This window comes from Sphingomonas sp. FW306-1B-B10E, from assembly GCF_058782005.1.
Window position 1 is genome coordinate 1 of the sequence record NZ_JBYSXG010000012.1, and the last position, 57,671, is coordinate 57,671.

The window sequence follows — 57,671 nt, forward strand, 5'->3', positions numbered from 1 at the left end:
GGGAGGGGGCGCTACCTGCGCCTGCGCTGCATTGGACAGAAGAGCAATGGCGGCACCGCAGAATAGCATGCCGCGATGGCTGCTCCGGACGCTCCCGCGCAACGCAAACACTCCGCTTCGACGTTCCAGTCGCACGAGCGGCCCCCTTTTTACGCAATACCAGGCGCCACTCCCTCACGACTGGCGCGTAGATACAATGGTCTTGCGCCGACACGAGAAGCTGGCGCGGGGAGATGAATTCGCGGACCTCATGTGACCGTTTCGTGTCTCGCGCGGCCGCACGAATACTAAGCGCGGCGACCTCGCCTGCCGCGGGGTGCTAGAAAGACTTCAACAGCTTGAAGTTGATCTTCGGCGTTTCGTCGTTGGTATCGTAGCGCGGGCCGGACAAGGGCACCGCGAGCTCGAGATTGGCGCCGAAGGTGCGGGTCAGGTCGGCGCGGACGCCGCCGCCGGCGGAGGCCAGCGAGCCGCTGCCGAAGCCGTTGTCGTGATTGGTCACCTCCCCGCCGTCGACGAAGGCGTAGAGCTGCGCACGCCGTGCAAGACCGAGCGGATTTTGCCAGAGATAGCGCAGTTCGGCGGTGCCGGCAGCGCCCTGGTCGCCGCTGCGTTCGGACCAGTCATAGCCGCGCAGGAAGCCGGTCCCGCCCAATCCCATCTCTTCCGAGATCAGCAGCGGCTGCGACGACAGCTGGCTGAGCACCGCGAGCCGGATGCTGAAATCGCCGCCCAGATCGCGCGTCCAGTCGGTCCAGGCGCTGAGGCTGGTGAAGCTGCTGTCGGCGTCGCGGCGCGAGGCCAGCGGATCGTCTGCCGCGGTCGCGCCGAGCGCGTCGAGTCCTTGCGACAGCGTCGTGCTGATTCGCAGACGCCCGCCCGCCAAGTCGGTATAGCCGTAGAGCGTGCCACGCGCGGCGACGATGCGATCGTCGCGTACCTTTTGGCCATGACGCCACTGGAGGAGGTTGCGCATGCCGAGCTCGCCCTCGAACCACAGGCTGGCGCTGCGCCGCCGCCAGAGCGGCTGGAGCACCGTCGCGCCGAGATACCAGCTGCGGCTGCGGATCCCGAGCGGCGTGAGATAGGCTCCCGGATCGGCGATAGAGCCGCTGGCGGACAGGGCCAATTCCGTGCCGCTGCGGCTGACGCGCTTCTCGTAGCGCACGCGGGCGAATTGCAGCTCGCCCGGCTCGAACACGGTTCCGGACCAGGTCAGCGTCAGCGAGTCGTCCGATGCCAGGAGCCCGTTGAAGTCGGCTTGCAGGGTCAGTTGCTCGGGTCCGAGCGGCTTGGTCCCTTCGTTGGTGAGCGTCGCCCGCGCGGCGACGCGGTCGGTCGACACCTTGACGACGAGCACGCCTTTGCCCTTTTCGCGCACGAAGCGGCTGCTGCGGATCCGGACGCCGTCGATATCGCCGGCGAGGAGCAGGCGGCGCTCCAGCGCGTCGATCTTCACCGGCGCGCCGCTCACCAGCGGCGAGAGCGCGGCGCGCACGGCGGGCTGTTCGGCACCGTCGAAGCGGACTTCGTCGACGCGCCCTTCATCCACGTCAACGGTAAGCACGCCGTTCTGCAGCTGCTGCGCGCCGATTCCGGCCGATGCAAAGACGTACCCCCGGCTACGCGCGCGCTGGGCGATCGCATTGGCGAGGTCGGCGAGCTCGGCAGGCGACAAGGTCCGGCCCACGCGCGTGGCGAGGATGTCCGCGAAGTCTGCCGGGGCGAGGCGTTGCAGCCCGCGCAGCACCACAGCGCCGACCAGCACTGTGCGAGCCGATTCGGCAACCGCTGCCGGCGCCTCCACATCGACGTGCACGGCGGGCCGCGGTGCGATGTCCTGCGGCGCGTGCTCTTCCTTCGCGACCGGCGGCTGCACGCGGTCGAGCGCATCCTGGGCGTGAGCGGCGGCACCCAAAGGCAGCGTGATCAGCAGAAGAGACGCGACCAGGCCGCGGGCGATGTACATGACGAAATCCTTCGCTCTGGCCGTAGCGAAGGAGCCGTTACGATTTCCTCAAGAGATCAACGCATTAACCACCTGTGCGAACCCTGACTTAAACATCAAGCGATTAGGGCCGAGCCTGGAGAATAGGGGCTTATCATGATCCGTGTCATCAAATCCGCCGCGTGCGCGCTGTTGCTGTCTGCCAGCCCCGTTGCGATGGCGCAGAGTGCCGGCTGGACGGTTAGCGAGGCGGCGGGAACCGTGACGGTGCGGGATGCCAGCGGCAGCCGCCCGGTGCGCCGCGGTACCGTGATCTCACAGGGTTCGACGCTCTCCACCGGCGCGGGCGCGCGCGCGATCGTGGTGCACGGCAAGGATTTCATGACCGTCAACGCGAACAGCCGCGTCCGCATTCCCGCCGTGGCCGAGCAACGCGGCATGTTCGACGTGCTCCAGGAATGGGGCAATGCGCTGTTCCAGATCGAGAAGAAGCCCAATCCGCATTTCGGCGTGCGCACGCCGTATCTCGCCGCCGTGGTCAAGGGGACGACCTTTTCGATCACCGTCACCGAGCAGGGGGCGTCGTTGCAGGTGGTCGAAGGCGCGGTCGAGACCTCGACCGATGACGGCGGCGCGCGCGAGCTGATCCGGCCAGGGGTGGTGGCGATCGTCTCCGCGGCCGATCGCTATCGGCTTACCGTGCAGGGGCAGGATACGCGGACGATCGACTCGCCTCAGCGTGACCCGTCCAACGCACCCTCGGCTGCCCCCGCGCCCAACGCACCGGCTGAACCGGCGCCGAACCAGAGCAGCGCTTCGGACGACGCCACAAGGTCTGAGGTCGCGGACAGAGCCGGCGCGGCGGAAGTTGCCGAAGTGCAGATGATCGATACGATGATCACGGCGACCCCGGCTGATCTCGGCAAGGTCACCGATGGTCTGGTCGGCGGCTCTACCGGTGTCCAGATTGCGAGCGTCGCGGCCGCCGCCGTGCGTGCGCCGACGGCGGAAGTGCGCGGCGAGGATCTCGGCGACAAGGGTAATGCCTCCGGCAGCGGCGCGGGCGATAGCAATGCGAATTCCGGAAGCGGCAAGGGCAATTCCGGAAGTGGCAGCGACAACTCTGGCAGCGGCAACAGCAACGCCGGTGGCAATGGGAATGGCAATGGCAGCTCCGGGAGTGGCAACGACAATTCGGGCAGCGGCAACAGCAACGCCGGCGGCAACGGAAATGGCAACGGCAATTCCGGGAACGGCAACGACAATTCGGGCAGCGGCAATAGCAACGCCGGCGGCAACGGGAATGGCAACGGCAATTCCGGGAACGGCAACGACAATTCGGGCAGCGGCAACAGCAACGCCGGCGGCAATGGGAATGGCAACGGCAATTCCGGGAACGGCAACGACAACTCCGGTAGCGGCAATAGCAACGCCGGCGGGAACGGGAACGGCAATGGCAATTCCGGCAACGGCAACGGCAACGGCAAGGACAAATAATCCGGAGGCTCGTTGACGCGCCCTTAGCATCCGCGCGCTAGGATCGCGTGCAGAGGGTGGCGATGATTGTGCTCAACAGGGTCTGGAAGCATTGGCGCAAGGCTGCGCTCGCGATCGGCGGCGCGCTCGGCATTGCCGCCGGCCTGTCGGGCGGGGGCGTGGGCATCGACCGGACGATCCACCAATTGGGGTGGAGCCTCGGCCAGCACCCGGCGTCGGGCGCGGTGCATATTGTCGAGATCGACGCGCGCAGTATCGCGGCGATCGACCGCTGGCCCTGGCCGCGCCAACATTATGCCCGGCTGGTCGGGCGGCTGCAGGCGGCGGGGGCGGCGAGTATCGCTTTCGATGTCGATTTCTCCTCGCCGTCGGAGCCCGGACAGGACGCCGCCTTCGCCGCGGCATTGGCAGGGGCAGGCGGAAACGTGGTGCTCCCGACCTTCAGCCAACGCGCGGGCGCAGGCTGGAGGGACTCGCTTCCGATCGCGCCGCTTCGCCAGCACGCGATGCTCGCCGCGGTCACCGTGCAGCCCGATGCGGACGGGCTCGTCCGGCGCATGCCGGTCGGAACGGTCACCGCCGGGACGCCGCGCCCCTCGCTGTCTGCGATGCTTGCCGGCACGGCAGGCGCGGCGGATTCGGACTTCCCGATCGACTTTGCGATCGCGCCGGGCTCGCTACCCCGGCACAGCTTTATCGATATCGCCGAGGGCCGTTTCGCCCCGGCCGACATCCGCGGAAAGGCCGTCGTGATCGGCGCCACCGCGATCGAGACCGGCGACCGTTATGCGGTGCCCAATCATGGCGTCCTTCCCGGCGTGGTGATCCAGGCGCTTGCCGCCGAGACCTTGCGGCGTGGCGTTCCGCACGAACCGGGCTGGCAATTGCCGTGGCTGTTCGGGCTCGCGCTCGGCGCTTTCATCCTGCGAGCGCGTACGAGGACCCGGCTGGCAGCGATCCTGATCGCCGCGCCCGCGCTGCTGGTCGGGTCTGGCGTGGCGCTGGACCGGCTGCTCCACTGGATCTTCCCGCTGGCCCCGGCGCTGGTCACGGTGGCTGCGGTCGGGCTTGCGGCCGTCACCATGCGATCGCTCGCCGCGGCGCGCCGCCGACGGCTCCACGATGCGGAGACGGGCCTGCCCAACCGGCACGCGCTGCACGATGCGCTGCGTAGCTATCCGGGCGAAGGCGTGCTCGCCGCGCACATCGCCGATTTCGACAAGCTGGCGGCCGGTCTCGGCGCGGCCGCGGCCGCGCAACTCGTCAAGCGCGTGCGCGACCGTATTGCGCTCGTGTCGGAGGGAGCGACGGTATACCGGATCGAGGACCGCGTGCTCGCCTGGCGCTGCTACGACCGATCCGATCTCGAGCAGCGGATCGCGACGCTCCGGACCGCGATGCTGAGCCCGATCGACGTCGCCGGCCGGCGCGTAGACGTGGCGATCGCGATCGGCTTTGCCGACGAAGCCGATGCGGGGGACCGTGCCATCGCCCAGGCGGGGCTCGCCGCGGCGCAGGCGCTGGCATCGGGCAGCGGCTGGCATGCACACCATTCGGACGACGGCGAAACGGTCGACCGCGAGCTCTCGCTGCTCGGCGAACTCGATGACGCGATCGAGCGCGGCGAGATCCAGGTCGTCTATCAGCCCAAGCTCGATCTCGCTGCCGATCGCATCGCCAGCGTCGAGGCGCTGGTCCGCTGGCAGCACCCATCGCGCGGCTTCCTGCGCCCGGATCTTTTCATCCCGCTGGCCGAACGCAACGACCGCATCGCCGGGCTGACACTGCACGTCCTGCGCCAGACCATCAACGATCTGCTGGGTTGGCACGCCCGCGGGCATGCGGTGACCGGCGCAGTGAACATTTCTGCCAAGTTGCTCAACTCGCCCGACTTTATCGCTTCGCTTCGTGCGCTCGTCGAGCGCAGCGCAATCGACCCCATCTGGCTGACCTTCGAAGTCACCGAGTCCGCGGCGATGAGCGATCCCGAGGGCGCCGCGACCGCCTTGCGGTCGTTCCGCGAAATGGGCATCGCCATTTCGATGGACGATTACGGGACCGGTCAATCGACCTTGAGCTATCTCAAGCAACTGCCGCTCAACGAGCTCAAGATCGATCGCAGCTTCGTCCAGTTCGCCCACCAGAATCGGGGCGATGGCGTGCTGGTGCGCTCGACCGTCAATCTCGCGCACGAGCTGGGTCTCAAGGTCGTGGCCGAAGGCGTCGAGGATGCCGAATGCCTTGCCTTTCTACGCGCGATAGGCTGCGATATGGTCCAGGGCTATTTCGTCAGCCGCCCGATCGCCGCAGCCGATCTCGAGCGATTGCTCGTGGAGCATATGCTGGCGGCGTGACCCGCGGACAGGTCCACGGCGAGGAAGCAATGTGACTTGAAGCGATCGTCTGGGTCTGGGAAGGCACGATAGAGGTCGCGCACGAGAAATATGGCTGGAAGGCCAGCTTGCCGATCCTCCTCGCCCCGCTGCTTCTCATCACCTTCGTCGTGTGGCTGCTGGTGCGCTAGTCCGCCGTCACATGGCAAAGTGCAGCACTGACGACACACTGCCGCCAATTCGTAAACCAAATGTCCGAATTAAAGTTGTTCCTCGCATCACTCTGTGACAGCTTGATTGCGGACGTTGGGGGCAGCGTGGCGCGAACGGCAGAAGCCGGCGCGCCTATTGGCGTACGGTCGTGCAAAAGCGGCCGGCGCCCTGCAGATCACCCCGACGCCACAGGGAGCGTAGAGGAGATTTAATGCTGTTCAGGGGACTTTTGGCCACGAGTTGTTGCGTTGCTGCTTTGGTTGCGATGCCGGTGTCCGCGCAGGCGCAGACGGATACCAGTAGCGACGCACTGGCGCAGGACGCAGGCGATCCGGTCGCTTCCGCCAAGATCGCTGCAGATGGTGATCGCGTCGGCGCCAGCGAGAGCGGCGAAGTGGTCGTTACCGGCACGCGCATCGTGCGCCCCAACAACCACTCGGCCGCGCCGATCGTCACTACCACTTCTGCCGAGATCGCCGCGCAGGGCGCGACCACGATCGAGGAAGTGCTCAACCGCCTGCCCCAGGTGCAGGTCAATTCGGAGCAGAACTTCAGCGACTCGGAAGGCCGCCAGCGCATCAAGCTGCGCAGCCTGGGCTATGAGCGCACGCTGATGCTGATCGACGGGCTGCGCATCGGCCTGCCCAACTCGGTCGACCTGGGCATCATTCCCAACGCACTGGTCGAGCGGATCGACGTGCTGACCGGCGGCGCTTCCTCGGTTTATGGTTCGGACGCCGTCGCGGGCGTCGTCAACTTCATCCTCAAGAAGAATTTCGAAGGTATCCGCGTCGACGGAAACTACAGCTTCTTCAACCACAACAACCGCAGCAGCGCGGTGACCGAGGCGGCGCAGCGTGCCGGCTTCAACGCGCCGCTCGGCGCGACCAATGATGGCGGCCGTGCCGATCTCAGCGTCGCCGCGGGCATCAATCTGTTCGACAATCGCGTCAACATCTCGGCGTTCGCGGATTATCGCCAGTCGAGCCTCGTCAAGCTGCGCGATCGTTCGAATGCGGTCTGCGAAGTGGTAACCAGCAGCCGCACCTCGCCGCTTGCCTGCTCGCGCGCCAGCTACACGCCCGCCGGCACGATCATCCCCCAAGCGGGCCCGAATGCGGGCACGCAGTACGTCAACAACCCAAATGGCAACGGCACCTTCATCCCGATCAACAGCGGACCGGCGGGCAGCTCGGCCAATCCGTATGACGATTGGGCGTTCCAGCGGCCGTTCAACCGCATCAATGCGGGTGGCTTCCTGACGGCGGAGATCTCGGATCACGTCGAACTCTACGTGAACGGTCTCTACTATCGCGACAAGTCGTACAACACGCAGCTGAACCGCAACTTCTCCTACACCGCGTACGGCTCGACGCCGTTCCAGGTGAACTGCGATAACCCGTTCCTCTCCGCCTCGCAGGCGCAGACGCTTTGCGGCGCAAACGCGGGCGTGGCAGGGCAATATGCCCCCCTCGACGTGCGCTATCGCTTCGATGGCCAGCCGCTGGTGCGCCAGGAATTCGTCAACGCCGGCTACCGTATCGTCGCTGGCGTGCGCGGTCGCGTTCTGGACAATGCCTGGTCCTATGACGTCGCCGGCATGATTTCGCGCGCGCAGCTCGACACGATCGACGTGCCGTTCGCGCGCTTCGACAACATCAACCGCTCGCTCGACGTTGTGAACGTGAACGGCCGCCCGACCTGCCGCTCGGTCGTCAACGGCACCGATCCCAGCTGTGCGCCGTTCAACGCCTTCGCGCCGTTCAACAACGATCCAGCGTTGAACAATTATCTCTTCGGCGGCGCGACCGGCGGCATCGCCAAGCGCGTTCCCCGCCTGCTCCAGTTCCTCGGAACGGTAAGCGGCGATCTCGGCAAATACGGCATCACCTCGCCCTTCGCCGAGCAGGGTATCGCAATCGCGCTCGGCGCCGAATTCCGCTCCGAGATGGACCGCACCGACTATAACGAGATCTTCCGCGAGAATAACGGCAGCGGAGACAACAGCCGCGCTACCCAGACCATCCTGGAAGGCAATGTCGAGCTTCAGGCGCCGCTGGTCGAGAACCAGTCTTGGACGAAATTGCTGCAGCTGAACGCGGGCTACCGCGTGTCCAAGTACAACCGCCTCGAGGACAAGTTCGGCACTTGGAAGGTCGAGGGCATCTGGTCGCCCGTCTCGGACATCATCTTCCGCGCCTCGTACAACAAGTCGCAGGCGGCGCCGGGCGTCGGCGCGGCGGCCAACGCGTCCAACATCTTCTGGAACCAGGGCTTCTACGCCGATCCCTGCGCACCGCAGATCAACGCGTCCAACCCGGGTGGCCCGCGCGTGGCGCCGTCCTGGTCGGCGCAGCAGTGTGCCAATACCGGCTTGCCCACCAACCTCTACAACAGCGCGACGCTAATCTGCCCGAACGATGCCTGCACCGTTCGCGAGGGCGGCTTCGCGCTGCGGCCGGAAACCGCCTACAGCAAGACGTTCGGCGTGGTGCTGCGTCCGCGCTTCGTGCCGGGCCTGACGGTGTCGGTCGACCGTTGGCTGATCGACCTCGAGGATCAGCTGGAATTCTTCAATCCGCTCGACTGGCTGAACGGCTGCCTGACCACCGGCAACGACTATTATTGCCGCGGCATCGTGCGCAACGCCGACGGCACGCTTTCGAGTTCGCCAACGACCAGCCCGGCGACCGGCTGGGTCTCGCGCGGTTCGACGAACGGTTACAAGTCCAAATCCCATGGCTGGGATTTCCAGGGCCAGTATGATGTCGGCCTGGGCGACGTTGGTTCGCTCGACATGAGCTTCAACGGCACGCTGATGACGCTGGTTGGCAGCCAGGGCGCGCCGGACATCACGCCGCGCGACTGCACCGGCTATTTCGGCAGCGGTTGCGGTGAGAGCTTGCCAACCTGGTCGCACCAGTTCCGCACCACCTGGACGTCGCCGGACCGCTTCGCCAGCGTGTCGCTGAACTGGCGTCACCGCAGCGCTATGCCGATGACGGCGTATGCACCCGCCAGCACCGGCATCCCGGCGCTGCCGGAAGGCGACAAGCGCGACGCGTTCCCGGGCATCAAGGCCTATGACTGGTTCGACCTGGCGTTCACGTTCGACATCAACAAGCAGATGACGTTCCGGCTCGCCGCGAACAACATCTTCGATCGCGACCCGCCGATCGTGCCCGACAGCCGCAGCCGCATCGGCCTGCTGCGTGGCAACACGATCATGGGCTACGACCTGCTCGGCCGGCAGATCGTCGCAGGCGTTTCGCTCCGGCTCTGACATGTTCATCCCCCCGGGCGCACGTCCGGGGGGATTTTTCTATCCGATAGAAGAGCCTGCGATCCGCTCTAGCCTTGCCGAAAAAATGCCCTCCGGCCGAAGCCGGAGGACGAGGGGCAGGGATCAGAAGCTCAGCGCCGCGCTGAAACGAAACGAACGCCCGAGAATGGGTCGAGCGAGGATCGGACCCTGGCCCTGTCCGCCGATGATGCGCGGATTGCCTTCGGTGAGACCAATCTCGTCGGTCAGGTTGTTGCCAGTGACCTGCAGCTTCAGCCGCTCGCCGATATCGACCGAGACGCCGGCATCGAGCTGGTAGAAATGCGGGAGCAGCTGCTGGTTCTCGGGGTCCGAATAGCGGTCGCCGGTATATTGCAGCGTTGCGAACACCGACGGCTTGATCGTGCCGAGATCCACTGCATAGGCAGGGGTCACGCGCCACGCCCAGCGCGGCTGGCGCTGGACGCGGTTGCCGGTATTATCGGTGGTGCCGCCACCGGTGAAGAAATCCTCATAGGTCGAATCGAGATAGGTCCCTGCGGCCGACAGGCTGAAGCCGCGGAACGGCCGGAGCGCGCCTTCCAGCTCGACGCCGGTCGCCTTGGCACCGCCGATCTGGCTGAGCGGCACATTGTTGACGAGCTGGGTGCTGGCAAGCCCGTCGAACTTGTTGTGGAACAGCGTGGCGTAGAGATTGAGCCACGGCATCGACACCTTGAGCCCGCCTTCATAGGTCTCGACCTCGGCCACGGTGGCGAGGCCGCTATTGTTGGCGATGTCGGCGTCGGAGGCATCGCGCAGATTGTCGAATTGGGGGAAGCTGTTGCCGCGGCTGTAGCGCGCGAAGAAGCCGATCTGGCGCGACAGGTCATAGTTGACGCCGGCGGTCCATGACCAGGCGGAATCCGAATAGTCGATGAAGCGCGGCCCGCCGAGCACGGTCACGGCATTGTCGTAGAGCGTGTTCGGATTGCCGTCGAGATTGACCGTCGCTGCGGCGGGAGTCCGGATCGTGGCGTCGACGGCGTGGCGCTGCCAGCGGGCGCCGCCGTCGATCCGCAGTTCAGGCGTGATCTGGAACTCGTCCACGGCGTAGAAGGCGGTGTCGCTGCCGTCATATTGCGCGTTCACCTGGAAGCCCGGTCCGCTGGTGAAGCCGTTGCGCGTGGCGACGCGGCCGCCATTCAGCGTGAGATTGAGCAGGTGTGCATTGGGCTCGGCGGTCAGCAGCACTTGGTTGCCGAGCGACCAGACGTCGTTCGACGTGTAATTCGCGTAGTAGAAGCCGCCGGTGAGCTTGTTGCCGCCCGAGGACCACTCGATCGCGGAATCGGTCACGAACGAGCTGATCTTCTTGCGCACTTCCCAGACGCCGGCGCGCATCACCTGCGCGTTGGCGCCGCCCGCGACCGCGCCGCCGCCGCTCACATAGCTGAGGCTCGCGACCGTGGAGTCGGCGCCGCCCAGCGCGACCGCTTGCGCCGCAGCCGATCCCGGCGGGCCGTCGGGAACCAGGCCGATCGTGTCGGCATTGCCGCCGAGATAGGCGGTCCGTTCGCGCAGGCGCAGCCCGTCGGCGACTTCGTAATCGAAGGTGATGCCGCTGTTGAACACGTCGGCGCCACGCCCTTCGGCAAGGTCCACGGTGCGGCCGACCACATTGGTCGTGATGCGGGTCTCGCGTCCGGCGAGCACGCCGCTGCCGGCGTCGAACCCGGGATAGGCGCTGATCTCGCCATTGGTCGAGACCACCGGGATCGGCAGCAGCCATTGGCCGTGATCGTTGAGATAGCGCGCATAGATCTCGACCGAGCCGCGCTCGCCGAAATCATGATGCACGTTCGCAGTAACCTGGCCGCCCTTCTCGGCGCGAAACTGCGGATCGCGCACGCCGTTGCCCTGGGCGTAATAGCCGCCGATCATGAAGCCGGTGTCGTCATTGAGCGGACCCGAGATCCAGGCGTCGCCGCGGATCTCGCCGTAATCGGTGTAGGATATCTTGGCGAGCCCGTGGAAATCGCTGCCGCCGGTGCGCGGGACGACGTTGACGGTGAGGCCGGGTTGGCCATTCGAGAAGAGCGAGCCGGTGCCGCCGCGCACTGCCTCGACGCGCTGCACCGTCTCGTCGAGCCGGATCAGCTGCGAATTCTCGAGGAAGGAGAGCGTCGAGGGCGGAAACACCGGCACGCCGGCAAGCTGGAAGGTGACGAACTGCGCGTCGCCGCCCGAAGGATAGCCGCGCACGAAGATGTTGGCGCCGTTCTGGCCGCCCGAGCTCTCCGCCATCACGCCGGGAACGGTGCGCAACAGGTCGGCGGTGCTGTTCGGCGCGGCGCGCTCGATCGCGTCGCTCGACAAGGTCGTCACGGCGAAGGCCGCGTCCTGGCGGCGCGTCCCGCCGCCGGCGGTTCCGACCACGACGATCTCTTCGCCGTCATAGCCGGGCTCGCCGATATCGGGCGTGCCGCCTTCGGCGCGTTGGGCTGAATCGGCGGCTTGGGCAGCACCCGTGTCGGGCGCCTCCTGGGCGTGCACAATGGACGCTGCGAGCGCGAACGGTGCGGCGCTCAGCATTAGAAATGCAGTGCGAAGCATCTTGACCTCCCCTTGAAGGATCGCGGGCACACTTGCCTCGCGTTCGCAAATGCTATGCAATTATGAAATGCTTTTCAAGACGTCAGTGTGACGAGGTTTTCACGACGCTTGCTGTACAGGCGAGGGATCGCCTACCAAGCCAAGATGAGCGCGAGCACGATCAAGAAGGACGGCAGTCAACCCGGCGGGCTGGCGCGGCTGACGATGCAGGACATCGCGCGGCTCGCCGAGGTCTCGACGCCCACCGTGTCGCGCGTGCTCAACGGCAGCCCGCTCGTCACCGAGGAAACGCGCGAGCGCGTGCTCGAAGTCGCCCGCGCGCATGGCTATGCCGTCAATCGCAACGCCCAGAAGCTGCGTCACGCGCGCACCAATACCGTGGCGGTGATGCTCGATTTCGGCTCGCATCGGCACGGCGCGATCGGCGATCCGTTCATCTTCGAATTGCTCGCCGGCGTTTCCGAGGCGCTTTCGGTGCGCAACCAGGACCTTCTGCTGTCGCCGCCGGGGTTGGACGACGTGCGCGCCTTTCGCGACTTCCACCGCGCCCGCGGCGCCGATGGCTTCATCGTGCTCGGGCAGGGGACGCGCGACGAGATGCTGCGCACGCTCGGCAAGCACGACATTCCGCTCGTCGTGTGGGGCGCGGTGTCGCCCGATGCCGGCTATTGCGCGGTGGGCAGCGACAATCTCGGCGGCGGGCGGCTCGCGGGCGAGCATTTCGTCGCCCATCGCCGCCGGCGCTGGCTGTTCGTCGGCGACATCCGCCACGAGGAGCTTCGCCTCCGCTACGAGGGGCTCAAGCTCGCCGCGAAAGGGGCCCGCAACGTCAGCATCGACTTGCTGCCGATCGCTTCCATGGCGTTCACCGTGACGGCCGAAACGGTCGCGTCCTATCTCGCCGGGGTGGCACCGCCCGACGCGGTGTTCGCCTTTTCGGACACTGCGGCGATGGCGGTGATCGGCGCGTTCCGCGATCGCGGGCTGGCGGCGCAGCGCGACTATTCGCTGGTGGGCTACAACAACATCCCGCCCTCGGCGCATTTCCATCCGGCGATCACGACGATCGACCAGAAGACCGATGTGGCGGGCGCGCTGCTCGTCGAGAAATTGATGGAGCAGATCGAGGGCGAGCGCCCCGCCTCGGTCGTGCTGCCGACCCGGATGGTCAAGCGCGAGACTTGAGGGGAAATTTGGAATTGCTGTCAGCCGCCAGCTGCCCCGTGCGGTCAATCGATTATCGGCTGCGTGTCGGCCAGCGTCACGTCCTTGATCGCCAGACCATCGCTCGCGTCGAACCTGATATCGACTGTCCAACGATCTTCGATCGTCGGTGAGCGCTCCGGGGCCTTGGCAAGCTGAACGCTGATGCAGTCCGCGCCTGGCCTGTCGTTGCAATCGCCGACGCTCAGGATGGCGCGTGGCAGCAGGGAGGCGATGCTCCTGCGAACGTCGGCGGCGCAAAGTGGCCGAACCTGGACCTCGGGCGGGTAGGGCAGGCAATGCAGGCCGAAGGGCAGGCTGCCCGGATGCTTGGCAGCGGCCACCACCGCATCGATGAGGCGCGCGCCGAGATAGGCGCGCTTCGGCTCGGCATCGAACCAGGCATCCATATCGGATCGTTGCCGACAGGCCCGCGCCAGGCGCGCCCAATATGCCTTCGTCGACGCCTTGCCGAGCGGAGCGAGGCTCCCCGCCACGGCATATACGGGCCGTAACCACTTGCCGTCCGAAGCCGGTACCACCCGAGAATTGGAGAAACCGCCGGCAACCTGAAAGCGGCGCGCCTCGCACATGCCTGGTCCGGGGCCGGGCTTCGCAGGCGGATAGAAATCGTGAATTTCAGCCCCCGACCGCAGGAGGTCCCGCCGATGAGCGACGAAGGTGTCGACATGGCCGCCAGTCAGTTGATCGGCAAATCGCTGTACGCCCAGTCCGCTGGTCGGGTCGAACAGCCGACCGTTCGGCTGTGGCGGCACGTTCGGATAGGGTTCTCCCCAGAGGTCATCCGGACGATCGTCGACACTGGCCGCTCGCGAGGTATAGGACAGCTCGGCCGTTTTCACCGGCCCGCAGCCTGCGAGCATCAGGCAGATGCTCCCCACGCTGGCCGCGAGGGTGAGATCGCTTCTTCGCCCTGCCATATGCTTGATGATGACCGGAACTGCCGACCTTGGCAACGAGCCTCACTTGGGTCCGCAGCGTAAAGCGCCACGCATTGTTCTTGAAATCGTTATCAAAGCTCCGCTATCTCCAGTCGACAAGCTGGAGGAGCGGGTTTTGGCGGGCGGGGAACGCGATCGGCGGCAGGATCTGACGTTCACCGACCATGGGTGGACGCTCGTCATCGACGGAGACGATTCCGAACGCGAAGGCTGGGCCGGAACGATGCTCGCGCTGTCGAACGGCACGATCGGCGTGCGCGGCGTGCTCGAGGAGCGGGCGCACGCTTCGACCTTTCTCGCCGAAGCGTTCGAACAGAGCCCGATCCACTATCACGAACATCTTCACGGGTTCGCCGATACCTCCGATACGCGCGTGCCCGTCGCCGAGCCGCTGGGGCTGCGGGTCCTGCTCGACGGCGTCGCAGTCGATTTCGCGACGGCGGAACTCGCCGAGACGAGCCGCGCGCTCGATCTGCGCTCGGGGCTGTTGCGTCGCCGCTCGCGCTGGGTGCTCGCTGACGGACAGGAACTCGTGATCCATGCCGAGCGGCTGGTGCCGATCGACGGCACGCCGGTGCTGCTGCGCCGCCTCCGCGTGGCCGTGAATGGAGCGGCCGCGACGCTCGAGCCTTTCCTCGCCCCGGCGCCGCGCGCCGCAGGACAGTCGGACGATCCACGCATCGGCGTGCATCTCGCCTCGGGCGGCTTCGCGACCGAACATGCCGAGACCCGCTGCGTCGTCGAGCGGCTGCCGGGAAGCGGTGTCGGCGTGGCGACGGTGCAGGCGTCGGAAGCGCAAGGCGACTGGCTGGTCGTCGCGACCGGCTACGCGGCTGGGACCGGTGCTTCGGATGCACTGCGCGGCGAGGCGGAGGCGCGCGCCGACGCGGCACTGCGCATCGGTTTCGATGCGGCGCTCGCAGCCCAGCGCACGGCGTTCGCAGCATTTTGGGATCGCGCCGAGGTCCGTATCGACGGCGATGCCGAGACCAGCGCGGCGCTGCGCGTCAACCTGTTCCACTTGTTCACGTCGGCAGGGCGCGACGGGCGGTCGAGCGCGGCGGCCAAGGGCCTCACCGGCGAAGGCTATGAAGGCCATTATTTCTGGGACACCGAGGCATTCATGCTGCCGGTGTTCGCGGTGACCGCTCCCGAGGTGGCGCGCGCGATGCTCGTTTACCGCTTCGGGACGCTCGATGCCGCGCGTGCCAATGCCCGTGCGCTCGACCACGAGACGGGCGCGCTCTACGCCTGGCGGACGATCGCGGGGCGCGAATGCTCGGCGCATTATCCCAGCGGATCGGCGCAATATCACATCAATGCGGCGATCGGCTTCGCGATCGGCTTCTACGCCGATGCGACCGGCGACGACGCCTTCCTGTTCGAGATGGGCGCGGAGATGCTGATCGAGACCGCGCGGCTGTGGCTGGCGCTCGGCGATTGGCAGGCGGACGGTTTTCACCTCCACGGGGTGACCGGCCCCGATGAATATACAGCCTTGGTCGACGACAATTGGTACACCAATCGCATGGCGCAGAAGCATCTGCGGCTAGCGCGCGTTGTCGCCGAGCGCATGGCCGCGGCGGCGCCCGCGGCATGGGAAGAGCTGTCGCGCAAGATTACCTTGCAAGACAGCGAGCTGGAGGCGTTCGCACGCGCCGCCGATGCGATGCACCTGCCTTTCGATACGGGGCGCGACCTCGATGCGCAGGATGCCAGCTTCCTGACCAGGCCGCGCTGGGACGTGGCGGGAACCGCCAAGGACCGTTTCCCGCTGCTGCTGCATTATCACCCGATGACGCTGTATCGCCATCAGGTCTGTAAGCAGGCCGATATCGTGCTCGGCATGGTGCTAGGCGGCGAAGAGGTGTCGCTGGCGCGCAAGCGGCGGGTGTTCGAATATTACGAGCCGATCACCACGCATGATTCGACGCTGTCGGCATCGAGCTTCGCGATTCTCGCCAGCGAAGTAGGGGAGGACGACGCTGCGCTCGGCTTCTTCCGCGATACCAGCTTTGTCGACATCGAGGACCAGCACGGCAACACCGATCACGGCGTGCACATGGCATCGCTCGCCGGATCGTGGCTGGCTCTGGTCTGGGGCTTTGCCGGGTTCCGCCCGGGCGAAGGCAGGTTCGGCTTCCGGCCGACACTGCCGGCGGCGTGGCAAGGCTATCGCTTCGGCATGCGCTGGCGGGGAAGCGAGCTGCGCGTGACGGTGGGTGGTGACGGCGCGCATTACGAAGTCGTCGCCGGGTCGCCGCTGGCGTTCGCGCACAATGGCGACGCGGTCCGCATCGCGCCGGGCGAAAGCTGGACCGGAGCACTCGCCCGATGACCTTCCCGCGTCCGCTCGGCGGCGTCGCCTTCGACCTCGACGGGGTGCTCACCGATACTGCGCGCGCGCATTACCGGGCGTGGAAGCGGCTCGCCGACACGCTAGACATACCGTTCGACGAAGCCGCCAACGAGGCGCTCAAGGGCGTCGATCGGATGGGCAGCCTGGCGCTTATTCTGGGGGACCGCCCAGGGTTCGATGCCGCGCGCCGCGACGCGCTCGCTGCGCGGAAGAACCAATGGTATCTCGACGAGATCGCCAGTTTCGGTCCCGGCGACCTGTTTCCCGGCGCGCGCGAGGCGGTGGAGCAGTGCCACGCCGCGGGGCTGGCGGTCGCGCTGGCCTCGGCCAGCCGCAATGCGCCGTTGCTGCTCGATCGACTGGGGATCGCCGATCGATTCGACGTGGTGATCGATCCTGCCAGCGTCGCGCGCGGCAAGCCGGCGCCCGACATCTTCCTCGCGGCCGCAGCCGCCACGGGTGTGGCGCCCGCGGCGATGCTGGGGGTCGAGGATTCGGCGGCGGGGATCACCGCGATCCGCGACGCCGGGATGCCCGCGCTCGGGATCGGTCCAGCAGGATCGCTGCCAGGGGCGGATCGGATGATCGCTTCGATCGCCGACTTCCGGCTAAGCGACTACGCCGCGGTCTGATCGCGCGCCGCCGCGACGCGGGCGATGACTCGCGCCAGCCACCACAAGGCCGCGCCGATCAGCGCGATCGGCACCAGCACGAGATAAAAGGCGACCTGTCCCGAGAAGCGATCGAACACCAGGCCGGTGATGATCGAGCCGACCGTGCCGCCTAGCGCCGAGAAGATCACCATCAGCCCGACCATGGTCGCGTGGCGCTGCTGCGGCAGCGCGCTCAGCACCACCGACGAGACGATCGGATAGATCGGTGCCATGAACACGCCGATCAGCGGGAAGATGTAAGCGGCGATCGGCGCGCTGAACCAGGTCACGTCCGGGCGCAATGCGAGCCCGTGCGTTGTCGGCAAGGTCAGCAGCACGAGCGCCGCCATCGCCACCAGGCAGCCGAGCAGCAGCCGCAGCCAGCCGAGCCGCGCGACGAGGCCGCTCGCGCTCAGCCGCCCGACCGCGAGCGCGGCGACGAAGATGCTCGAGGCCTGCACGCTCATCGCGCTCGGCAAATGGAGGACCTGGTTGTTGAAGGTCGGCAGCCAGGTGCCGATGCTCTGCTCGACCAGCACGTAGAAGAAGATCGCGGCGAGGAAGGCGATCGTCGAGGGCAGGATGACGAGCGCGATCATGTCGCGATAGCCGGGTGCCGCGATCTCGCCGCCGGCATGGCCGCGCTCGTCGAGCGGGGCAAACCACCACAGCAAAGCGGCGAGCGCGGCGAGCGCGGCGATCACGCGATGGACATGGAGCCAGTCGTGCCCGGTGTGGTCGCCGCCGATGAACCAGCCGAACATCCAGATGCCGACCAGGATGCCGATCATGAACACGCCCTCGATCAGGCTGGTCAGACTGGCATGGCCTTCGCGGTCGGGGCGCACGAGGCCGATCGATGCATAGGTCGCGACCTTGGCGATGCCGAAGCACAGGCCGGTGAGCACGAAGAAGAACTGGGTGGCGACGAAGCTGTTGGCGACCGACATTGCCAGCGCGCCGGCGGCGATCGCCAGCATCACCAGGATCTGCGCGCGGCGAAACCCGAAGCGCGGCAGGTGGACCGCGAACAGGAACGACGCCGCGACCACCGACAGGTCCTTGCACGCCTCGAGGCTCGCCGCTTGCGGCTTGGTGACGCTGTAATGCTGGATCGACTGGAGGATGACGGTGCCGACGCTGTTCATCAGCAGGCCGAGCACGGCATAGCTGGTGGCCAATGCCATAATGGCGAGTGCCGGACGCCCCATGATCTTCTCCCTCATATTATTTTGACGCACGCTAGCTCGGCTCGGTGCGTTATGGAATGGTTTTCATAAGCACGCGGCCGAGGCATGTACGCTCGGTGCGGTATTTTGGAGATTGTCGCGCGCTCGGCTATCGCTGCGCGCGCCTCAAGGGCGGGAAGATCAGTCGATGACCCAATCCGGCGAACATCTGGCGCGCGATCCGAAGCGCGTTCGCTCGGTCGTCATCCTGGGGGGCGGGACCGCCGGTTGGATGGCGGCGACCGCGCTGGCGCGCCAATTCGGTGGCACGCTCGACATCACGCTGCTCGAATCAGACGAGATCGGCGCAGTCGGCGTCGGCGAGGCGACGATCCCGACGATCCACTGGTTCAACGCGCTGATCGGGCTCGACGAAGCGGCGTTCCTCCGCGAGACCAAAGCGAGCTTTAAGCTGGGCATCGAGTTCGTCGACTGGGTACGGCCGGGCTATCGCTATTTCCATCCGTTCGGCACGTTCGGGGTGCAATCGGGCGGCGTCGCCTTCCATCATCGCTGGATCAAGGCGCAGGCCGAGGGGCTGGATCTGCCGCTTTCGACCTTCTCGCTGGCGGAGCAGCTCGCCGGGCAGGGGCGCTTCGCCAAGCCGGCGGGGGACGTGCGGTCGATCCTGTCGACGCTCGGCTACGCCTATCATTTCGACGCCGCGCTCTACGGCAGGCATTTGCGCGCCATCGCCGAGGCGGCCGGCGTCACGCGGGTCGAGGGGCGGCTGCAGGCGGTCGGGCGCGATCCGCTGAGCGGATTGGTGACTGCGCTGACCACCGAGCGCGGTGAACGGCTGGAAGGCGAGCTGTTCATCGATTGCTCGGGGTTTCGCGCGCTGCTGATCAAAGGCGAGATGACAAGCGCGTTCGAGGATTGGTCGCATTGGCTGCCCTGCGACCGCGCCGTCGCGGTTCCGTGCGAGCGGCTCGATACGACGACGCCGTTCACGCGCTCGACCGCGCGGGCGGCGGGGTGGCAATGGCGCATCCCGCTGCAGCACCGGATCGGCAACGGCCATGTCTTCTCCAGCCGCTTCGTCAGCGAGGACGAGGCAACCGCGACGCTGATGGCTAGCCTCGACGGAGCCGCGCTTGCCGAGCCATGGACGCTGCGCTTCACCGCGGGGACGCGGCGCAAGGCCTGGATCGGGAATGTCGTGGCTTTAGGGCTTTCCTCGGGCTTTCTCGAGCCGCTCGAATCGACGTCGATCCATTTGATACAGAGCGGCATCGCCAAGCTTCTGACGCTGTTTCCCGATCGCGACATGGATCCGATGCTGGCCGAGCGCTACAACGCGCTGCTGAACGCCGACATGGACAATATCCGCGACTTCCTGATCCTCCATTACCACGCCAATCCGGGCCGGACCGAGCCATTCTGGGCCGAGCGGCGCGCGATGCCGCTGCCCGAGAGTCTAGTGGCGCGCGAGGCACAGTACCGCCGCTCGGGACGGTTGATGCTGGGGAGCGAAGAGCTATTCCGCGAGGCGAGCTGGCTGGCAGTGCTCAACGGGCAGGAGATTGTGGCGGAGGACTATAATCCCCTCGCCGACACGCTCGACAGCGCGGCCAATCTCGCGCAGCTCCGCCAGATTGCTGAGGTGGTCCAGCGCGCGACGCCGACGCTGCCGCTGCACGACGCGGCGCTGGCGGCGGCGATGGGGCAGGGGTGAACCGGCCCGACATCGTCGCGCGGAGGGTCGGCGCCGAGCAGCAGCCGATCGCGATCGTCGACGGCTTCCATCCCGATCCCGACGCGCTGCGGGCGGCGGCGCTGGCAGCGCGCTTCGAGCCGGGGTGGCATCATTATCCGGGCATTCGCGCGCCGCTGCCCGACGGCTATTTCGCGCAGGTGCGGCCGGCGCTGGCCTCGGTGCTGCGCGTGGTGTTCGGGCATGATGCGGGCGTCGAACTGCTCGACGCCAGCTTCTCGATCGTCACGACGCCGCCCGGGGAACTGGCGGTCGAGCAGAGGTTGCCGCATGTCGATGCGGTGCAACCGGGACGCATCGCGCTGGTCCATTATCTCTCGCCCGACGGCGGCGACGGCACCGCATTCTTTCGCCACCGGGCGACGGGATATGAGACCGTCGAGGCCGCGCGTTCGACGCCTTATCTCGCTGCGCGCAACACCGAGCTGCGCAGCGAACCGGCTGCTGCTTATCCGTTCGGCGACACTGCGCTGTTCGAGCGGATCGCGCATGTCGAGGCACGGTACAATCGCGCGGTGATCTACCGCAGCCAACAGCTCCACAGCGGCGCGATCGCTCCCGATGCGGTGCTCGACCGCGACCCGGCGACCGGGCGCCTGACGATCACTGCTTTCCTGTCGCTGGGTTAGCTCGCCCCAACCGCCTGAGTCAGCGTCGTCGCGCTTGACCCTCTTTTGGCGGCTGGACCGCGAGATAGACGGTGCTCCAGAGCTGGGCGGCGTTGGACTCGTCGACGTCCGCCTTGCCGGCCCCGAAAGCCACGACCTTGTAGCGGCCGTTCTCGAAGGCCCAGGACCAGAGCTCGGAGCTCTGCGTCGCGCGGGTCGCCTGGATCGCGCGCCATAGCTTCGCCTGTGCCTCCCTGAGCACATTGCGCGTGGCGGGCGGCAGGTCGGTGCGGGTGAGCTGCCGCGCGAGGCCTGCGGCGAACATCGCCTGCTGCCACGACCACACGACCGCGCCGTGATAGGCGGCGGGGGTGAAGCGGTCCTGCACCTCGGCGGTGGCCAGCGCCGGGTTGGCGACGAGCAGGCCGATATCGGTCATCAGCCCCGCCGGGAAGGGCCGCGCGAGTGCGCCGACATAGGTCTGCAGGTCGGCCGGATCGGGATGGCCGAAGAGCAGCGCGAAGCCCTCGTCCGAATTGAGGATCGGCACCGGTTTGCCGTGATCGTCGAGCGCGATCGCGTGATAGCGCAGCGCCTGGCCGTCGAGCGCAGCCAGCGCGGGCGCGGCCGGGACGCCGACGCGGGCGGCATAGTCGCGGACGCGGGATGCGGCGAATGGCGCGGGGGCCTCTACCGCGAACAGCCCGGGTGCCGCGTCGCGCCACGTCGCGGCCATCGCCGCGGCGCGCATGAAGGCGGCGCGATCGGCCGGCGTCAGATAGGCATCGAGCAACCCGGCGCGCAGCAGCTTGTCCGCCGCTTCGAGCGCCGCGGGGACGAGCACGGCGTTCACGTCATAGGGATAGCGGCCGCGGCCGATGCCTTCCTCGCTGTCGCGCCATTGGCCGGTCATCCGGCCCTTATGGATCGCGACCAGCTGGTTCCAGCGCGGATCGTGCGCGAAGGGCTGCGCCTGGTCGAGGACGAAGCGGAGGTTGCGCACCAGCAGCGCGCCGGCGGGTTCGGCGGCGGCGGGTTGCGCCTCGCCGCTTATTCGCGACGCCAGGAAGGTGCGCGCTGCGGCGGGCGTCGCATGGCCGAGCAGATATTCCGCTGCCACAGGTGCGAGCATGTAATCGTCGTCGATCATGCCATAGTCGAGCGTCGCCGCGGCGCCGCCGGGCTGGCGGTGCTGGGCGTGATCGACCAGTGCGAATTCTGACAGGCCTTCCTCGTGCGCGACTTCGCCGCCGGGATTGAGGCGGGCGAGCACCGCACCCAGCCCGGCTTCGACCGCCGCGCCCTTGAGTGCGGGCATTAGCAGGCGCACCGACATCAGCGTGTCGCGCCCGAAATAGGTGTCGAAGCGCCACGAGCCGGCGAGGAACTTCTCGCGGTAGCTGAGGAAGGCGAGGGCATTGCGCCCGGCGGGATCGGCGGCCGCGCGGGCGTTGAGCAATTCGGCCTTGCTGAGGCCGGTGAGAGGCGTGTCACCGGTCGCGGCGACGATCTTCATGCGGATGCGGCCGTCGCGCCCTGCGACGATAGTGCCCCCCTCGATGCGCCCGCTGAGCACTTCAAGCTCGAGCATGTAGCCGGGGGCGCCGTCGACGCGGTCGCGGGCGTAGACGATGCGGTTGCCCTCGACGCGCGGCGCTACCGCGACTTCGGCGGGGAAGCGGCTGACCGCCTGATAGTCGCGCAGGAAGCGGACATTGGATAGCACTGCTTGCTTGAGGACGAGGCGCGGTGCGTCGATCGTCGCCACGGTCTCGATCCCGTTGAGCGGGCGGCCCTTGCCGTCGGCGAGGGATAGCGGGCGGGGAGACTGGTCGAGCCGCCAGATCGCAGCGCGGGCGAGCGGTTCGAACCACAGCCCGACTCCGCTATTGCCGGCCGGAAAGGCGACGAGGATGCGCGGATCGCTGCCGTTTCGCAGCAGCAGGTGCGCCGCGACCTTGCCGTCGCGGACGAAGGCATTGAGGTTCTGCCCCTCGGTGAGGCTGTAGGCGAGTTCGGGCGCCTTGCCGCGTTGCTGCGCCATCGCGCTCGAGGCCATCACCGTGCCGGCGAGGAGCAATCCCGCTGCCAGTGCCATCCGCATCGAACCTCGCATCCGTCTCTCCTCGTAATCGATACGAAAAGGCGCGGCGAACCTCTCGATTGCCGCGCCTTCCTTTTCACTCTTCCGGCGATCAGAACTTGAACGTGATCGTGCCGCCATAAGTCGCGCCGACGATGCCGCGGGCGTAGAAATAGCCCTCGGTGATCGCCTGGGTCTGCCCCTGGCGCGGATTGCCTTCGGTCAGGCCGACCACGTCGAAGATATTGTCGGCATTGACGCTCAGCTGCAGCCGGTCGCTGAGGTTGAACGAGGCGCCGAGGCTCGTCACGCCGTAGCTCGGCAGCGCCACGCCGTTGCCGGCATCGGCGTAGATCTTGCCGATATATTTGTAGCGGCCATAGACCTCGCCGAGGCCGTTGGGCAGCCGGAAGGTCGGCGTGATCGTGAACAATTGCGCCGGAGTGCGCTCGGGGCGGTTGCCCTCGAAGCCTTCCTGGTTGGCGCCGTTGATCGCGAGGTTGACCAGCTTGGGGTCCTGGAACACGCCCTGGAAGTCGATCGAGAAGAAGTCGACCGGACGGACGTTGAGGTCGAGCTCGACGCCGTTGGTGCGCAGATCGGCGTTGATGTTGCTCTGCTGGGTCGGGTTCACCGGATCGGCGAAATTGTAGTTCTGGTTGCGGAAGTTGGTGCGGAACACCGTCGCCGACCCCGAGAACAGGCGGCCATGCTGGTAGCGCAGGCCGGCTTCGTACAATTCGATTCCGGTAATCGGATCGACATTGTTCATCTGGAAACCGTTGGCGTAGCGCGCATAGACCGAGAAGCTCGGCGTGATCAGGTAGTTTGCGCCGAAGGTATAGGCCACCGCCCGCTTCTTGGCGCGGCGGACCGCATAGGTGCCGTCCCAGCTCGACCCGACCGTGGGGAGCACGCCCGCGGTACCCGCCGGAACCGGCTCGTTGACCGTCGCCTGGTTGCCGTCCCACGCCGTGGCGCTGTCCTGCTCCCAGCGCACGCCTGCGTCGAGGTGGAGATCGCCGATCGAGAGTTCGTCGTTCGCATAGAGCGAAACGCTCGAATCCTTCCGGCTGCGGATGCCCGCGCCCCAATCGCCGTACGAGACCAGGCCGTTGTCCGACAGCGTGCCGATGACATTGTTCGCCACATCGAGCGCGACGACGTCATAGATGTCGCTGTTGGTGCGGACGTCGTTGACCACGCTTGCGGTTGCCGACTGATCCTGGTCGCGCTTGGTGTTGTAGTACATCACGCCCGCGGTCAGCGAGTTGGTGAAGCTGCCGCTCTCGAAGTTCCAGCGGCCGCCCAGGTTCATGCCGAAATCATAGGCGTCGATCGCGTCATGGTTGAGCGTGGTGCGCTGAAGGAAGCCGTTGCCGTTGAGCGCGTTGAGCTCGGCGGTCTGGTTGGCACCGAGCACCTGGCCGGTGCGCAGGTTCTTGATGCCGAAGCGCGTCCGCGTCGGAAACGCGGCAGTCCCGAGCGTCAGCAGGTCGTTGATCGGCGAGTTCGCGCCCGGGGTCAGATAATTGACAGCGCTGGTCAGCCCGGCATTGCCGGTGCCCGAGCCCGGGAACAGGCCGTTGAAGTCATACGAATAATCGAGATAGCGGCCGTGACCGAACAGCGTGAACGAGTCGCTGACCGGCTTCTCGAAGTCGAGCCGCGCCTGCCAGGTCTTGGCGACGACGCCGTCGCGATACTTGAAGTCGCGATAGCCGCTCGAATGCGCGGTCGTCGCCGCCGGCACCGCGATGTTGGTGAAGGCATCGCCGCCGACATTGCCGAACTGGGTGTCCAGGCTGGGAATGCCGGTCGGCTCGCCGTCCTGGAAGCGATAGGGCTGGTCGGCATAATAAGCGTTTTCGACATTGCCGCCCTTGCCCGATAGGCGGACATAGCCGCCATCGTCGAAGCGATATTCGAGCATCCCCTTGAGGCGCCAGCCCTGATAGTCGAACGGGTTCTTGCGCACGCCGGGGCTCGACTGGATATAGCCGCCGACGTTGAAGGCGAGCTTGTCGGTGATCGGCTGCGAATAATAGAAATCGCCGCGCTTGAGCACGTAATTATAGCCGGTGAAGCGGACCGCACCCTCGGGCTTGTCGAAGTTCGGCGCCTTCGAGATGAAGTTGATCGTCGCGCCCGCGCCGTTGACGGTGAGCACGCCCGACGAGCCGCCCTTGACCGCCTCGAGGCGATCGATGGTCAGGTCGGGATCGAAGAAGAAGTCGGCGCCGCCGCCGCCATAGAGGATCGGCAGGCCGTCTTCCTCGAGCTGGACGAAGCGCTGGCCGCCGCCCTGCAGGCCGCGCACCGAATAATTGTTCGAGATCTGGCCGGCGGTCGCTTCGACGAAGATGCCGGGAACCAATTCGAGCAGGTCCGCGGTCGAGCGCGGCGCCTTCTGATCGATCAGCTCGCGATTGGCGAGGGTGATGTCGGCCGAGGCGGTGATCAGCGGGCGGTTGGGCGTGGTCTGGCCGGTGACGACGATCTCGCCCTCGTCGGCGCTCGTACCCTGCGCGGCAGGCGCGGTCGTGTCGGGGGTTGCGGTCTGGGCCTGCGCGGCGAGGGGCAACAGGGCTGCACTGGCCAGTAATGCGGCGCGAGCGCCCGCGCGAACGGTAAGCAACATACATCCTCCTCCCCGGGCCGGAATCTCACAGACTTCGGCGGTTGATACGGGCGGATTAATCCCGAACCACGGGTTATGAAATCGTTTTCTTCAATCGCTGCGACGATAGGTTAACGAGTGGTGCATCGGGGCAACAGGGCGATGCCGAACCGCATGGGGTCGTCATCTCCAGGAAATGAGATCGTTTTCACGATTCTCAGTTCAGTGCGGGCGAACGGAAGCTTCGAGAGCTAGGGGCCGCGGCGCGCCCTTGCCGCCGAACTTCGCGAGCAGGGTTCGCACCCGTGGCTCCCCGAAGCGGACGATCGCCCAGGACAGCGCCAATGTGATCGCGAAGGTGAGCGCGGCGGCGGGCCAATAGGGCGCCCCCAGATCGAGCAGGCCGGCGATCAGCATCGTGCCGAACTTCTGGTGGAGCAGGTAGAGCGGATACGTCATCAGCCCGATCATCGCTGACGCCGGGGGACTGATCTTGCCGGAAAGCAGCGGTTGGATCCGCTCGGCGAAGGCGATCAGGAGCACGCTGCTGGCGAACAACAAGGTCGGCGGGAAATAAGCAGGGTCGACGGCGTTCATGATCCGCCAATGCGCGTCGATCTCGAGCCATGCGGCCACGCACGCCGCCAGCAGAAAGGCGAGCCACGCGGGCCGCGCGCCGAGACGCTGTCCGGTACGGATCAGGATGCCGAGCGCGAAGAAGCAGCCGTGCGGCAGGAGGGTGAGCTGGACCATCCGGTCTGCCGCGGGCGGCACATCCACGAAGCACCACGCCACCCAATAGGCCGCGCTGGCGAGGCCGAGCAGGCCGCCGAACCGCTCAATCCGACCGAGCGAGGTGCCGCGCAGCAGCGTCAGGGTGACGAGCAGGTAGAAATTGACCTCGATCCCGAGCGTCCAATAGCTCTGATCGATCGCGAACATCGGCCAGAACAGCACGGAGCCTAACCACAATATCGCAACCGTGCCGGGCTCCGTGCTGCCGAAGAGCAGGACGACTGCGCCGGCGGTCACCGTCGCGCAAAGCCATGCCGCCGGCACGAGGCGCAGCATGCGCCGGTGCGCAAAAGAGGCGGCGCTCGAACCCTCGGCGGACCAGGCGATCACGAAGCCGGAGAGGACGAAGAAGATCTCGACGCCGATCCAGCCCGTGCTGACGAAAGGCGTCCATCCCGTATCCAGCGGCAGCGTGTGGAGCGCCGTGCCGCCCATCGGCTTCTGCGCAAACCCGCCGATCCAATGGAAGGCGAGCACGATTAGCGCGCAGCCAAAGCGCAGCAAGTCCAAGGCGATGAGGTTACGGGGCCCCCGGCTGGTCATTGCGCAGCAATGGCGCGAAACTGCTTAACATCCCCCCAAGGCGGCTGAGGGATGGCGCTACCGTATCCCAAGGCCTCTCCATTGAGTCATCTCTCAAGCCGCTTTCTTCAACCCGTGATTGAAAAGAAAAGCGGACGCCAAGTCTTTCCGACGAAAGCCTGCGATTCGGCAAAGAGTAATATCGGGATGACGAAAAGAAGGATGCTGGGTCGAGACTCCAATTTCGGAATCTGCGCAATCCGGGCGACGAAGTGCGTCTGGCGCGACGTTCTATCTTGCAGAAAATGTGCTTGAGATGGAGGCGTACCGACGACGCCCCGGGTCGATCGGCGTCAGGTCCAATCGTCGGGCGAGCTGTCGATCCCCGGAATTGCACCTCGCCGACGCGGCCGTTGATCGAAATGATCATCGCGGAGGCCGGCTGCTCGATCAATTGACTCGCGCCAGGCGCTTGAACGTGCCCGGAGTCTTCAGCGCACGAGATAGGGCAGCGTGATCGTAAAGGACGAGCCAGGCGCGAGCTTGCCGCGCGGCTTCAGCCGCACTTTGGTGACCAACGCCTGCGAGATCGCGTCGCCAGGTGTCGGTACATAGGCCCAGCCGGGGCCGTCCGAATAGAAATCGACGTCGTCGGCCCCGTCGCCCGCATTGGTGTAGTTAAATGCCAAGGTCGAGCTCGGCGTGCCGTCGGCGAAGCGGATCGCGGCACCCAGACTCGCGCCGTCGCCGTCGAGTGCGATCGCGGTGCCCACAGTCGTCGGGAGCTCGACGCGAACTGAATTGAGGTCGGTCGCGACGATGTCGGGATTGGCAACGGTTACGGTGACGCGCTTCTTCGCGCCAATGATCGCCTTGGGGAAGACAGTGCCGGCGATCGGATCCCAAGTCGTGGTCGCGCTGACCGCCACGGTTACCGGCTTGGGCGCGACGGTGACGGTGAAGGCAATATCGGTCGATTGCGTCCCCTGGTCGACCGTGCCGAGCGTGCAGCTGCTGCCGACCCAGACCCCCGAGCAGAACTTCCAGGTCCAGGTCACCTTGAACGTCCCGCTATAGATTCCGGCGCCCAGCAACGCAGTGCTGGTCGGTTTGACGTAGAAGGGGACCGCGCTGGCGCTTGCTGCCAATGTGACAGGGTCGATCACCGAATTGTTGAGCAGGTTGATCGCCGACCCGGTGGGCAGTGGGGCCGCGCTCGCGGCAGTCGCGAAGATCTGGTACGCGCCGTCGGGCAGCCCCGAGGCGGTCAGCTTGAAGCCATTGGTGCTGGTGAGCGTCGCGGTGAACACATTCCCGCCGAGGATCGAAAGCGTGGTCCCGCAGTCGATGCCGCCCGGTTTTGAGACGGGGGTCACCGCGCCGGCGCGGATCGCGTTGGGCGAGTAGTTGCCCAGGCTGGAGGCGGGCGGGTTCGCCACGGTGCATGCCGCCGTTGGCATCGCCCAGGTGCCGAGCAAGAAGGCGAGCAGTTGCAGGCCCGCCCTCAACCGGGCCGGCGCATGCTCTCGAAATAATCGCGCATCCGCGTGATGCCGCTCTCCGACAGCGATACGAAGACGCGACGCTGGTCGCGCTCGTCGCGCCGGCGCTGGATCCAGCCGCGCGACATCAGCGCGTCGAGCCAGCGATTGGTCGTCGCGGGCGAGGTTGCCGCGAAGCTGCCCAGATCGCCGACGCTGCGCTCCTGCTCGAGCAAATGCGCCTCGTAGAGCCGCAGCAAGATGTCCCAGGCCGGATCGGAGAACCAGTCCTGCGGCAGGAAACGCCGCCGCGCCTCGCGCCAGCGCAGGATCAGCGCTACGGTCTCGCGGTGCCCGAACCCGCTGTCCGCGCGCTCCATTCGCTCGAAGCCGTTGGCAGTCAGTGTCTGGATCGCGGCGGTGCAAGTGTCCTGCGTCTTCTGAACATGCGCCGTTAATTGCGGGAGAAGCGCACTCAGTTCGCCTAACTGCTGCGTCAGATTCCAGGTGTCGATATCGTCCTGCTGATTCATCTCGCTCCGTCTGACACGATTTATACAATAGACCGCATGATTCGCTGGCGAGCAGGGTCGCCTTACAGCTGTCATCGGTCTTAAAAAACCATTGTTTATTCATACATGTTTCCGTGACCAAACGAGTGAGTCAAGTCGTATTTTGAAATACATCCGATGTTGCAGATGTTTAGTTGTCACTTTGAGAACATATGTGAGATTGTTTCTGAGATGTTTCGATCGAACTTGACGCGTAACGATACGAAGGGTCCCTGGCGCGTGTAGCGCTCGGCTTCGAAGTCGCGATCGCGATAGCCGGAGATGTTATAGCCTGCGCTGATCCAGAGATCCTTGCCGGGCGAGACGCCGACATTGGGGCCGAACGCGAAGGCGGCGGACCTGTCGGTCCAGCTGTGCTGCACGCTCCCCTGGACGCCGACGTCCATATTGCGACGGACATCCTTGCGGATCTCGATCCCGACGACGTCGATGAATCCGTCGAGGGTCTCGTCGGCGTAGCGGCCGCGGACATATTTGGCGCCGTAATAGACGCTCGCCTCGAAGCCGTGCGCGACGCCCTCGTCGCCCGAACGATAGCCGAGCGCGAGATTGTTGATCACGCGGGTGGTCGCCAGATTGCCCTGCGCGAAGCTCGGCACGTCGAGGACGTTGTTGGCGGAGACACCGGGATCGGCATTCTCGTGACGCAAAGTAAAGCGCTCGAGCAGCGACCAGCGGCTGTCGACCGGGCGCAGCGCAAGGGCGAGGTCACCGGTTGCCGAGCTGACCGCCCGGCCCTTGGCGTCGGTGGTGCGATAGGCGCGCAACGACGAGGCGAGCGTCCGGCCTTCGCCGAGCATGCGCAGCAGGTTGCTGGTCAGCCCGAGCCGGCGCGATTCGTCCGAGGTGCGGAACTCGGCGCGACCGTTCCACGACCAGAGCTCGCTGCGATAGGCGGCGCCTGCGGTGACCGCGAGGAAGTCGCCCTCGCGAACATTCTGGCCGAGGATCGAGCTGCCGATTACCGGGCGCGACAGGCTGGTCTCGGGCACCTGGCCCGAGACGGTGCGGCTGCCGTCGAGTGTCGCGTCAATAGTCCAATATTTGCTGACCGGCAGCGACTGGCTGAGGCCGTATTGCGCGAAGGCACGCGTGCCGTTCTCGCCACGCGCCGCGTCGAGCGCCTGCCGGTTGATCGTCGAGAGCAAGCGTGCGCCGGCCCAGGGAGTCACTTCGAAACCGACCCGCGCGTTATGGGCGCGATAGTCCTGGCCGGTGGCGATCTCGTAGCCGCCGATCAGGCGGACGCCGTGCGGCAGCCGCCAGCTCGCGCCGAGCTGCTGGCGCGCGGGGAAATCGGTGCTGGCATCGGCGCCGCCGAGGGGCAGCTGGGTCTGGCCGGTGACTTCCAGCTTGTTGTCCAGCAGCGACTGGGTGCCGCCGAGGGTGAGCAGGGTCGAACGTCGCGCCGCCCCGCTGGCGTCGCTATCGTCGGCGAGTTGGGCGCCGGCGAAGATCATGCTCGACGCGCGGCGATATTCGAGCCGTGCCTCGGCTGCGGTGCGGCTGGCGGCGCTGGTCAGGTCCTCCTGGTGCCAGGCCGATGCGGTCGCCGCGAAGCCGCCGCCGAGCTGGATGCGCGCGTCGCCGCCGACCTTGCTGGTCCCCGCCTCGCCGGCATTCTGCTGGCCGACGCCGAAGCCGCTGTCCTGGCGACGCACATAAGCGAGCGCGTCGACCCCGCCGCCATGATGTTCGGCCTCGACGTTTAGCGCCTGCGCCAAGCGCAGCCCGTCGCGACCACCGGTGGCGAGCTCGGCGCGGATCTCGACGCCCTCGATTGGCTTCGCGCGAAGATCAACGCCGGCAACCGTAGCGTCCGACTGGCTCTGGTCGTGGAGCAGGCTGGCGCCGAGCTCGAGCTTGCCGCGTGCGAGCCTGACGCCGCCGCGGCCGCCAGCCGCGAGCTTGTTGGTGCCGCCCGGCGTCTCGTAGTCGACGAGGATGAACACCGGATTGAGCTTGGCGTCGCGGCTGAGGATCGGCTCGCGGAAGCGGATCGTGCCGGCGACCGGGTCGATGTCGTAATCGATGTGGCGCGTGAGGACCTTGCTGTCGAGGATGCGCTCGGGGCGCAACCGGTCGCGGGTCTCGAGCGTGATCTTGTCGCTGTTCGGCACGATGTCGCGCGCGGACAGGCGATAGGGGCCGCTGAGACCGTTGCCCTGGATCTCGTCGCGGCCGTAGCGGTCCTGGTCGCGCGCGGCGAAGGCAGTGAAGAAGACGTGGTCGCCCGACGTCTCGACCTTCACGCCGTTCAGCGTGCGGCTATAGCGGGTGAGGCGCGTGTCGACGAGGCCGGTCTCGAAATCGCCGAACAGTGCGTAGAACGCCTTGCGCTCGAGCCGGAGATAGAGCTTGCCGCTGGTCGGCGCGTCATAGGCCTGCGCGCTCGCATCGCCATAGACGGTGTAATAGCGGTTGGGATCGATCGCGCCGAGCTTCCCGCGATCGGGATCGCGCGCGCGATCGCTGTCATAAGCGAGAGTCAGTAGCCACGAGCCCCTGATCCGGCCCTTGGCATAGAGCGCGAGCTGGCCGTCGGTGGCGACGCGGTCGCGCGACTTGCCGGCCAGCGCGCTGCTTTTGCTGCGCAGCATGTCGAATCCGGCAGTGCCGCGCGCGAAGCCGACCACCATCCAGTCGCGCGCCGGGGCGGAGAGCCACGCCTTGATCTCGCTGGTCTGGGTCAAGCCCTCGTCGGCGAGCTTGATCGTGATGTGCGCGGCGCCGGCCTGGCTGGTCGGCTGGAGCGCGACGAAGGCGAGGCCCTCGTCGCCGACGACGCGTGCGGTCGCCTCGGTGCGGTCGAGCCCGGCGAGCTTGCGGCCCTGTTGCGCCTCGATCTCCTGCGCGGCGGCAAAAGGCTGGTCGACGCGGAACGGCACCATCGTGCCGGCGCGGACCGGGCGGCCGTCGTGATCGGTGACGCGGATCGCTACCAGAGGCTTGGTCAGGCCGTCGGCGACGAGGCGCGACTTGTCCTGCACCAAGTCAGCGCGCAGCGGGACATTGGCGTAGTGGACAGTCCGGTCGAGCGTCGCGACCACCGTGCCGGCAGCGTCAAGCACGCGTGCCTGGAGCCGATTGTCGCGCGCGTCGAGTGGAATGCCGCTCCAGCGCGAGACGGCGACACCGCGCGCGGTGTCGACATCGGTGCCGTCGAAACTCAGCGGGTCGACCTGACGGCCGTTGATGCTCAGCGCGACGCGCTGGCCCGGCTGGTGACGGATGACTACGCGGACCGCGGGCGAGCGGGGGTTGTGGTCGACCTCGGGGAACAGCCAGTCGACGCCCGGCGTCGCAGTCTCGAGCCAGTCGGCACGATTGCCCGCGGCGACGGCGTCGTCCACCACGGCCACCGGCAGCGCGGTATCTGCGGCAGCCTTGACGCCGGTCAGGACGAGCTGGAAGTCGGCGCGCTGCAGACTGCCGCCGCCGCCCTCGACGAAGCGCGAGACGTTGCTGCCGGCGCTGCGCGTGTCACGGTCGCAGGTGGCGGGGGCGTGCGTCGCCGGCAGGCTCGCCGTGTCGATCGCGACGACATGGGTGCCGGGGCGGACGCCCTCGAAATGATAGAGCCCGCTCGCGTCGGTGACGGTGAAGCTGCCGTCCTCGAGGACGATGCGGATGCCGATGACTCCCTTGCGTCCGCGCGCGGGATCGTTGCAGCCGCCTTCGGTGACACGGCCGGTAAGCACCATCGCGTCGGTCATCAGCAGCGACTGGATGCGCACCGAGGCGCTCGCCTCGCTGCTGCCGCCCGAGGCGGTCCAGGCACGCGCGCGGTTGACCGCCTCGCCGGGCCGGGCGCCGGGAGCGACCGCGAGCACATAGCTGATCGCGGTGCTAGCGCCCGCCGCCAAACGGGGCAGCTCGAAGCGGAGCGTGCGGCCATCGCGCGACACGGTCGGCTCGTCGGCGCCGCGCGTGGTGCCGGCGCGGTAGCGCAACCCGGCGGGAAGCACGTCGTCAATCGCGACCCGGCCGATCGTCGCAGTCTCGGACACGTTCTTGAGGTCGAGGCGATATTGGACGAACTCGCCCGGCGAGGCTTCGTGCACCGAAGCGGTCTTTTCGAGTACCAAGGGATCGAGAAGCACGCTGCGCTTGATGATCGGATCGACGGGGACGTCGATATGGACCGGCTCGGGGTCGGCGAGCGCGAAAACCCCGCCATAGGACGCGTCGCTGATCCGGAAATTGCCGGGAGGCCCGGTGCGCTTGGCGGCCTCTTCCGGCGCGACACGCGACGGCGCCGAATATCCCCCGGGCGGCGTCACCTGGAGCCGGTATTTGCCGACCGGCGCGAGGGGGAAGCGGAAGTTGCCTGGCGAGAAGGGATAGACCTGGCCGCTCGCATCGGTGGCGCTGGTGCCCGTGATCACGGTGTTGGGATAGGCGCTCATCCCGTCGTCGCCATAGACCATCGCGGCGGGCTCGCCGGTCGCTTCGTCGATCAGCGTGACGGTGGCGCCGTTGATTAGGTCGCCGGTGAGCGAATCGAATACATAACCCTCCGGATCGATCAGCACGATCGCGTCCGATGAGAAGCTGTCGTCGCTGCCGTCGAAACCGATCCAGATATTGCCGGTCGCGCGCGTGCTGATGTCGCATGCCGCGAATTCGGGATGCGTGCCCGACGCCGAAATGCCGCCGGCGAACACCCCGGTATCTTCGGCGGTTTCGGTGAGGGGAACCTTGACCGAGATGTCGCCCGACGAAACTTTGATCCAGGCAGTCTCGCGCTTGGTAGAATCGTGATTCTCGCCCTGGGCATCGAGCTCCATGATCATCGCCTGGCCGCGCTGGATCGCGGCGAGCGGCGGCGCGGCGGCGAGTTCCGCCGGCGTGACCATGCTGGGGGTGAATTGGAGATCGGGGTCGGTCTGGCAGGCGAGACCCATATATTCATAGGCCGCCGGGATTTCGTGGAAGCGCATCTTGGTCGGGCGCTTGGCGCGATCGAGCGTCACGGTATTCGACGCAATCTGCTGCGGGCCCGCCGCGCTCTGGAAGCTGAGGGCTGCGGTATTGCGAATCACCTGTGCCCCCGCGGTCGGGATCGACAGCGTGGCGGCGGCGAGCGCCAGGGCGCGGCCAAGCGCGCGCAAGGGGGCGGAAATTCGCGTCATGGGGGAGCCTGAGGGTATTCGGCGCGCGGCGGGGGGGAAGCCGCGCGCCGAAAGGTCGATCCGCTTAGTTGACGAGCACGCGGAACGAGACCGACATCGACGTCGATGCCGCGACCGAGGGCAGCGTCGCACGCACCGTGGTGCCGTCGAACGAGCCGCCATAAAGGTCGGTCTCGTCGGCGCCGGTGGCGTTGTCGTCCTCCGAGGTGCCGAGCAGGATGCAGGCGCCGAGGATGCCGGAGGTGCCGACTGCGATCGATCCGGGAACGAAGGTGCTGTTCGCAGGCACCGCGTCGCTCACGGTGATGTTCGTCGCAGCGCCGGGGCCGGCATTGTTGATCCGCATGCAATATTCGACCACCGCGCCGGGGATCGGGTGCGGATTGACTAGGAAGTTGACCGGATCGCTGATCACCGTCGCGCTCTTGACCAGGGTCACCACCGCGGTGGAGATGCGATAGGCGTCGAACGCGCGCTGCTGGCCGTTGCGCGGCTGGTCGAGCAGGCCGGTATCGTCGGCGAAAACGGTTTCGACCGTGGTCGGCGAGTCGGCGACGAGGGTCGAGCTGGCGACCAGATCGGCGCCCAGCGTGCCGCCGCTGCCGCCGGTCGCGGCGATCGCGTTGAGCGAGACGATCGCGACTTCGGCGCCCGGCGTGTTGGGGACGTTGCCGACGATGAACACGGTGACCGTCGCGTCGGGCGAGAGCTCGTCGATGAAGGTCGCGGTGTCGACACCGGCGTCATAGGTTCCGTTGCCGTTCGAATCGACATAGGCCTTGAGGCTGTTCATGTTGAAATTGTCGACGCCGAGCAGCGGGATCGAGACGAGCTGCTGGTCCGCCTCGAGGCGGAAATCCTGCACCGAGTTGGTGAGGTTGGTGACGGTGAAAGTCGTCACCTGATCGGTGGCGCCGATCGCGGTCTGGGTCGGCGCGCCGCCGACTTCGGCGACGGCGAGGTTGACCTTCTTATCGACCACGAAGCTGGCGACGTTCGACGACACCGAGGTCGGCGTGCCGCCGACTTCGTAGCTGACGCTAGCCTGGTTGTTGACGCTGGTGCCGGCAGGGGTCTGCTGGGCTTGGGCGGCGGTGCCGCCGACGCTGGCGGCGAGGGCGGCACTCCCGACCAGGCCGCACCGCAAGTTGAATTTGGACATGACGAACTACCTTTGCTGGATTGGAACGGGAATCACTTGAGGATGGCGCGGAAGGCGACCTGGCCGCCGGCACCGGGGGCGACCGGCTGGGCAAGGCGCCAGCGGACGATGCGGACGTCGGCGGCAACCGCGGGGCGCAGCGCGGCGCCGTCGCGGACCTTGAGCGCCGCGAGCGGGCCAAAGGTCTTGCCATCGATCGAGAGTTCGGGCGCGGCCGAGCCATCGGCCGGTCCGGCATATTGCATCGCCGCGGGGACCGGATTGGCGATCACAAGCCCGGTCGCGGGCTGCTTGCCCGTGTTGCGATAGTCTAGCTGGTAGACGATTCGGTCGCCCGGCGTGACGCGCGCGGCGGGGACCAGGCTGACATGGGTGGTGCCGTCGGCGGCGGCGCCGCGCTTCTCGGCGAGCACGCTCGCCTGGATCTCGACTGTGCCCGCGACCGCCGGAGCGGCGGCGAGCAAGCCGGCAAACAACAGGGAAAGACGCATGGATGGGCTCCTCACTGGATCGTGACCTTGAATTGGATGATGCGGGTCTGCGGGGTGGCGATGTCGCCGAGAACGACGGCGATTCCCGCGCCGTCGAAGCTGCCTGCGTCGCCGTCGGACGCATCGCTGAGCCTGGCGCCGTCGAGCGTCAGGCTGCCGGGCACATAGGTCGTGCCGGCGGGAATGGAGTCGCTAACTGCGGCGCCGCGCGCGGTACCGTCGCCGCTGAAGCGTGCGGTGAGCGAATAAGTGATCGTCGCGCCGCGCTGGACCGAGGCGCTGCCATCGGGTGCGAGCACCGACTGCGCCTTGACCAGCGCTGCCTGGGGAACTGCGCCCGGCGTGATCGCGAAGCGCAAATTCGCCTCCGCGGTGGTCGCGCCGACCAGCGCCTCGACGCCCTGGTCGCCGCGCCCCACGTAGAGCGTGCCGGGCTTGCCTGAACCAGTCGCGGCGCGCGCGAAGATGTTGAGCGCGCCCGCACCGGTTGCCGCGGGGTCGAGCAAGGCGAGCAGCGCCAGCGCTTGGCCGGGCGCGAGGATCGGCGTGATCGCATTGTCGATCAGCGTATCGCCTGCGTCGAAGACGCCGTTGCCGTTGGTATCGAGTGCGAAGCCGCGTAGCGCGCCGCCTGTGCCTTCGGTCGTCCCGGCAAGGTAGAAGCGCTCGTTACCGTTGCCGGCATTGGTGAGCGTGAACGCCGCGGAGGGCTGTCCGGCGGCGAGCGTCGATCCGCGTGCGGCGAGACCGATATCGAGCAATTCGGCGACGCGGATTGCGGCGGTGTTCGAGGCGACGTGCGCCGGGTTGCCGTCGATCTCCATGTCGGCGACCGCGAGGTTGACGATCGGCGTCCCCGCACGCTGGGCAAGCGCGGGCGCGCCGCTCGCCAGCACCGCGATCGCCGCGCCGTGCAGCAGCAGCGTTCCTTTCCTCTTGCGCGTCGATAGAGTCATTAGGGGCCTCGAAATCGCGCAGAGGTCCTCCGCGTGAAGCACGTGCTTCACGCGTGGCGCGTCTTGCGACGGTTCAGAAAATCAGTGCAGTGCGGCGCGCGCCCGTGGGGCTATCGCCGCCAAAGCGGTGATCGGTCGGTCGCCAGCGCGCGCAGAATCCCGCCGAAGCAGCGCGCACGGTCGAAACCAGTTAAAGGGACTATCCTCAAGCTGTGCGGCGCAATCGGGCCGCCGTCTCTTAGCTTATAGGAAGGACGGTTAATCGAATCGGGAAGAAAAACTTCCGATATGAACCATCATATTTCCAATTTTATTGATATGCCGCAGAGAGTTAAGTAATTCTACTGAGAACTGGCCAATCACCAGAATTTACCATCTTCCTCAACAGGGCCTGTTCACTGCGCTTCGATCGTTGGTCCGTATCGAGGCAAAAAGGGGAGTGGCGAAGAATAGCGCGGCGGCACTATCGCTGGCTTGCTTCCAGCTTCGGGAGAAAGAGAAAGTCTCTATCGTTCACCGGTACCGATAAAGTCGAACGCGATAGACACGCCTCTGCGCCGCGTCCGTGGAGAAGAGGCGCAGCGATTGTCCCTGACCGTTCTCGTCGCCGTTGAGACGGCGCCCGGTCACCGTCCCGGTTTCGAGCAACAGCTGCTCGTCTATGCTTTCGATCCCGACGATCGGAGGGCCGGGGGTGTCGGCAGTGAAGGTGAGTTGCGCGTCGCCGCTCCCGATCACCAGGAACTCGTCGGGGCCCGTCTGGACGAACAGCGCGGCGGCGCGGCTGGCGGGATTGACGCTGCCGTCGGGGCCGCTGGCGCGCGACATGTTGACGACATAGTCGCCGATACGGCCGCGTGCGTTGCGTTGCGCCTCCCCCTCCATGATCACCGTCTGCAGCTGGCCCTCCGCCTGTTTCTGGAGGATCAGCGGCGCCAGGCGCGCGAGCTGGGCATAAGTGCCGCCGATGGCGGCATTCGGATCGCCACCGACGCCGAGGCCGATGCTCGCGTCGCCCGCGAGCACGGCCGCACTGTCGCCGTCGATCCCGAAGGGCGAGAAGCCGATCGCCCGCAAGGCGCCGATGGCGTAAAGCGCGTTCGCCGATCCCGCCGGGCCGCCGCGTGCTTCCGGCACGAAGAGCGGATTGTCCGCGCGGCGATAGGCCGACGCCCAGGCCACGAAATCGTCGAAATATATGTCGGGCGCGAGGAAATCGAGCGACGGCGCACCAGCCTTCCAGATGTCGAGCGACGACGGCAGCGGGCCACCCGAATTATATTGGCCGGGCTCGTAATTGGGCCGGATCAGCGCGGCGTTGGTGAACATCGGCAGCGGATATTCGTCTTTGCCTGCCGCGGTGACCTTCTCGACATAGGTCGCGTACCACCACGACATGAACAGCGAGTCGGTCAGCGAGCCGGCCCCAAACACTTGCTGCCAGTTGCCCGCGCTTCGCGCTCCGGCGGCTTCCCACGCAGCCTTGAACTCCGGGTTGAGCGCCTGGCGATGCTCGCCGATATAGCGCATCAGGGGCTCGGGGACCGGCCCCGCAAAGGCGGCCTCGGCAGCCGGGGAATGGTCGCGCGACTGCGGGATGACGCCCACTTCGTTCTCGACCTGCACGAACAGGACGGTCTGCTGCACGCCGTCCACCGCGCGCAAATGCCGCATCAGCTGCGCGAACGCCCGCGCATCGGCATCGCGCGATGCCGTGGAGAAGGGCGACAGCCGCTCGGTGCCGCGGCCGTCGCTCGTCTGGACGCGCTCGAACCGCGCGAAATCGCGCTTCACCCAGGCGGGCACGTAGCTCGAATAGGTGTTCTTCCACGATCCGAACCACAGGATCACCAGCCGCAGGTCGTGCGCGCGGGCCCCCTTGAGGAGGGCATCGACGTTCCCGAAATCGAACTTGCCCTCCTGCGGCTCGATCGTCTCCCAGGCGACGGGAACGAGCACCGTGTTGAGGTGCATCGCTTTCAGCTTGGGCCACACCGTCGCCATATGGTCGCTGCTGCTCGAACTGGAATTCTTCGTCTCGCCGCCCAGCACGAGATATGGCTTGCCGTTGACGATGAGCTGCGTCGCGTCGCCGCGACGCTCCAGACGCGGCACCGGTGGCGTGCCGTGTTGCGCGCAGGCTAGGTCCGCCAGGCCAAAGGTGGCCGCCAAAGCGATGGGAAGGGCACCCAAAGCGGACCGTTTCATGCAACCTCCTGGGCGGACACCGTATGACGGACTGGAGCAAAAAAAGAGCCGCTACGCCAGCGGCTCTAGGGAGGACTTACGGGGAGAGGGGGCTCATCGAAAGTCCGCGATGTCTGTCAGAACCGGCCGCGGATACCGACCAGCACGGTCCGCCCGGGATTATATTCGTTGAATGTCGCATTCTCGAACTGGAAGTAGCTGCTCTGCGCTTCCTTGGTGATGTTGATCACGTTCAGAACCAGCGTCGGCAGGTATTTCTGGCCGAAGATCTTGCCGAGATCGACGCTGCCCGAGAAATCGAGCTGCGCGTAGTCGCGGCCGAAGATCGCCGCCGCCAGGATGCCGTTCTGGTTCGTGCCAGAGCCCTGCGAACCTTCGTTATAGGTATAGGTCAGGCGGGCCGAGAGGCCGTTGTCCTCGTAATAGCCGGTCAGCGTGTAGGTGGTCGGCGCGACGCCGATCGCCACTGCCGGAGCGCCGGCACCTTCGCCCTTCTGGTCGATCAGCGTCAGATTGCCCTGGAAGCCGAATCCGGTGACGCCGGCCCAGCGCGTCAGGAAGTCGAGCGGCTGGGTGACCTGGAATTCGAGGCCGTTGACCTTGAGCTTGCCGTCCGAATTGACCTGCTGCTGGACGACCACCGGCACGTCGTTGAGCGGGCCGCCGCCGGCGCGGGTTGCAAGAGCATCGCGCTGCGCCTGGGTGAGCGAGTCGATCGTGATGCCGTATTGGTTGAAGAAGGAGAAAGGCACGGTCCGCAGGCCGTTCACGGTGAAGCCGGTGATCGACTTGCGGAAGGCGGCGACGGCGATGACACCTTCGCCCCCGGTATAATATTCGAAACCGAGATCGATATTGGTGGAGATGTAGGGATCGAGCGCCGGGTTGCCGACCGTACCGACATCGGCGGAAGGTTGGACGAAGCTCGCGCCGGGCAGCATCGCATTCGGATCGGGACGCGTCATCGTTCGCGAGAACGAGCCGCGGGCCACTGCCTTCCCGCCAAAGTCGAGCGCGACGCTCGCTGAGGGCAGGAACTTCGAATAGAGCGTCGTCGTCTCCGGGAAGGTCACCGTATTGGGGTAACGGCCGCCGTCTGCGATCGTCGAATTGCGGCCGTCGGGGATGCTCACGCGGCCGCCGATGATCTGTTCGGTGCGGACATAGCGGACGCCGGCATTCAGCCGAAGCGTGTTCGATCCGACGTCGATGACGCCATTGGCCTCGGCGAAGGTGCCGGTGACCTTTTCCTGAATCAGGCCGCCATTGGCGCCGCTGCTGCCGCTGCCGGTCTCGTCCGCGTTGGCGAGCAGCGCGTCGTAATTGGTGTCGGCTTTGAACTTGTCCCAATTCACCGTGATGAAGCCGTTGCTGCCCGGCAGCAGATAGCTCGGTACCGCGGCGGTCGGGATCAGCGAACCGGCATAGGTGATCGGCGCGCCGCCCGCCGTGAAGTTGGTTCCATAGCCGGCAAAGGCGGGGAAGCCCGCCGGCGCGATCGTTCCGGGCTGGTTGAGGCCGGTGCACGGCGTAGTGCTGGTGTTGGGGGCGGGCAGGGTGACGCTCGGCCCATTGCCGCAGATCGCATTCTGCCAGGGGTTTGTGTTGTCGAACGGCGTGATCCGACGCCGGGTGTCGTCATAAGCCGCGCCGACGCGCACGCTGAACCGCGACGCGTCGCCGAACAACAGGCTGCCGCGCACACCCTTGGTTTCGGTCTCGCGCTCCTCGCCGTTCAGATTGACGCGCCCGCCGCCAGCCCAGCCGAAATTGGCGGGATTGTTCAAGTCGATGCTGGACGTGACCACTGGCCTAGTCCCGTCGTTGACATAGGTCGCCGTGGTTCCGCTGCTCGGTGGAGTGATCACCAAGACGGTCGGGCTCTCGCGGCGAAAATTGCTCTTGGTATAGTTCGCCTGGATGTCGCCCTTGATCCAGTCGTTGACGACGAAGTCGAGGCCCGGATTGACCCCCCAATAATCCTGCGTGTCCTTGTAAGGACGGTATTCGAGAAAGAACTGGGCGTTGGCGAAGGTGCCGCCGGTCACGACGCAGCCCGCGGAGCAATCGCTGCGATCATAGGTGGCATTGATCGGGATGGAGGCACCGTTACGTCCCACCCAGTTCATCGCGGTTCGCGTGAACTCCGTCTTGCGCTTGCCGTACATACCGTCGACGTAGAAGTGCAGGCTGTCGCTGGGCCGCCATTCGACCGATGCGAGGTAGCTCTGGCGGTCGCGATAGCCCACTTCGGTGCGCGGACGGCTGAGGCGCGGGATGAGACCGTTGTCGATCTGGCCGATATTCGCGCCGGGATTGAGCGCCAGCAGCAGGTCCTGGTTGAGCGTGGCGCCAGTGACCAGCCCATTGCCGGCATTCGCCGGGACGGTGCCCGGGATCGTCCAGTTGCCGCCGCCGGTGGCGTTGCAGGTCGCATTGTTGGCGCGGCACTGGGATGCGAGGATCTGTGCCGGGGTCGGCGGGTTCTGGACGCCGTTGGTGGTGCCGGCGAGGCTATTAGGCGTGCTCAGGTTCGGATTGGTCCAGCCGATTGTCTCGTAACCGTCGATCTGGAATTGCGTCTTCGAGACCGAGACGCCGGCGAGGATGCCGAAATTGCCGAGCGTCGTGCTCGCCAGAACGTGTCCGCGATAGCCCCATTTGTCCGCCAGGCTGACCTTCGATCCCTGCAGCGAATAGCTGACATAGGTCTTGGGATTATCGAAGGGCCGGGCCGAGCGCAGGTTGACGGTGCCGGCGGCGCCGCCCTCGACCTGGCTCGCCACGGGCGACTTGCTGACGGTCAGCTGGGTGAACAATTCGGTCGGCAGAAGGTCGAGGTCGACCTCCCGGTTGGTGCTCTGCGCGTCGAAGCGCACCGATGCGACCGCGACCGGCGCGCCGTTGAGCAGCACGCGGGTGAAGTTGGTGCCGAGGCCGCGGATCGCGACGCTCGTGCCTTCGCCGGTGACTTCGCGACTGATCGTGACGCCGGGAATGCGGTTGACCGATTCGGCGATGTTGGTGTCCGGGAACTTGCCGATGTCCTCGGCGAAGATCGTGTCGGTGAAGCCGATCGAGTTGCGCTTGGCGTTGGTCTGGCTCTCGAGCGAGGCGCGATAGCCCGAGATCACGATCTCGTCGTCGCCGGCCGCCGGGGCATCGGCGGGCGCCTGGTCCTGCGCATCGGCCTGAGTAGGCGGGCTGGTCTCGACGCTGCTGCTGCCGGTCGTCTGCGCGGCGGCGAATGCGGGTATCAACAGCGATGACGTTGCGACGGCGCCCAGGAGCGTCCGACGTGCGAGTTCGATACGGCTGAACATCATGATCCTCCCCGGTGACCCCCGCTTTTGCAGGTGGCAGCGATAGTTTTGGTAGCGCTAACGTAAGTTCATATGGGTAAGCTCGAGCAGTGTCAATCTTGTCTGAGTTAATCTTGTGGCCTCAATATTGACGTGGCATGCCCCCTTTGGCCAAGCGCGGTGTGGAGAAGCGCAAGCCTTGCGGAGCGGACGATTCAAGGCGCTGGAAGCATGGAGAGGCGTGAGAGGTCCGGCGGCCTTCGGCAGTTAGGCTAGCGCCCTATCGCGGCGCGCTCTGCACAGCGCGAACTTATGAATTGTCAGGAAGGAATGGCGGACGAACTTGGGCTCGAACCAAGGACCCGCTGATTAAGAGCTGGCTAAATATTCGTATAATCGTCGAGATTTGCCGGGCGGACCAAGCAAAAACAGACGATCGGTTCGTTGAGGTGTTAGGGGCGGACTGCTGTCAAAATGGATTCGGCGGACTGGCTGACATGCGTCAGCAGTTCCTGTCCGATCGCCAGCGACAGCAGGCCGGCGCCGTATTGGACCAGCGCGCGTACTGTCGACAGGCCGAGCAAGACCGCGACCCAGAACCATGAGCGGCCAGAATCGAGTCCGGCAGGGCCGGCGACGACCAGCTTGCCTGCGCCTGCCTCGTGCACCCGCACGCCCCACCAGCCCCTGCTGCGCGATCAGCGCGAGATTGACCGCGAACAGCATCGTCGCGATCAGCGCGAAGCGGACCGGCATGGGGCGTTAGATTGCGAGGCAGCGGAGCAGTGGCGCACCGGAAGGCGACCGTCTCCGGTGCGAATGTCTGCATCAGCATGTCGGTCGTGAAGTCTCGGGATCAGACCGCGATGCGGGCGTTCTGCGCAGCTTCGAGCGGACGGGCATCAGCCCATTGCCGGACGTCGAAGCTGGTCGGGATGAACTTCCAGCGATGGAGAAAGTCGGTGAAGTCCTGCAGCGCGTCGAGCGACTGCTCGGCGAGATCGGTGCGCAGCCGCGTCTGGGCGTCCTCACCATAGGCGACCGAGACCCAATATTCGCTCGCGTTGGTCTCGCGCGCGAGATAGCGGCGGATCTCGGACGGATGGTCCTGCGCCCAGACCTCGGCGCGCAGCACCTGCTCGACGATCGTCACCGCTGCGTCGAAATGATGGTCGAGCAGATGCCCGTCGACCGCGAGCGTGCGCGGGGTGCCGTTATTGGCGCGGATCAGCGGCTCGGGATGCGCACCGGTGTCGATCACCGTGGTCAGCCCGAACTGGTTGGCGACCTGCGCTCCGTGCGCGCCCTTGAGGAAGATGGCGTCGACTTCGCCGCGCAGCAGCGCGATCACTTCCTGATTGCTGTTGCGCCCCCGGCGGCCGCGCGCGGCGAGCGTGCCGTTGACGTTCTCGACCGCCTGATCGCTGTAATGGCTCTCGATGTCCTGATCGACCAGTTCGACGTCACCGACGCTCAGCCCTTCGAGGCTCAGCGCATTTTCGAGCCCGCGCAAGGCTTGGGCACGGACGAAGTCGATCTCGACATGCTTCCAGTTGGGCAGGCCGAAGCGCCGGCCCTTGAGGTCGCGGATGCGCTCGATCCCCGACTCGGGGCTGGCGAGGACCAGCTGGGTCTCGTCGGCCCAGGACAGGCCGAGCAGCCGCGTGTCGCGGCCGAGCGCGCGGGCGCTGATGGCGGGGATGTTGCCGCCGTGGCGAACCGAATTGCGCACCTTGTGGCTGAAATGGGATTCGCGGGTCGCGAAGTCGTCCGATTCGAGGATCGATTCGACCTTGGTGCCCTGCGCGCGAAAGGCGTCTTCGAGCCAGCCCTGCTGGATGGCGATGCCGAGCCCGGTGGGTACCGGGCAGCGCGTATACCAGAGCGTGTCGAGCGAATGGGACATGGGATTTTCCTTCGTCAGGCGGCGGAAAGGAGGTCGGCGGGCGTGGCGGCACCGGTCGCCGGCCGCGGCAGCGCGAGATGATCGCGCAGCGTCGTGCCGGCATATTCGGTGCGGAACAGCCCGCGGCGCTGCAGCTCGGGCACGACGAGGTCGACGAACTCGTCGAGCGAGCTCGGCAGCAGCGGCGGGATCAGGTTGAATCCGTCGGCGGCGTCGCGCTCGAACCAGTCCTGGATCTGGTCGGCGATGTCAGTGGGGGTGCCGATCACCACGCGGTGTCCGCGCACGGCGTTGAAGCGCAGGAAGAGCTGGCGAATCGACAGATTCTCCCGGCGTGCGAGCGCCGTGAGCTGGCGCCAGCGACCCTTGCCATTCTCGGGCTCGGGCAAGTCGGGAAGCGGGCCGTCGAGCGGATAGCCGCTGACGTCCTGTCCCATCAGGTTGAGCTCGCCCGAGAAATCGACTGCGGATTCGAGCGCGGCGAACTTGTCCTGCGCCTCCTGCTTGCTGCTGCCGATCGCGAAGGACAGGCCGGGCATGACCTTGAGCGTCTCGGGATCGCGACCGTAGCGCGCCATCCGCCGCTTCACATCGGCGTAAAAGCCCTGCGCGTCCTCGATGAACTGGGCCGCGGCATAGATCATCTCGGCATATTTCGCGGCGAACTCGCGCCCGACTTCCGAATTGCCGGCCTGCGCGAACACCGGATGGCCCTGGATCGGCCGGGCGACGTCGAGCACGCTATCGAGCTGGAAATACTGCCCGTCGTGATGGACCGGGTGCACGTCCGCGGGATCGAGATAAAGCCCGCTTTCGCGATCGGCGTGATCGAACGCGTCGTCCTCCCAGCTGTCCCACAGCGCGCGGGCGACGTCGACGAACTCGGCCGCGCGCTGATAGCGCTCGGCATGGCTCGGCGGCTGCTCGATCCCGAAGCTGCTCGCGGCGCCATCGGCGAGCGACGAGACGATGTTCCAGCCAATCCGTCCGCCGCTGATATGATCGAGCGACGCGAAGCGCCGCGCGAGCGAATAGGGGTGGTCGAAATTGGTGTTCACCGTCGCGACGATCCCGATCCGCTCGGTCACCGCGGCGAGGGCCGCTGACAGCGTCAGCGGCTCGAAGTCGAGAAAGGCATGGCGCCGCTCGATGCCCTTGGTGCTGGCGCCCGCCTGGCCGACGAAATCGGCGAAGAAGGCGACATCGAACTTGCCGCGCTCGGCGGTCCTGGCGAGCTCCGCCCAATAGCGGAAGTCGGGTCTGCCGCTGTTCGAGGCACCAGGCTGGCGCCACGCGCCCGGATGATGGCCGTGGCGCGTGAGGAAGACCCCGAGCGCGAGCTGGCGACGTGAATTGGTCACGATCGATACCTCCCGATCACTCGGCCGCAACGGCGGTGGCATAGTGAATGGTGCCGTCGTCCTCGACCCGGGCGTCGGCGGGGACGAGCTTGCCCATCTTCCATTGCTGCTCGAGCACGCCGGGGCCGAACGGTTTCGAGCCGCCGAGCGCGGTGCCGAGGATCTGGAACTGGGCGCCCTCCTCGAGCAGGACGATGTTGTTGACGAGGTCGCGCAGGCCCTTCCAGCTCCACACGGTCGCGCCGCCATTGGCTTCGACGATGCCGGGAACTTCGCGATCGGCCTCGATCGAATCGAGGATGAAGTCCACCTCGGCCTGGCGCCGGTTGATGTAGACTGGCAGCTCGCTCGAGAAGCGGAAGCGGCGATTGGGGACGTAGAGCAAAGGCAGCACCGAATGCGCCTGCGAATAGGCGCCGAGATGCGGCGTGTGCACGTGGCTGACTGCCTGCACGCCCTCGTGCGTGCGGAACAGCTTGGCGTAGCGGGCGGCGCCGCCGGGCTTGTTGTGCCAATAGCTGTTGCCGTCGAAATCGATCACCGCCGTCTGCGGCGCGTCAGGATCGTCGGCCCAGAGGCCCTGATAGTTGAAGGTGATGATCTTGTCTTCGCCGGGTATGCGAACCGCGATGAACAGGGTGCCGCTCGCCGAGATGGTGCGCGTCTCGCGCAGCAGGCGAAAGGCGCGGCGCGCGTCGGCTTCCTGCTCGGCAATGAAGGCGATGGTTTCGGGTGAAAGACCGGGATGTTCGGACATGGTGGTGGCTCCTTCAGGCGGCTTCGGAAATGGGAGACTGCTGCGCGGCGAGCGCGCGGGCGGCTTCGAGCGGGCGCGGGTCGATCCAGGCGTCGAGCGCGAAATCGGCGTCGAGGAAGCCGTGGGTGAACAGGAACTTCTTCTGCTGCTCGAACAGCGCGAGCCGCTCGGCATCGAGCGTCGGATGCAGCCCTTCATGCAAATGGCGATAGGCGTGGTCGACAGCTTGCGCGCTGCCCTCGGTCTCGAACTCGAGGATCTCGCGGAGCTTGTCGGGCTGGACCTTTACCCAGTCGGCGGCGCGCACGGTCACTGCGAGGAAGCGGACCAGCACGTCGAAATGTTCGTCGAGTAGGTGCTGATGGACGGTGATCGGGCGCGGCGTGCCGTTGTTGACGCGGAAGCGACGGTCGGGAAGGGCGTCGAGGTCGATAGCGACCGCAAGCCCTGCCTTGCGTGCCGCGTCGAGCGCGGACGCGCCCTTGACGTAGATTGCGTCGACCTGCCCCGAGACCAGCGCCTCGATCGGCCAGAGCCGGTTGAGCCCGGTGCGGCGCGGGGCGAGATCGCGCCCGCTGCCGCCGATGTTGCGCAGCCGGTCAGGCACCTCGACCAGATCGACGTCGTCGAGCGTGAGGCGCGCCGAAGCGAGCGCCCCCTTGTAGCCGGCCAACGACATGCCGCGGGCGATGCTGGTACCGCGGACATGGCTGGGAATGTCGTTGTGCGACCAACCGGGCAGCGCGAGCCGGCGACCCTTGAGCTGCGCGGCCTCGGCTATGCCCGTTTCCGGGCGCGTCAGGATCAGCTGGCTTTCCTCGATCCAGGTGAGCCCGACCAGTCTGGTGGGCTCGCCCTGCGCACGTGCGGCGATCGAGAGCATGTTGCCGCCTTCGCGGATCAACGTCGGCAGGCGATGATCATAATGATGCCGGCCCAGCTCGGAGCCCGATTCCTGAAGCGTGCGCAGCGTGATGCCGTCGGCGGCGAATTCCTCGGTCAGCCAGCCCAGTTTCCAGGCGATGCCGGTCGCCGTCGGGACTGGACAGCGCGTGAACCAGAGTTCTTCAAGCGTCGAAGGCGTTGTCGCCATTGCCATGCTCCCGTGGGGCGGATGTCACCGGAACAACGAGCAAAGACCGTGCCAGAGCGAGGTCAGGAGGGAGACGCCAATCGGCGCGGGCGAACGCTGCGGAAATGTGCGTGATATTGATCAGGCGCGATGCTGCGTTTTCACCCGCGAGGTCAGATCAGCCCGAAATTCTTGAGGTGCGTGCGCACGACATTGCGCGTGACGCCGAGCGCGGCGGCGGTCTTGATCTGGTTCGACCCGCACCGCTCGAAGGTCTCGGTGACTACGGTGCTCACCAGCCGGTCGAGCAGCGCGTCGTGCTCGCCCTTGAGCAATGTGTCGACGAGCGGGCGCACAATGTCCTCTAGCGCGGCCGATGTCGCATCGATGACGGCAAAAGACGGCAGCGGATCGCTTGGCAGCAGCCCGGAGAGCCCGAGGTCGTGGACCTGGATCATGCCGTCCTGGCAGACGAGCGTGGCACGATAAATCGCGTTTTCGAGTTCGCGGATATTGCCCGGCCAATCGTGACGATACAGCGCCTCTTCGGCGGCAGGACCGAGATCCAGCCGGCGCGGCTGGAGCTTGTCGCCATAGACCTGGAGGAAATGGCGCGCGAGCGGCAGGATGTCGGCGCGGCGCTCGCGCAGCGGCAGCAGCGGCAGCGTGACGACCTGCAAGCGGTAATAGAGATCGGGGCGGAATCGGCCTTCCGCAACCGAACGATGGAGATCCACATTGGTCGCGGCGATCACGCGGACGTCGAGCGGGATCGGCGTGCGCGAACCGAGCCGGACGACTTCGCGCTCCTGCAGCACACGCAGCAATTTGACCTGCAGCGACAACGGCATCTCGCCGATCTCGTCAAGGAACAGCGTGCCGCCATTGGCCGCTTCGAACCAGCCAGGGCGGGCGAGATGCGCGCCGGTATAGGCGCCCTTTTCATATCCGAAGAGCTCGCCCTCGATCAGCGACTCGGAGAAGGCGCCGCAATTGACGGCGATGAAGGGGCCATTTGCGCGATCGCTGAGCGAATGGACATAGCGCGCGACAAGCTCTTTCCCGGTGCCGGTCTCGCCGATGACGAGGATATTGGCTTCGCTGGGCGCGGTCCTCTCGATCAGCGGGACGAGCGCACGCGATTGCGGATCCGAGAAGACGAAGGCGCGCGCACGCGGGCCCACGGAATGATGCTTGTCGGAATCGAACGCCAGCACCGGGCGGCCGGCGGCGTGCGCCCGTCCGGCCGTGGCTTCGATCGTTTCCTGCTGCGGGACTGCGACCACCGATCCCTCCCGATCTGTTTCGCACGCAACCTATCAGCAAAAATCCCATCTAATAAGTAGGAAATACGTATTGCGGCCTAGCTCAGCTTTATGCAGGCTCGAGCGAAGCGGTCTCCGGTGCGGCCCGTCGGCGTAACGCAGCTTCGAGCGGGCGCGAATCGATCCAACGATTCACGTCAACCGCCTGTTCGAGAAAACCGTGATGCCAGAGGAAGTTGGCCTGATTGCGAAGCATTTCGACACGATCGCGCGACAAGTCGGGATGCAGCGAACGGTGAAAATCGTTGCGATAGGCTGTGTCGACCGCGGCGATCCCGGCCAGAGTCTCCTGCGCCAGGATGTGCTGGAGACGTGGCAGGTTGGTCGACGCCCAATCGGCCGCGCGCAACGTCTGCTCAAGGAAGCGCACGACAAGGTCGAAATGCTGCTCGATCATATGTTCGTGCACCGTGATCGGTCGCGGCGTGCCGTTGTTCACACGGGCGAGGCGGCTGGGATAGGCGTCAAGATCGACGCCAACCGTGAGTCCGAGCCGCGTCGCCGTCTCGGCTGCGGCGGCGCCCTTTACATAGACGGCGTCGACTCGCCCTTCGGCGAGCCATTCCAGTCCGAGCCACAATCGGCGCATGCCCGCGGCAGTGGGCTGCTCGACGGGCGGAGCGGGCAGGTCGATCATCTGGACATCGTCGAGATCGAGCTCGCCGAGTGCGAGCGCCCCCTTGATGCCGTGCAGCGCCATGCCGCGCGCGATGCTCTCGCCGCGGGTTCGGGCGAAGCCGGGCAGGGCAAAACGCAGGCCCTTGAGGTCCGCGGGACCCATGATCGGCGTGTCGGGGCGGACCATGATCGCCTGACGCTCGTCGATCCAGGTCAGGCCGATGACCCGCGTAGGAGCGCCATTCGCGCGGGCGGCCAGAGCTTGAATGTTCCCGCCTTCGCGAAACAGCGTGCGTGCCTGCCGCTCGGGATCGGATGCGACGAGGTTCAGGCCGGCCTCGCGCACGCGCTTCACGGCGATGCCGTCATGCCCGAAGGCTGCGTCCATCCACCCGAGCGACCATGAGACCCCGGAAGCCGCGGGCACCGGACAGCGCGTGATCCAGATACATTCCGGCTGCGCAGCGGCGTTGGCCGACATTATAGTCCGTCTCCCGATATACAGTCCTTCTCGACCGCGGGTCTCAGCAAACCCCATGCCAGCCTGTCCGGCAAGGCTGCTGGCCGAAGCTGTCGCGCAGACCGCTGCATTTCGCGCAGTGTTTGCTGCCGGAGTGTTTCGAATTGCGCAGTCGAACCGGTGGAAGTCACTGCGCGCATCGCGCCGCTCTCCTGCATCGCGCTTGGCACGTGAAGTGCATCGATCTCCGGCAAAAGGAGTGCCGAAGCGTGGCGAGCCAGAAACTAAAATCGATCAAGTCCTGGGTAATCGGGGCGGGCGTGCTGCTCGCCGTCATTGCGCTGATAGCCTTCCAGTTCCGCGGCGATGCGGGCGGCAAGCCGAAGACGCTAACGATTGCGGGGATCGCTTATCCGTTCGAAGGTCGGCAGGTCTATAATGGCCTTACCGGCGTGGTCCTGCGCGACGGATGGCTCAAGGCCGAGCTGGCCAGGCGTGGCGTCGAGCTGGCGCTGACCCCGGTCCCGACCGCGGTCGGCGCGCCGCTGATCAACGAGGGTTTCTCGGGCAAGCGGATCGACTTCGCCGCTTATGGCGACTTTCCGGCGATCATCGCGGTCTCAGGCGGCGTCCCGCTCAAGCTGGTTGCGCCGGTGGGGCAGGGGCTCCATTCCTATCTGGTCGTGCGCAACGGTCTTGCCGCCACGAGCATTGCCGATCTCAAGGGCAAGCGTATCGCGCTCCACCGCGGCCGGCCCTGGGAACTGCCCTTCTCCAAGCTGCTGGATGCCAACGGGCTCAAGCAAAGCGATTTCAAGATCGTCAATATCAACCCTGCCGCGACACCCGCCGCGCTGGCCTCGGGCAATGTCGACGCGGCTTTCCTGCTCTCCGATGGGTTGCTGCTCGAACAGAAGGGTGCCGGCCGCGTGATCTGGTCGACCAAAGAGGGCCCGGCCGACTGGCGGATGCGCGCCGAGCTGTTCGGCCGCGGCGACTTCGTCGATGCCAATCCCGAGCTGACCCAGCTGGTGGTCGACGCCTATGTCCGTGCCGCAGCCTGGTCGGCGCAGGACGCCAATCGCGACAGGGTGATCCGCGATTCCGCACGCGGCGCGATGCCTGTCGAGATCATCGCGCGCGACTATGCCAATGACGGCATTCCGTGGCGCGAGCGCTTCTCGCCGACCTTCACGACCGAGCTGGTCGACCATTATCGCTCGGTCGCCGATTATGCCTATGAACGTGGGCTGGTGCGCAACAAGGTCGATGTCGACAAGCTGATCGACCGCCGCTTCGTCGGCCCGGCGTTGCGCGACGCGAAGCTCGAGGGCTTCTGGAGCCCGACCGCGCCCAAGCCGGTCCAGGCGCAGGTTGCCGCGCCCAAGGCCTCCTGATGGCCAGTGCCGCACTCCCTGCGCTTCGGGTGCATTCTTCGCGAGGGTCGTCGTCGTTCGCCTCGCTGCTCGCGCCGATCGCGCTGTTGTCGCTGTGGCAGCTTGCCTGTCTGAGCGGGGTATTTCCGCCGCAAGTGCTGGTGCCGCCGAGCGAAGTCGCGCGCACGCTCTGGCAGCTCGCGGAGACCGGCGAACTCCAGCGCCATGTCGGCGAGAGCATGACGCGGCTGGCCCTGGGCTTCGCGATCGGCGCGCTCGCAGGGCTCGCATTCGGTGCGGCGATCGCGCTGTCGCGCCTCGCCGAAGCGGCATTCGCGCCCTTCTTCTTCGCGGTATGGCAGGTTCCGGTGATCGCGTTCGTGCCGATGCTGGTGATCTTCCTCGGCATCGACGAGCAGTTCAAGGTCGCGATCGTCGTGCTCGCCGCCTTCTTTCCCGTCGCGCTGGCGGCATTCGACGGGATCCGCGGCGTGCCCAGGGCATGGTTCGAAGTCGCGCGCGTCTACCGGACCCGGCTGCGCGACCTGATCTGGCGGATCCTCATTCCCGCCACGCTGCCGGCGGTGGTCACCGGCCTGCGCGTCGCGCTCACCCGTGCCTGGGTCGTTCTGATCGCCGCCGAGCTTCTCGCAGCGGACAGCGGCATCGGCCAGATGATGGAGATGGGGCGCCAGATGTTCCGCATCGACGTGGTGCTGGCCGGCGTGGTGGTGAGTGGCGTGATCGGGTTTCTGCTCGATCGCGGCGCCAAGGCGATCGAGCGCCGCGCCGCACGCTGGAGGGCGGCATGAGAGCCTTGCTCGCAAACCGCTGGGCGCGCGTAGGGATCGGGCTGGTCGCACCGGGGCTGTTTCTGCTCTGGTGGCAGATACAGTCGCAATCGGGCGGCGCACATGCGCTTGCGTTCGCGCCACTCCAGTCCGTCGGCGCGGCATTCGTCGAGCTGGCGGTGAACGGGAGCCTGGTCTCGGACATGGCGGCGACGCTGTCGCGCAGCCTGTCGGGGCTCGCGATCGGCGGCACGCTGGGGATCGCGCTGGGGGTGGCGATGGCGATCTCGCGTCCGCTCGATCGCCTGCTCAATCCGCTGCTCCAGGCGATCCGGCAGGTGCCGCTGATGGGCTGGCTGCCGTTACTGGGGCTGTGGGTCGGCACCGGGCAGGGAACCGAGCTGATCGTCGTCAGCCTCTCGGCCTTCTTCCCAACCTTGCTCAACAGCTTCGAAGGCGTCGCCAATGTCGAGCGGCGGTTTGTCGAGGTCGGGCATATCTATGGCTTCACGCCGCTCCAGCGCTTCCGGCTGATCCTCCTGCCCGCGGCGCTGCCGCTGATCCTGACCGGCCTTACCCAAGGGCTGGCCTTCGCGTGGATCGCGTCGATCGCCAGCGAGATCCTGCTCGGCGTCGGCGGCGGACTCGGCGTGACGATGCAACTCGCCCAGACACAGCAGCGGCTCGACATCATCCTTGTCGCGATCCTCGTCACCGCGGCGCTCGGCTTCGCGATCAACCATCTGTTCCTGCGTCTCCGCCAGCATCTGCTGCGCTGGCAGGCGCCCCTGCGCTGAGAAGGAGAGTCCGATGATCCACGAGCCATTTGCGCGACCGGCAGCCGATGCCGGCCCCGCCGCGAGCGGCGCGCTTGCGATACGCGATCTGCACAAGAGCTTCACGATCGCCGGCGCCCCCCGCCCGGTGCTCGAAGGGATCAATCTCGACATCCGCCCGGGCGAGTTCGTCAGTATCGTCGGCGCGTCGGGCTGCGGCAAATCGACCCTGCTCCGCCTGATCGTCGGGCTCGACGACGAATATCGCGGGGAGATCCGGCTCGACGGCGAGCGCGTCGCCACGACCAGTCTCGATCGCGGCATCGTCTTCCAGGATCACCGGCTGTTTCCCTGGATGACGCTCGAGCAGAATATCGAGCTAGCCTTGCTCAACACCGACATTCCCAGGGCGCGCCGCGCGCAGATCGTCGCCGAGCATATCGCGCTGGTGAACCTGACCGGATTCGAGACCGCCTATCCGCACCAGCTGTCGGGCGGCATGGCGCAGCGCGCCGCGATCGCCCGCGCGCTGGTCACCGAACCCAAGCTGCTCTTGCTCGACGAGCCGCTCGGCGCGCTCGACGCGCTCACTCGCGTGCGGGTCCAGAACGAGCTCCAGCGCATCTGGATGGCACAGCGCTCGACGATGCTGATGGTCACCCACGATGTCGAGGAGGCGCTGTATCTCGGCGACCGGGTGGTGGTGATGGCGCCGGACCCGGGCCGCATCAAACGCATCGTCGAAGTCGACCTGCCGCACCCGCGCGACCGCGCCGCCCCGCTTCTCCATCGCCTCAAGGACGAGATCTTGGCCGAACTCACTGCCGCGCCCGGCGGGCCGTCGAACCTCATCCACCTTCCCGGCCGGGAGGTGCGCTGATGGCCCGCATCCCCGATCATCCGGTTGCGCCCTTGTTCGTCGATCGCTGGTCGCCGCGCAGCTTCACCGGCGAGCCGGTGCCCGACGCGGTGCTGGCGAGTGCTTTCGAGGCAGCACGCTGGGCGCCCTCGGCCTCGAACGTGCAGCCGTGGCGCTTCCTGATCGCGCGGCAGGGCGACGCGCATTGGGAGACATTCGTATCGCTGCTCGCGCCGCGCAACGCCCTCTGGGCGTCGCGCGCCTCGGCGTTGATCGTCGTTCTGTCTGAGCTGAAGCTCGAGCGGCGCGGCGCGATCGTCGACAATGTTTCGCATAGCTTCGACGCCGGCGCGGCATGGACCAATTTCGCGCATCAGGCGCTGCTGCTCGGCTGGCACACCCATGGGATCGGCGGTTTCGACCGCGACGCCGCGCGCGAACGGCTGGCGGTGCCGGATGACTTCGCGATCGAGACGATCGTCGCGTTGGGCCGCCAGGGCGCCCTCGACACGCTCCACGCCGATTTTCACGCCGGCGAGAGCCCGAGCGCGCGGCGCCCGATCGCCGAGACGGTCTTCGCCGGGCGGCTGGGCCAGCCCGCCTTCGCTGATGAAAGGCATGCGGCATGACGATCCGGACCTACTGGCAGCTGGATGTCGCGGACGACCCGGCGCGTTCAGAGCGCGGGGCCCGCCTGTCGGGGCTTTTCCGCCACGTGCGTCCGCAGACACTCAACCGTTACGATTATTATGCGCAAATCGCCCAGGCGGCCGCGCAGACCGGCTTTGATGGGCTCTTCCTGCCTCACCGTCCGGAATCCGACGACGCCACCATCGTCGCGGCGGCGATCGTGCGCGAGGCGCCGCGGCTCACGCTGATCCCCGAGTTTCCGGCGTCGGCGGGGTCGGCCGTCTATGCCGCAAAGCAGGCCGTCAGCTTCCAGCGTCAGACGCAGGAACGGCTCGGCTGGGCGATCGCGGGTCCCGGTGACGTGATGGCGCGCGCGCGCGAAGGTGATCACGTCTCCGAAGAGGATCTCTACGCTCGCGTCGAGGAGTTCCTTACCGTCGCGCGCGGCGTCCATTCCGAACGCCCGTTCGATTTCGCCGGCAAGCATTTCGAGGTGCAGGGCGGCGGCTTCCTTGCGCCGCTCAATCGCGTCGTTTTCCCGCAGGTGTTCCTGCAGGGTGAAAGCGAGGAGGCGCTCGCGCTATCGGCGCGGGCGGCCGACGTCCATCTGTTAGCGGCGGCACCGCTGTCCCAGCTCCGCGGTCTCGTCGAGACGCTCGATGCACTGGCGCTGCGGGCGGGCCGCTCGGTCGAGTTCGGCTTGATCCAGCCCGTCCTGGCACGCGACAAGGCCGAAGATGCGCGCCGCGACGCCGAACGCGCGGGACTGCCCGACAGCGCGATCGTCGGCAACTACGAGGAAGTCGCTGAGCGGCTGGCGGATCTCGCCACGCCTGGGTTCCGCCATTTCGTCCTGACCGCGCCGTCCTCGCTCGAAGAGGCGTACCGGATCGGCCAGCAGGTGCTTCCCCGTTTCCGCGCGCTGAGCGAGCGCGTGGCTGCTGCTGCTGCTTGAAGGATGCGCGCATGACCATCGATTTCTATTGGCGCCTGCCCAGCCACGGCTGCCACGGCAGTCTTCGTGACACCGCTTATGATCGCGGCGACTGGTCGCCGATCAGCCCGCGCAACGTCGCACCGGGCCTCGACCGGAACGGCGAAGACGACGGGTTCCGCTATGTCGACCATCTCTCCGCGATCGCGAAGGCGGCCGAAAGCGTCGGCTTCATCGGCGGGCTGATCCCGTCCTTCCCTAATACCGACGACCCCTGGGTGATCTCGCCCTTGCTCGCGCGCGAGACCAAGGCCTTACGCTTCATGATCGCGTTCCAGCCGGGGTTCCTCAACCCGGTTCATGCCGCGCGGATGTCGGCGAGCCTGCAGCGCGCGACCGGCGGTCGGACTGTGTTCAACATCATCACCGGCGGTGGCGGTCCTTCGCAGCTCTGGTGGGGAGACAGCTTCAGTCATGACGATCGCTATGGCCGCACCACCGAGTTCCTCGATGTGTTCAAAGGCGTGTGGCGGGGCGAAGGCTTCTCTTATGACGGGCGCTTCTATCAGGTGCAGGGCGGCGGCCTGTCGCCGCTGCTCGCGCAGGAAGAAATCCCGGAGATCTGGTTCTCCGGCTCGTCCGACGCGGCGCTGCAGTCCGCGGCGAAGCACGCCGACTATTATCTCTCCTGGCTCGAGCCGTTCGACCAGCTCACCGACAAATTCGCTCGGATTAAGGAACGTACCGCGGCACTCGGTGGCAAGCAGAAATGCGCGGTGCGGGTCGATCTCGTGGCACGGCCGACCGAGGAGGAAGCCTGGGCCGAGGTCCGCGCCGGCTTCGAGAGCCTGAGTCCCGAGCGCCGTCGGCAGGCGCGCGGTGGTCCGACCGATTCCGTCGGCGCGGCGCGTCAGCAGGCGCTGAAGCCCAGCGAGGCGACGCGCTACGACGAGCTGATCGTAGCGCCCAATCTATGGGGCGGGTTCAGCCTGCTGCGTGGCGGGCCGGCGCTCGGCATCGTCGGCAGCTACGAGCAATGCGCCGCCCGGCTCGACGAACTGATCGTGCGCGGCACCGACGCCTTCATCCTCGCCGGGACGCCGCATCTCGAAGAGGCGTACCGCGTGGGCGAGGAGGTCCTGCCGCTGCTCGGCCGGGAGCAACGCGTTTTGCTGCAAGCTGCCGAGTAGCGTCGTTGTAAGGCAGAAGAGGCGCCGGCGGCCCTAGCCGTCGGCGCCTCTTTCGTGTTTCGAGACGGGAAGGTCAGGCCTTCCCAACGCGTCAGAAGCGGACGATGAACGACACGCCATAGGTACGCGGATCGGCCCAGGCGACGGTGTCCCCGGTGATCGCCTGGGCAGGATTGGCGGCCGGAAGCGCGTGGTTGAGGTAATCGGCATCGAGCAGGTTGTTGACGAAGGCCGAGACCGTGTAGCGGTCGCTCGCGTCGGTGTAACTGATCCGGGCGTTGGCGATCGTATAGCCTTTCTGGGTGAGCAGGTAGCGGTTCACCGTGTCTTGCGGCGTGATGTAGTAGAATTGCCGAGAGGTATAGCGCGCGTCCGCCGCCAGATCGACGCTGCCACTTCCGCCGAGCGGGATGGTGTAGGTCGCGCTGCCGTTGAGGGTCAGCTTCGGCGCACGCACGAAGCGCGCGCCCGACAGGTCGGCGCCGCCGTTTATGACCTGCAGCTCGTCATATTTGGTATCGAGGATGCCGACCGCACCGGTGAGCGTCAGCCCCCCGGCCGGCCGCGCCTCCAGCTCGATCTCGCCGCCATTGGTGTGCGCCCTGGCTGCGTTCTGCAGATACGAGACGGTCGCGCCGCCCACCGCGCCCGGATTGGGGCCGACCACGTTGATCTGCACGTCGCGATAGTCATAGTGGAACAAGGTGGCGTTGAACGTCAGCCGGCGATCGAACCATTGCGACTTGTAGCCGAGCTCGAATGCGTCGAGCTTTTCGGGCTCGACGGCCACCAGCGCGACGGGCAGCGTTGCCGCGGTGTTGAACCCGCCTGATTTCACGCCATGCGAATATTTGAAATAGAGCAGATTGTCCGGCGCGATCGTCCACGAGGGCGTCACGTCATAGGTGAAGGCGTCCCATGTCCGCTTGAGGTCGTTGGAAAAGGTGCCGGGCCCGCCGAAGCTCCCGGTATAGCTGTCCCACCAGTGCGCATAGTTGCTCCACGATGTGGCGGCCGCGTTCGGCGACGCGCTTCGATCGAAGTCGAGCGTCTTGGTCTCGCGGGTCCAGCGCGCGCCCAGCGTGATCCGGGCGGCATCGGAAAAGTCGAAGGTCGCGCTGCCAAAGGCGGCGCCGCTCTCTGCGCGATGATCGTAGCGAGTCAGGCTGTAGGCCGCAGGTGCGGTGCTGCCCGGCTGGGCCTGCACCGAACCCGGCGGCAGGGTGGCGGACCAGGCGCTGGAATCGATCTTCTCGTTGAAATAATAGAGGCCAAGGATCCAGTTCAGCCGCTCGGCCTGCGGCGAGGCAAGCCGCAACTCCTGGGTCCATTGCTGGCTGCGCGCGCGGGTGTAGCTGCGCGAGATCTCGAGCGGCGTATAGTCGCCGTCGCCGGCCCCGCGCGTCTTGAACCGCTCATAACCGGTGATCGAAGTTAGCGACAGCGCCCCCACGTCCCAGTCGAGATGCAGCGATCCGCCGAACTGAGTGGTGCGGCTGAACTCGCCCGCATTGGTGCTGATCTCGTCCTTGTCGGTCGACGGGATATAGCCGTTTCGGAATATTCCACTCGGCAGATAGCTGGCCGTTGTCCAATAGCTGCCATCGGTCTGGTAGTCGCGATAATGAAGGCTGAGCAGCGCCTCGAACCCGGCTGCGGGGGCGAGCAACAGCTGGCCGCGGACGACAT

38 protein-coding genes (1 of these 38 running past the window's edge) are annotated in these 57,671 nt (G+C 66.5%); 15 read left to right on the forward strand and 23 right to left on the reverse strand.

Annotated elements, in window-relative coordinates:
* Nucleotides 1-319: 319 nt before the first annotated feature.
* Entirely contained in the window at nt 320-1,969 is a 1,650-nt protein-coding gene (locus AC3WJI_RS06800; RefSeq protein WP_492756499.1) for a ShlB/FhaC/HecB family hemolysin secretion/activation protein, read from the reverse strand.
* Nucleotides 1,970-2,104: 135 nt separating this feature from the next.
* Here AC3WJI_RS06800 and AC3WJI_RS06805 point away from each other — a divergent pair, with 135 nt between their 5' ends.
* The 3 genes from AC3WJI_RS06805 (at nt 2,105) to AC3WJI_RS06815 (ending at nt 9,274) form a co-directional block, all read left to right on the forward strand.
* Nucleotides 2,105-3,445, forward strand: a complete 1,341-nt coding sequence (locus AC3WJI_RS06805) for a FecR domain-containing protein (RefSeq protein ID WP_492756500.1) — start codon at nt 2,105-2,107, stop codon at nt 3,443-3,445.
* Between the two features lie 47 nt (nt 3,446-3,492).
* Nucleotides 3,493-5,799: a putative bifunctional diguanylate cyclase/phosphodiesterase gene (locus AC3WJI_RS06810; protein ID WP_492756501.1), complete on the forward strand. Its 2,307-nt coding sequence runs from the start codon at nt 3,493-3,495 to the stop codon at nt 5,797-5,799.
* Between the two features lie 457 nt (nt 5,800-6,256).
* Entirely contained in the window at nt 6,257-9,274 is a 3,018-nt protein-coding gene (locus AC3WJI_RS06815; protein WP_492756502.1) for a TonB-dependent receptor plug domain-containing protein, read from the forward strand.
* Between the two features lie 123 nt (nt 9,275-9,397).
* On the opposite strand, the gene AC3WJI_RS06820 is transcribed toward AC3WJI_RS06815, so the two are convergent.
* Nucleotides 9,398-11,869 (reverse strand): TonB-dependent receptor, encoded by a 2,472-nt coding sequence (locus AC3WJI_RS06820; RefSeq protein WP_492756503.1) that lies wholly within the window; start codon nt 11,867-11,869, stop codon nt 9,398-9,400.
* A 144-nt stretch (nt 11,870-12,013) separates the two neighbouring features.
* Here AC3WJI_RS06820 and AC3WJI_RS06825 point away from each other — a divergent pair, with 144 nt between their 5' ends.
* Nucleotides 12,014-13,054, forward strand: coding sequence for a LacI family DNA-binding transcriptional regulator (locus tag AC3WJI_RS06825; RefSeq protein ID WP_492756504.1), 1,041 nt, complete (start codon nt 12,014-12,016; stop codon nt 13,052-13,054).
* 44 nt (nt 13,055-13,098) lie between these two features.
* On the opposite strand, the gene AC3WJI_RS06830 is transcribed toward AC3WJI_RS06825, so the two are convergent.
* Entirely contained in the window at nt 13,099-14,013 is a 915-nt protein-coding gene (locus AC3WJI_RS06830) for a hypothetical protein (RefSeq protein ID WP_492756505.1), read from the reverse strand.
* A gap of 136 nt (nt 14,014-14,149) precedes the next feature.
* On the opposite strand from AC3WJI_RS06830, the gene AC3WJI_RS06835 reads away from it, so the two are divergent.
* On the forward strand, nt 14,150-16,372 hold the full coding sequence (locus AC3WJI_RS06835; RefSeq protein WP_492756506.1) for a glycoside hydrolase family 65 protein: 2,223 nt from the start codon (nt 14,150-14,152) through the stop codon (nt 16,370-16,372).
* Nucleotides 16,369-17,025, forward strand: a complete 657-nt coding sequence (gene pgmB, locus AC3WJI_RS06840; protein ID WP_492756507.1) for a beta-phosphoglucomutase — start codon at nt 16,369-16,371, stop codon at nt 17,023-17,025. The genes AC3WJI_RS06835 and pgmB overlap by 4 nt, the downstream gene beginning before the upstream one ends.
* Here the strand turns inward: pgmB and AC3WJI_RS06845 are convergent.
* On the reverse strand, nt 17,010-18,257 hold the full coding sequence (locus tag AC3WJI_RS06845; RefSeq protein WP_492756508.1) for an MFS transporter: 1,248 nt from the start codon (nt 18,255-18,257) through the stop codon (nt 17,010-17,012). The genes pgmB and AC3WJI_RS06845 overlap by 16 nt on opposite strands.
* Before the next feature lie 166 nt (nt 18,258-18,423).
* On the opposite strand from AC3WJI_RS06845, the gene AC3WJI_RS06850 reads away from it, so the two are divergent.
* Both AC3WJI_RS06850 and AC3WJI_RS06855 read left to right on the forward strand, forming a co-directional pair.
* Nucleotides 18,424-19,953: a tryptophan halogenase family protein gene (locus AC3WJI_RS06850; RefSeq protein WP_492756509.1), complete on the forward strand. Its 1,530-nt coding sequence runs from the start codon at nt 18,424-18,426 to the stop codon at nt 19,951-19,953.
* A complete protein-coding gene (locus AC3WJI_RS06855; RefSeq protein ID WP_492756510.1) occupies nt 19,950-20,621 on the forward strand; it encodes a DUF6445 family protein in 672 nt (223 codons plus the stop codon). Before AC3WJI_RS06850 ends, AC3WJI_RS06855 begins: the two co-directional genes overlap by 4 nt.
* 19 nt (nt 20,622-20,640) lie before the next feature.
* Here AC3WJI_RS06855 and AC3WJI_RS06860 read toward each other — a convergent pair whose 3' ends face one another.
* From AC3WJI_RS06860 to AC3WJI_RS06945, 18 genes are all read right to left on the reverse strand, one after another.
* Nucleotides 20,641-22,716 carry a hypothetical protein gene (locus AC3WJI_RS06860; RefSeq protein WP_492756511.1) on the reverse strand — a complete coding sequence of 692 codons (2,076 nt, stop codon included), beginning with the start codon at nt 22,714-22,716 and terminating at the stop codon, nt 20,641-20,643.
* Nucleotides 22,717-22,795: 79 nt separating this feature from the next.
* Nucleotides 22,796-25,324, reverse strand: a complete 2,529-nt coding sequence (locus AC3WJI_RS06865) for a TonB-dependent siderophore receptor (protein WP_492756512.1) — start codon at nt 25,322-25,324, stop codon at nt 22,796-22,798.
* Between the two features lie 201 nt (nt 25,325-25,525).
* Nucleotides 25,526-26,641 (reverse strand): acyltransferase family protein, encoded by a 1,116-nt coding sequence (locus AC3WJI_RS06870; RefSeq protein WP_492756513.1) that lies wholly within the window; start codon nt 26,639-26,641, stop codon nt 25,526-25,528.
* Nucleotides 26,642-27,111: 470 nt separating this feature from the next.
* A complete protein-coding gene (locus tag AC3WJI_RS06875; protein WP_492756514.1) occupies nt 27,112-28,128 on the reverse strand; it encodes a spore coat protein U domain-containing protein in 1,017 nt (338 codons plus the stop codon).
* Nucleotides 28,125-28,634, reverse strand: coding sequence for a MarR family transcriptional regulator (locus tag AC3WJI_RS06880; protein WP_492756515.1), 510 nt, complete (start codon nt 28,632-28,634; stop codon nt 28,125-28,127). The genes AC3WJI_RS06875 and AC3WJI_RS06880 overlap by 4 nt, the downstream gene beginning before the upstream one ends.
* Before the next feature lie 176 nt (nt 28,635-28,810).
* Nucleotides 28,811-33,808, reverse strand: a complete 4,998-nt coding sequence (locus AC3WJI_RS06885; RefSeq protein ID WP_492756516.1) for a hypothetical protein — start codon at nt 33,806-33,808, stop codon at nt 28,811-28,813.
* Between the two features lie 64 nt (nt 33,809-33,872).
* The gene (locus AC3WJI_RS06890; RefSeq protein WP_492756517.1) at nt 33,873-34,970 is read right to left on the reverse strand and encodes a hypothetical protein; all 1,098 of its coding nucleotides are present in this window, start codon (nt 34,968-34,970) and stop codon (nt 33,873-33,875) included.
* 32 nt (nt 34,971-35,002) lie between these two features.
* Entirely contained in the window at nt 35,003-35,461 is a 459-nt protein-coding gene (locus AC3WJI_RS06895) for a hypothetical protein (protein WP_492756518.1), read from the reverse strand.
* An 11-nt stretch (nt 35,462-35,472) separates the two neighbouring features.
* Entirely contained in the window at nt 35,473-36,417 is a 945-nt protein-coding gene (locus tag AC3WJI_RS06900; RefSeq protein WP_492756519.1) for a hypothetical protein, read from the reverse strand.
* Nucleotides 36,418-36,930: 513 nt separating this feature from the next.
* Entirely contained in the window at nt 36,931-38,625 is a 1,695-nt protein-coding gene (locus tag AC3WJI_RS06905; protein WP_492756520.1) for a GH35 family beta-galactosidase, read from the reverse strand.
* Between the two features lie 116 nt (nt 38,626-38,741).
* Complete coding sequence (locus AC3WJI_RS06910; RefSeq protein ID WP_492756521.1) at nt 38,742-41,948, reverse strand: TonB-dependent receptor; 3,207 nt, start codon at nt 41,946-41,948, stop codon at nt 38,742-38,744.
* Nucleotides 41,949-42,379: 431 nt separating this feature from the next.
* Nucleotides 42,380-42,601 (reverse strand): hypothetical protein, encoded by a 222-nt coding sequence (locus AC3WJI_RS06915; RefSeq protein ID WP_492756522.1) that lies wholly within the window; start codon nt 42,599-42,601, stop codon nt 42,380-42,382.
* 182 nt (nt 42,602-42,783) lie between these two features.
* On the reverse strand, nt 42,784-43,833 hold the full coding sequence (locus AC3WJI_RS06920; RefSeq protein WP_492756523.1) for an ABC transporter substrate-binding protein: 1,050 nt from the start codon (nt 43,831-43,833) through the stop codon (nt 42,784-42,786).
* Between the two features lie 14 nt (nt 43,834-43,847).
* Nucleotides 43,848-45,194 (reverse strand): LLM class flavin-dependent oxidoreductase, encoded by a 1,347-nt coding sequence (locus AC3WJI_RS06925; protein WP_492756524.1) that lies wholly within the window; start codon nt 45,192-45,194, stop codon nt 43,848-43,850.
* 16 nt (nt 45,195-45,210) lie between these two features.
* Entirely contained in the window at nt 45,211-45,951 is a 741-nt protein-coding gene (locus AC3WJI_RS06930; protein ID WP_492756525.1) for a class II aldolase/adducin family protein, read from the reverse strand.
* Nucleotides 45,952-45,964: 13 nt separating this feature from the next.
* Nucleotides 45,965-47,044: an ABC transporter substrate-binding protein gene (locus AC3WJI_RS06935; RefSeq protein ID WP_492756526.1), complete on the reverse strand. Its 1,080-nt coding sequence runs from the start codon at nt 47,042-47,044 to the stop codon at nt 45,965-45,967.
* 152 nt (nt 47,045-47,196) lie between these two features.
* Nucleotides 47,197-48,309 carry a sigma-54 interaction domain-containing protein gene (locus tag AC3WJI_RS06940; RefSeq protein ID WP_492756527.1) on the reverse strand — a complete coding sequence of 371 codons (1,113 nt, stop codon included), beginning with the start codon at nt 48,307-48,309 and terminating at the stop codon, nt 47,197-47,199.
* Nucleotides 48,310-48,397: 88 nt separating this feature from the next.
* Nucleotides 48,398-49,354 (reverse strand): ABC transporter substrate-binding protein, encoded by a 957-nt coding sequence (locus AC3WJI_RS06945; protein ID WP_492756528.1) that lies wholly within the window; start codon nt 49,352-49,354, stop codon nt 48,398-48,400.
* Nucleotides 49,355-49,695: 341 nt separating this feature from the next.
* Here AC3WJI_RS06945 and AC3WJI_RS06950 point away from each other — a divergent pair, with 341 nt between their 5' ends.
* From AC3WJI_RS06950 to AC3WJI_RS06980, 7 genes are read left to right on the forward strand one after another with little or no spacing between them, the layout of a single operon-like run.
* A complete protein-coding gene (locus AC3WJI_RS06950) occupies nt 49,696-50,823 on the forward strand; it encodes an ABC transporter substrate-binding protein (protein WP_492756529.1) in 1,128 nt (375 codons plus the stop codon).
* Nucleotides 50,823-51,614, forward strand: coding sequence for an ABC transporter permease (locus AC3WJI_RS06955; RefSeq protein ID WP_492756530.1), 792 nt, complete (start codon nt 50,823-50,825; stop codon nt 51,612-51,614). The genes AC3WJI_RS06950 and AC3WJI_RS06955 overlap by 1 nt, the downstream gene beginning before the upstream one ends.
* Nucleotides 51,611-52,390 carry an ABC transporter permease gene (locus AC3WJI_RS06960; protein WP_492756531.1) on the forward strand — a complete coding sequence of 260 codons (780 nt, stop codon included), beginning with the start codon at nt 51,611-51,613 and terminating at the stop codon, nt 52,388-52,390. Before AC3WJI_RS06955 ends, AC3WJI_RS06960 begins: the two co-directional genes overlap by 4 nt.
* A 13-nt stretch (nt 52,391-52,403) precedes the next feature.
* Nucleotides 52,404-53,249 (forward strand): ABC transporter ATP-binding protein, encoded by an 846-nt coding sequence (locus AC3WJI_RS06965; protein ID WP_492756532.1) that lies wholly within the window; start codon nt 52,404-52,406, stop codon nt 53,247-53,249.
* A complete protein-coding gene (locus tag AC3WJI_RS06970) occupies nt 53,249-53,857 on the forward strand; it encodes a nitroreductase family protein (protein ID WP_492756533.1) in 609 nt (202 codons plus the stop codon). Before AC3WJI_RS06965 ends, AC3WJI_RS06970 begins: the two co-directional genes overlap by 1 nt.
* Nucleotides 53,854-54,813, forward strand: a complete 960-nt coding sequence (locus tag AC3WJI_RS06975; RefSeq protein ID WP_492756534.1) for an LLM class flavin-dependent oxidoreductase — start codon at nt 53,854-53,856, stop codon at nt 54,811-54,813. The genes AC3WJI_RS06970 and AC3WJI_RS06975 overlap by 4 nt, the downstream gene beginning before the upstream one ends.
* 11 nt (nt 54,814-54,824) lie before the next feature.
* Nucleotides 54,825-55,982, forward strand: a complete 1,158-nt coding sequence (locus tag AC3WJI_RS06980; protein ID WP_492756535.1) for an LLM class flavin-dependent oxidoreductase — start codon at nt 54,825-54,827, stop codon at nt 55,980-55,982.
* 91 nt (nt 55,983-56,073) lie between these two features.
* On the opposite strand, the gene AC3WJI_RS06985 is transcribed toward AC3WJI_RS06980, so the two are convergent.
* Nucleotides 56,074-57,671 carry the 3' portion of a TonB-dependent receptor gene (locus AC3WJI_RS06985; protein WP_492756536.1) on the reverse strand. 766 nt of this gene lie beyond the right edge of the window, so the window shows 1,598 of its 2,364 coding nt (coding positions 767-2,364); the start codon falls outside the window, past its right edge — the gene reads right to left on this strand; its stop codon occupies nt 56,074-56,076.

Coding starts and splice junctions, on each gene's coding strand:
- AC3WJI_RS06800 (WP_492756499.1), bottom strand. CDS start 1,969: ATGTACATCGCCCGCGGCCTGGTCGCGTCTCTTCTGCTGATCACGCTG.
- AC3WJI_RS06805 (WP_492756500.1), top strand. CDS start 2,105: ATGATCCGTGTCATCAAATCCGCCGCGTGCGCGCTGTTGCTGTCTGCC.
- AC3WJI_RS06815 (WP_492756502.1), top strand. CDS start 6,257: ATGCCGGTGTCCGCGCAGGCGCAGACGGATACCAGTAGCGACGCACTG.
- AC3WJI_RS06820 (WP_492756503.1), bottom strand. CDS start 11,869: ATGCTTCGCACTGCATTTCTAATGCTGAGCGCCGCACCGTTCGCGCTC.
- AC3WJI_RS06825 (WP_492756504.1), top strand. CDS start 12,014: ATGAGCGCGAGCACGATCAAGAAGGACGGCAGTCAACCCGGCGGGCTG.
- AC3WJI_RS06830 (WP_492756505.1), bottom strand. CDS start 14,013: ATGGCAGGGCGAAGAAGCGATCTCACCCTCGCGGCCAGCGTGGGGAGC.
- pgmB (WP_492756507.1), top strand. CDS start 16,369: ATGACCTTCCCGCGTCCGCTCGGCGGCGTCGCCTTCGACCTCGACGGG.
- AC3WJI_RS06845 (WP_492756508.1), bottom strand. CDS start 18,257: ATGGGGCGTCCGGCACTCGCCATTATGGCATTGGCCACCAGCTATGCC.
- AC3WJI_RS06850 (WP_492756509.1), top strand. CDS start 18,424: ATGACCCAATCCGGCGAACATCTGGCGCGCGATCCGAAGCGCGTTCGC.
- AC3WJI_RS06860 (WP_492756511.1), bottom strand. CDS start 22,716: ATGCGAGGTTCGATGCGGATGGCACTGGCAGCGGGATTGCTCCTCGCC.
- AC3WJI_RS06865 (WP_492756512.1), bottom strand. CDS start 25,324: ATGTTGCTTACCGTTCGCGCGGGCGCTCGCGCCGCATTACTGGCCAGT.
- AC3WJI_RS06870 (WP_492756513.1), bottom strand. CDS start 26,641: ATGACCAGCCGGGGGCCCCGTAACCTCATCGCCTTGGACTTGCTGCGC.
- AC3WJI_RS06880 (WP_492756515.1), bottom strand. CDS start 28,634: ATGAATCAGCAGGACGATATCGACACCTGGAATCTGACGCAGCAGTTA.
- AC3WJI_RS06885 (WP_492756516.1), bottom strand. CDS start 33,808: ATGACGCGAATTTCCGCCCCCTTGCGCGCGCTTGGCCGCGCCCTGGCG.
- AC3WJI_RS06890 (WP_492756517.1), bottom strand. CDS start 34,970: ATGTCCAAATTCAACTTGCGGTGCGGCCTGGTCGGGAGTGCCGCCCTC.
- AC3WJI_RS06895 (WP_492756518.1), bottom strand. CDS start 35,461: ATGCGTCTTTCCCTGTTGTTTGCCGGCTTGCTCGCCGCCGCTCCGGCG.
- AC3WJI_RS06900 (WP_492756519.1), bottom strand. CDS start 36,417: ATGACTCTATCGACGCGCAAGAGGAAAGGAACGCTGCTGCTGCACGGC.
- AC3WJI_RS06905 (WP_492756520.1), bottom strand. CDS start 38,625: ATGAAACGGTCCGCTTTGGGTGCCCTTCCCATCGCTTTGGCGGCCACC.
- AC3WJI_RS06910 (WP_492756521.1), bottom strand. CDS start 41,948: ATGTTCAGCCGTATCGAACTCGCACGTCGGACGCTCCTGGGCGCCGTC.
- AC3WJI_RS06920 (WP_492756523.1), bottom strand. CDS start 43,833: ATGTCCCATTCGCTCGACACGCTCTGGTATACGCGCTGCCCGGTACCC.
- AC3WJI_RS06930 (WP_492756525.1), bottom strand. CDS start 45,951: ATGTCCGAACATCCCGGTCTTTCACCCGAAACCATCGCCTTCATTGCC.
- AC3WJI_RS06935 (WP_492756526.1), bottom strand. CDS start 47,044: ATGGCGACAACGCCTTCGACGCTTGAAGAACTCTGGTTCACGCGCTGT.
- AC3WJI_RS06945 (WP_492756528.1), bottom strand. CDS start 49,354: ATGGACGCAGCCTTCGGGCATGACGGCATCGCCGTGAAGCGCGTGCGC.
- AC3WJI_RS06955 (WP_492756530.1), top strand. CDS start 50,823: ATGGCCAGTGCCGCACTCCCTGCGCTTCGGGTGCATTCTTCGCGAGGG.
- AC3WJI_RS06960 (WP_492756531.1), top strand. CDS start 51,611: ATGAGAGCCTTGCTCGCAAACCGCTGGGCGCGCGTAGGGATCGGGCTG.
- AC3WJI_RS06965 (WP_492756532.1), top strand. CDS start 52,404: ATGATCCACGAGCCATTTGCGCGACCGGCAGCCGATGCCGGCCCCGCC.
- AC3WJI_RS06970 (WP_492756533.1), top strand. CDS start 53,249: ATGGCCCGCATCCCCGATCATCCGGTTGCGCCCTTGTTCGTCGATCGC.
- AC3WJI_RS06975 (WP_492756534.1), top strand. CDS start 53,854: ATGACGATCCGGACCTACTGGCAGCTGGATGTCGCGGACGACCCGGCG.
- AC3WJI_RS06980 (WP_492756535.1), top strand. CDS start 54,825: ATGACCATCGATTTCTATTGGCGCCTGCCCAGCCACGGCTGCCACGGC.